The organism is Chloroflexaceae bacterium, assembly GCA_025057155.1.
Taxonomy (GTDB): domain Bacteria; phylum Chloroflexota; class Chloroflexia; order Chloroflexales; family Chloroflexaceae; genus JACAEO01.
In genome coordinates this window covers 57,672-115,342 of sequence record JANWYD010000014.1, presented here as the reverse complement: position 1 = coordinate 115,342, position 57,671 = coordinate 57,672, and the positions used below count along the sequence as shown (strand labels likewise).

The 57,671-nt window shown below is 67.3% G+C and carries 44 protein-coding genes and 1 riboswitch (2 of these 45 cut by a window edge); of the genes, 28 read left to right on the top strand and 16 right to left on the bottom strand.

Features of this window, described 5'->3' with window-relative positions:
* The 22 genes from bchH to NZU74_13935 all read left to right on the top strand — a co-directional run.
* Positions 1-1,661: the 3' portion of a magnesium chelatase subunit H gene (bchH, locus tag NZU74_14040; GenBank protein MCS6882450.1), read on the top strand. Its footprint begins 2,182 nt before the window's first position; 1,661 of the gene's 3,843 nt are visible here — the last part of the coding sequence; its start codon lies off the left edge, out of view; it ends in the stop codon at positions 1,659-1,661.
* A gap of 259 nt (positions 1,662-1,920) precedes the next feature.
* Positions 1,921-3,288 carry an oxygen-independent coproporphyrinogen III oxidase gene (hemN, locus tag NZU74_14035; GenBank protein ID MCS6882449.1) on the top strand — a complete coding sequence of 456 codons (1,368 nt, stop codon included), beginning with the start codon at positions 1,921-1,923 and terminating at the stop codon, positions 3,286-3,288.
* A 51-nt stretch (positions 3,289-3,339) separates the two neighbouring features.
* Complete coding sequence (hemG, locus tag NZU74_14030) at positions 3,340-4,749, top strand: protoporphyrinogen oxidase (protein MCS6882448.1); 1,410 nt, start codon at positions 3,340-3,342, stop codon at positions 4,747-4,749.
* Positions 4,750-4,837: 88 nt separating this feature from the next.
* Complete coding sequence (locus NZU74_14025; protein ID MCS6882447.1) at positions 4,838-6,139, top strand: BCD family MFS transporter; 1,302 nt, start codon at positions 4,838-4,840, stop codon at positions 6,137-6,139.
* A gap of 107 nt (positions 6,140-6,246) precedes the next feature.
* Positions 6,247-7,608, top strand: a complete 1,362-nt coding sequence (locus NZU74_14020) for a BCD family MFS transporter (GenBank protein ID MCS6882446.1) — start codon at positions 6,247-6,249, stop codon at positions 7,606-7,608.
* A 184-nt stretch (positions 7,609-7,792) separates the two neighbouring features.
* On the top strand, positions 7,793-9,121 hold the full coding sequence (gene hemA, locus NZU74_14015) for a glutamyl-tRNA reductase (protein ID MCS6882445.1): 1,329 nt from the start codon (positions 7,793-7,795) through the stop codon (positions 9,119-9,121).
* A 317-nt stretch (positions 9,122-9,438) separates the two neighbouring features.
* Positions 9,439-10,428 (top strand): hydroxymethylbilane synthase, encoded by a 990-nt coding sequence (hemC, locus tag NZU74_14010; protein MCS6882444.1) that lies wholly within the window; start codon positions 9,439-9,441, stop codon positions 10,426-10,428.
* 138 nt (positions 10,429-10,566) lie between these two features.
* Complete coding sequence (locus tag NZU74_14005; protein ID MCS6882443.1) at positions 10,567-11,388, top strand: uroporphyrinogen-III synthase; 822 nt, start codon at positions 10,567-10,569, stop codon at positions 11,386-11,388.
* A gap of 129 nt (positions 11,389-11,517) precedes the next feature.
* On the top strand, positions 11,518-12,531 hold the full coding sequence (gene hemB / locus NZU74_14000) for a porphobilinogen synthase (protein MCS6882442.1): 1,014 nt from the start codon (positions 11,518-11,520) through the stop codon (positions 12,529-12,531).
* A gap of 10 nt (positions 12,532-12,541) precedes the next feature.
* Entirely contained in the window at positions 12,542-13,582 is a 1,041-nt protein-coding gene (gene hemE, locus NZU74_13995) for a uroporphyrinogen decarboxylase (protein ID MCS6882441.1), read from the top strand.
* Between the two features lie 243 nt (positions 13,583-13,825).
* Complete coding sequence (gene hemL / locus NZU74_13990; protein ID MCS6882440.1) at positions 13,826-15,139, top strand: glutamate-1-semialdehyde 2,1-aminomutase; 1,314 nt, start codon at positions 13,826-13,828, stop codon at positions 15,137-15,139.
* A gap of 157 nt (positions 15,140-15,296) precedes the next feature.
* Complete coding sequence (locus tag NZU74_13985) at positions 15,297-17,219, top strand: acyl CoA:acetate/3-ketoacid CoA transferase (protein MCS6882439.1); 1,923 nt, start codon at positions 15,297-15,299, stop codon at positions 17,217-17,219.
* 332 nt (positions 17,220-17,551) lie between these two features.
* Positions 17,552-18,484, top strand: a complete 933-nt coding sequence (hemF, locus tag NZU74_13980; protein MCS6882438.1) for an oxygen-dependent coproporphyrinogen oxidase — start codon at positions 17,552-17,554, stop codon at positions 18,482-18,484.
* A 119-nt stretch (positions 18,485-18,603) separates the two neighbouring features.
* Positions 18,604-19,887: a ferredoxin:protochlorophyllide reductase (ATP-dependent) subunit N gene (gene bchN / locus NZU74_13975; protein MCS6882437.1), complete on the top strand. Its 1,284-nt coding sequence runs from the start codon at positions 18,604-18,606 to the stop codon at positions 19,885-19,887.
* A gap of 20 nt (positions 19,888-19,907) precedes the next feature.
* Positions 19,908-21,548: a ferredoxin:protochlorophyllide reductase (ATP-dependent) subunit B gene (locus tag NZU74_13970; protein MCS6882436.1), complete on the top strand. Its 1,641-nt coding sequence runs from the start codon at positions 19,908-19,910 to the stop codon at positions 21,546-21,548.
* Positions 21,549-21,617: 69 nt separating this feature from the next.
* Positions 21,618-22,871 carry a Coenzyme F420 hydrogenase/dehydrogenase, beta subunit C-terminal domain gene (locus NZU74_13965; protein MCS6882435.1) on the top strand — a complete coding sequence of 418 codons (1,254 nt, stop codon included), beginning with the start codon at positions 21,618-21,620 and terminating at the stop codon, positions 22,869-22,871.
* A gap of 380 nt (positions 22,872-23,251) precedes the next feature.
* On the top strand, positions 23,252-24,070 hold the full coding sequence (bchL, locus tag NZU74_13960) for a ferredoxin:protochlorophyllide reductase (ATP-dependent) iron-sulfur ATP-binding protein (GenBank protein ID MCS6882434.1): 819 nt from the start codon (positions 23,252-23,254) through the stop codon (positions 24,068-24,070).
* A 465-nt stretch (positions 24,071-24,535) separates the two neighbouring features.
* Complete coding sequence (locus NZU74_13955; GenBank protein MCS6882433.1) at positions 24,536-25,240, top strand: DsbA family protein; 705 nt, start codon at positions 24,536-24,538, stop codon at positions 25,238-25,240.
* A 183-nt stretch (positions 25,241-25,423) separates the two neighbouring features.
* Positions 25,424-26,827: a protein translocase subunit SecD gene (gene secD / locus NZU74_13950; GenBank protein ID MCS6882432.1), complete on the top strand. Its 1,404-nt coding sequence runs from the start codon at positions 25,424-25,426 to the stop codon at positions 26,825-26,827.
* Between the two features lie 7 nt (positions 26,828-26,834).
* Positions 26,835-27,851: a protein translocase subunit SecF gene (gene secF / locus NZU74_13945; GenBank protein MCS6882431.1), complete on the top strand. Its 1,017-nt coding sequence runs from the start codon at positions 26,835-26,837 to the stop codon at positions 27,849-27,851.
* A gap of 53 nt (positions 27,852-27,904) precedes the next feature.
* The gene (locus NZU74_13940; protein ID MCS6882430.1) at positions 27,905-28,711 is read left to right on the top strand and encodes an SAM-dependent chlorinase/fluorinase; all 807 of its coding nucleotides are present in this window, start codon (positions 27,905-27,907) and stop codon (positions 28,709-28,711) included.
* 163 nt (positions 28,712-28,874) lie between these two features.
* Positions 28,875-30,113 (top strand): ATP-binding protein, encoded by a 1,239-nt coding sequence (locus tag NZU74_13935; protein ID MCS6882429.1) that lies wholly within the window; start codon positions 28,875-28,877, stop codon positions 30,111-30,113.
* A 370-nt stretch (positions 30,114-30,483) separates the two neighbouring features.
* Here NZU74_13935 and NZU74_13930 read toward each other — a convergent pair whose 3' ends face one another.
* Genes NZU74_13930 through cobI form a run of 3 tightly spaced genes read right to left on the bottom strand, consistent with a single transcriptional unit; the run spans position 30,484 to position 36,796 of the window.
* Positions 30,484-31,917 carry a cobyrinate a,c-diamide synthase gene (locus NZU74_13930; GenBank protein ID MCS6882428.1) on the bottom strand — a complete coding sequence of 478 codons (1,434 nt, stop codon included), beginning with the start codon at positions 31,915-31,917 and terminating at the stop codon, positions 30,484-30,486.
* Complete coding sequence (gene cobM, locus NZU74_13925; GenBank protein ID MCS6882427.1) at positions 31,914-36,053, bottom strand: precorrin-4 C(11)-methyltransferase; 4,140 nt, start codon at positions 36,051-36,053, stop codon at positions 31,914-31,916. Before cobM ends, NZU74_13930 begins: the two co-directional genes overlap by 4 nt.
* Entirely contained in the window at positions 36,050-36,796 is a 747-nt protein-coding gene (gene cobI / locus NZU74_13920) for a precorrin-2 C(20)-methyltransferase (protein ID MCS6882426.1), read from the bottom strand. The genes cobM and cobI overlap by 4 nt, the downstream gene beginning before the upstream one ends.
* A 241-nt stretch (positions 36,797-37,037) precedes the next feature.
* On the opposite strand from cobI, the gene NZU74_13915 reads away from it, so the two are divergent.
* Positions 37,038-37,697, top strand: coding sequence for a hypothetical protein (locus NZU74_13915; protein MCS6882425.1), 660 nt, complete (start codon positions 37,038-37,040; stop codon positions 37,695-37,697).
* 303 nt (positions 37,698-38,000) lie between these two features.
* On the opposite strand, the gene cbiE is transcribed toward NZU74_13915, so the two are convergent.
* The 11 genes from cbiE to NZU74_13860 form a co-directional block, all read right to left on the bottom strand.
* A complete protein-coding gene (gene cbiE / locus NZU74_13910; protein MCS6882424.1) occupies positions 38,001-39,278 on the bottom strand; it encodes a precorrin-6y C5,15-methyltransferase (decarboxylating) subunit CbiE in 1,278 nt (425 codons plus the stop codon).
* A 495-nt stretch (positions 39,279-39,773) separates the two neighbouring features.
* The gene (locus tag NZU74_13905) at positions 39,774-40,922 is read right to left on the bottom strand and encodes a cobalt-precorrin-5B (C(1))-methyltransferase (protein MCS6882423.1); all 1,149 of its coding nucleotides are present in this window, start codon (positions 40,920-40,922) and stop codon (positions 39,774-39,776) included.
* A gap of 11 nt (positions 40,923-40,933) precedes the next feature.
* The gene (locus NZU74_13900; protein ID MCS6882422.1) at positions 40,934-41,581 is read right to left on the bottom strand and encodes a precorrin-8X methylmutase; all 648 of its coding nucleotides are present in this window, start codon (positions 41,579-41,581) and stop codon (positions 40,934-40,936) included.
* The gene (locus NZU74_13895; protein ID MCS6882421.1) at positions 41,578-42,468 is read right to left on the bottom strand and encodes a sirohydrochlorin chelatase; all 891 of its coding nucleotides are present in this window, start codon (positions 42,466-42,468) and stop codon (positions 41,578-41,580) included. Before NZU74_13895 ends, NZU74_13900 begins: the two co-directional genes overlap by 4 nt.
* A gap of 242 nt (positions 42,469-42,710) precedes the next feature.
* Positions 42,711-43,637 carry an adenosylcobinamide-phosphate synthase CbiB gene (cbiB, locus tag NZU74_13890; GenBank protein MCS6882420.1) on the bottom strand — a complete coding sequence of 309 codons (927 nt, stop codon included), beginning with the start codon at positions 43,635-43,637 and terminating at the stop codon, positions 42,711-42,713.
* Between the two features lie 592 nt (positions 43,638-44,229).
* Complete coding sequence (locus tag NZU74_13885; protein ID MCS6882419.1) at positions 44,230-44,970, bottom strand: energy-coupling factor ABC transporter ATP-binding protein; 741 nt, start codon at positions 44,968-44,970, stop codon at positions 44,230-44,232.
* Positions 44,967-45,731, bottom strand: a complete 765-nt coding sequence (cbiQ, locus tag NZU74_13880; GenBank protein MCS6882418.1) for a cobalt ECF transporter T component CbiQ — start codon at positions 45,729-45,731, stop codon at positions 44,967-44,969. The genes NZU74_13885 and cbiQ overlap by 4 nt, the downstream gene beginning before the upstream one ends.
* A 192-nt stretch (positions 45,732-45,923) precedes the next feature.
* Entirely contained in the window at positions 45,924-46,277 is a 354-nt protein-coding gene (locus NZU74_13875; protein ID MCS6882417.1) for an energy-coupling factor ABC transporter substrate-binding protein, read from the bottom strand.
* 2 nt (positions 46,278-46,279) lie between these two features.
* Positions 46,280-47,026 (bottom strand): energy-coupling factor ABC transporter permease, encoded by a 747-nt coding sequence (locus tag NZU74_13870; protein ID MCS6882416.1) that lies wholly within the window; start codon positions 47,024-47,026, stop codon positions 46,280-46,282.
* A gap of 220 nt (positions 47,027-47,246) precedes the next feature.
* Positions 47,247-47,864, bottom strand: coding sequence for a cob(I)yrinic acid a,c-diamide adenosyltransferase (gene cobO / locus NZU74_13865; protein ID MCS6882415.1), 618 nt, complete (start codon positions 47,862-47,864; stop codon positions 47,247-47,249).
* A gap of 334 nt (positions 47,865-48,198) precedes the next feature.
* Positions 48,199-48,350, bottom strand: a riboswitch (cobalamin riboswitch).
* 104 nt (positions 48,351-48,454) lie between these two features.
* Positions 48,455-49,198, bottom strand: a complete 744-nt coding sequence (locus NZU74_13860) for a metal-dependent transcriptional regulator (GenBank protein MCS6882414.1) — start codon at positions 49,196-49,198, stop codon at positions 48,455-48,457.
* A 284-nt stretch (positions 49,199-49,482) separates the two neighbouring features.
* On the opposite strand from NZU74_13860, the gene NZU74_13855 reads away from it, so the two are divergent.
* The 5 genes from NZU74_13855 (at position 49,483) to NZU74_13835 (ending at position 53,265) form a co-directional block, all read left to right on the top strand.
* A complete protein-coding gene (locus tag NZU74_13855; GenBank protein ID MCS6882413.1) occupies positions 49,483-49,887 on the top strand; it encodes a hypothetical protein in 405 nt (134 codons plus the stop codon).
* A complete protein-coding gene (locus tag NZU74_13850) occupies positions 49,884-50,411 on the top strand; it encodes a hypothetical protein (protein MCS6882412.1) in 528 nt (175 codons plus the stop codon). The genes NZU74_13855 and NZU74_13850 overlap by 4 nt, the downstream gene beginning before the upstream one ends.
* Before the next feature lie 188 nt (positions 50,412-50,599).
* Complete coding sequence (locus NZU74_13845; GenBank protein ID MCS6882411.1) at positions 50,600-50,845, top strand: hypothetical protein; 246 nt, start codon at positions 50,600-50,602, stop codon at positions 50,843-50,845.
* 126 nt (positions 50,846-50,971) lie between these two features.
* The gene (locus NZU74_13840) at positions 50,972-51,847 is read left to right on the top strand and encodes an NUDIX domain-containing protein (GenBank protein MCS6882410.1); all 876 of its coding nucleotides are present in this window, start codon (positions 50,972-50,974) and stop codon (positions 51,845-51,847) included.
* Positions 51,848-51,897: 50 nt separating this feature from the next.
* Positions 51,898-53,265 (top strand): winged helix-turn-helix domain-containing protein, encoded by a 1,368-nt coding sequence (locus tag NZU74_13835; protein ID MCS6882409.1) that lies wholly within the window; start codon positions 51,898-51,900, stop codon positions 53,263-53,265.
* Positions 53,266-53,302: 37 nt separating this feature from the next.
* On the opposite strand, the gene NZU74_13830 is transcribed toward NZU74_13835, so the two are convergent.
* Together NZU74_13830 and NZU74_13825 are read right to left on the bottom strand one after the other, a co-directional pair.
* Positions 53,303-54,991 (bottom strand): phosphotransferase, encoded by a 1,689-nt coding sequence (locus NZU74_13830; protein ID MCS6882408.1) that lies wholly within the window; start codon positions 54,989-54,991, stop codon positions 53,303-53,305.
* Between the two features lie 151 nt (positions 54,992-55,142).
* Positions 55,143-57,671: the 3' portion of a GAF domain-containing protein gene (locus NZU74_13825; GenBank protein MCS6882407.1), read on the bottom strand. The gene runs 2,439 nt beyond the window's last position; the window shows 2,529 of its 4,968 coding nt (coding positions 2,440-4,968); the start codon falls outside the window, past its right edge; its stop codon occupies positions 55,143-55,145.

Here is a 57,671-nt window from a genome sequence, read left to right as displayed (position 1 = left end):
TGTTGCAGATCGAGCAGCGCATGATCCCCGCCGGCCTGCACGTCTTCGGCGCACCGCCCTCGACCGAAGAACTGGTGGATCTGCTGGCCCTCACCGCGACCTTCCAGCGCTTCAGGCTGCGCGGTGAGGAGACGACCCTGCCGGCCCTCGTCGCCCGGAGCATGGGGCTGGATTACGCGGCGCTGCGTGAGCGCATGGCCGGCGATTTGCAGGCCCAGGAATCCTGGCGCGCGGTTGAAGCTCGCTGCAAAGAGAGCATCCGGCGCTTTGTGGGCGGAGCGCCGCTGGAGGTCGGCGGGTACGCCCCGGGCGACCTGGCGCCGCTGGCTCATTTCCTTGGCGACCTGCTTGCGCGACTGACGAGCGATCAGGAGATGGCCGGGCTGTTGCACGCCCTCGAGGGCGGATTTGTGCGCCCCTCGCCGAGCAACGACATCGTGCGCGACCCCGACGTCGTGCCTACGGGGCGCAACGTCTACAGCCTTGACCCGGCCCGCGCGCCCTCGGCAGCGGCGGTGGAGCGAGCCATGCGCCTGACCGAGGAACTGCTGGCCCGCGCAGTCGCCGAAGGCGGCGCGCTGCCGGAGAGCGTCGCAGTGGTGCTCTGGGGCAGCGACAACCTCAAGAGCGACTGTGAAGGCGTGGCCCAGGTGCTGGCGCTGATGGGCGTGCGTCCCGTGCCCGACGAGCTGGGCAACGTGACCGACGTGGCCCTGATCCCCCTCGCGGAACTGGGCCGCCCGCGCATTGACGTAGTAGTGACGGTCAGCGGCATCTTCCGCGACCTGCTGGGGGGCCAGATGCGCCTGATTGACCGAGCCGCCCGGCTGGCGGCCATGGCCGATGAGCCGCCCGAGGCCAACTTCGTGCGCCGCAATGCCCTGGCCCAGGCCGCGGCCCTGGGCGTGCCGCTGGAGGAGGCGGCCACCCGCGTCTTCGCCAATGCGCCGGGCAGCTACGGCAGCCACGTCAACCACCTGATTGAAAGCGGTTCGTGGGAGGACGACAGCCAGATCAGCGACGCCTTCCTCAGCCGCAAGAGCTTCACGCTGGGCAAAGGCGGCGAATGGAAGGACTCGCGGCCCCTGCTCGAACGAGCCCTGGCGGGAGTGCAGCTCACCTTCCAGAACATTGACAGCTTCGAGGTGGGCATCTCCGACATTGACACCTACTACGAGAGCCTCGGCGGCGTCACCAAGAGCATCGAGCGTCTGAGCGGCAAGCGCCCCGAGGTGCTGGTGTCGGACGCGGTGACCACCGGCGGCAGCCGCGTGAGCACCTTGAGCCAGATGGTGCGCCTGGAGACGCGGGCCAAGCTGCTCAATCCGAAATGGTATGAAGCCATGCTGGCCCACGGCTACGAGGGCGCCCGCGAGATCGAGACGCGCCTGAACAACACCTATGGCTGGAGCGCCACCACCGGCGCGGTGGAAGGCTGGGTCTACCAGAGCGTCGCTGAAACCTACGCCCTCGACGACGAGATGCGCGAACGGCTCGCACGGCTCAACCCCCACGCTGCAGCGGGGATGGTGCGCCGGCTGCTGGAGGCCAGCGGGCGCGGCTTCTGGGACGCCGACGACGAGACCCTCGACCGCCTGCGCGCGATCTACGAAGATCTAGAGGATCGGCTGGAGGGGATCGTCGCCGGCGGTGCGGCGTAGGGGGAAAACAGCCTCCCTCCCCCGGTGGGGGAGGGTTGGGGAGGGAACGACGCTGCCAGGAAGCGATTTCCTCGCAGCTCATCGAAACTCAATAATTCTTGACAAAGAATTAACAAGAATTGTGATGATTTACGTAGAATTGTGATCGTATCACCACCCGTTGCGGAGGTTTCTTCACCGGGGGTGGCGGATGGCGCAGGTATAGTGCAAAGCAATGGCGAGCCAGCGCGCCCGACGCGCCAGCTCCAGGAGACAGGTCATGGACCCTGTGCACGTGACGCGGGAGCAGATTGACCGCTACAACAAGCCCGGTCCTCGCTACACCAGTTACCCGACCGTGCCGGTGTGGAGCGCGCAGTTCAGCGAGACGGACTATCGCGCGGCCCTGGCGGCTGTCGCCGCCCGGCCCGACGAGACCCTCTCCATCTATGTCCACCTTCCCTTTTGCGCCGAGCGCTGCGCCTACTGTGGCTGCAACGCCACCTCGACGAAGCACGCCCACGTGGTGGACGCCTACCTCGACCGGGTTGAGCGGGAGCTGAGCATGGTGGCTCCGCTGCTGGGCGAGCGGCGCCGGGTGGTGCAACTCCACTGGGGTGGAGGCACGCCGAACTTCCTGACCGAGGCTCAGGCGCGCCGCCTGATGGCCATGCTCGACGCGGCCTTCACCATAGATCGGGACGGCGAGATCGCTCTGGAGATGGACCCGCGCCTCGGCGGCCCCGAGCAGGCGGCCTTCTACCGCGAGCTGGGCTTCAACCGCGTGAGTCTCGGCGTGCAGGACATCAACCCGCAGGTGCAGGCGGCGATTGGTCGCATTCAGCCCTTCGAGAAGACCGCTGCGCTCTTCGGCGCCTGCCGCGCGGCGGGCTACACCAGTGTCAACATTGACCTGGTGTATGGCCTGCCCTACCAGAGCACCGAGAACTTCGCCCGGACCCTCGACGCCATTATTGACCTTGGCCCGGACCGGCTGGCCTGTTTCAGTTACGCCCATCTTCCCCAGGCGCGCCCCAACCAGAAGCGGGTGGACGCCGCCGGGCTGCCCTCGCCCTACGCCAAGTTCGGCCTCTTCCAGCAGGCGGTGCAACGCTTCACCTCGGCGGGCTACGACTGGATCGGGATGGACCACTTCGCGCTGGCCTCCGATGAACTGGCGGTGGCCGCCCGCGAGAAACGGCTGCACCGCAACTTCATGGGTTACACCGTGCGCCCCGCGCCGCACCTGCTAGGGCTGGGAATGAGCGCCATCGGCGATCTGGGCGGCTGCTTCGCCCAGACCGACGCGCACCTGGGGCGCTACCAGAAGGCGATTGACGAGGGCCGCCTGCCGATCGTGCGCGGCCACTGGCTCAGCGATGACGACTGGCGCCGGCGCGCGGCGATCACCCATCTGATGTGCAACCTGGAACTGCCGCTCAGCACCGCCCTCGACGGGGGCGACGAGGCCATGATCGAGGCCATCGAACGCGTCGCCGCCCACGCCGAGGAGGGCCTGGTGCAGGTGGACGGCGAGCGGATCGTGGTCACCGATCTGGGGCGCTTCTTCCTGCGCAACCTGTGTATGGAACTGGACGCCTACCTGGCGCGCACGGCGGAGCGACCGCTCTTCTCACGGACGATCTAGGGCGGCTCGCGCCGCGCGGCGAGCCTGCCTGCGGTGAGGAAAGGCAACGCTATGGAGACCTACGATGCCATCATTGTCGGCGGGGGGATCAGCGGCCTGAGCGCAGCCTATACCCTCTTCAAGCGCGGCCTCGAGGTGCTGGTGATCGAGGCCGCCCCGGAGGTCGGCGGGGTGATGCGCAGCATCGTCACCCCGGAAGGGTATGTGCTGGACTGCGGCCCCAATACCGCTGCCACAAAGGACCCGCGTCTGTGGGCCGAGTTCGCCGACCTGGGGTTGCTAGGGCGGTTGCTCCCCGCCGATCGCCGGGGCAAGCGACGCTATATCTTGCTCAATGGCAAGCCCGAGGAGATCCCTATGTCTCCGGTGGGTCTGGCGCGCACGCCGTTGCTCTCCGGCGCAGCGAAGCTGCGGATCTTCCGCGAGCCGTTCATCCCCCGCGCCACCGGCGGCGACGAGAGCGTGGCGAGCTTCTTCGCCCGGCGGCTCGGACCCGAGCCTGCAGCGCGCCTGGTTGACCCCTTCGTCTCAGGCGTGTACGCCGGCAATCCGGCGCAGATCTCCGTCAAGGCGGCCTTCCCCACCCTCTGGGAAGCCGAGCAGCGCGCCGGCAGCATCATCAAGGGCATGCTCAGCGGGCGAAAGAAGCCCGCGCCCGGCGCGCCCAGAGGTCCAAAGATGCGCAGCCTGACCTTCAGCTTCCCCGGCGGCATCGCCGAGTGGCCGCGGGCCATCGCCGCGGCCCTGGGACCGCGGCGGGTCTGGTGCAACGCCCGGGCCACTGCGGTGCGCCCCGACGGCGCCCTCTGGCAGGTGACCGTTGAGCGCGAGCGGCTGCCTGAGACGCTGGAGGCCCGCGCGGTGATCCTGGCCCTGCCGGCCTACGCCGCCGCCGGGCTGGTGGAGGAACTGGACGCGCGGGCGGCGGCGGCGTTGCGCGGCATTCCATACGCCCCGGTCTCCGTGGTGCAACTGGGCTACCGCCGCGAGCAGGTGCAACATCCCCTGGACGGCTTCGGCGTGCTGGCCCCCTCCTCGGAACGGCGGCGCTTCCTGGGCATCCTCTGGTCCTCGTCGCTGTTCGCCGGGCGCGCCCCGGCGGGACGGGTGCTGACCACGACGCTGATGGGCGGCGCCCTGGCGCCTGAACTGGCCCTGCAGAGCGACGCCGACCTGATCGCCACCGCCGTGGCTGAGAATGCTGCCGTGCTCGGGGCCGCGGGCGACCCGGAACTGACCCACGCCACCCGCTGGGAGCGGGCCATTGCCCAGTACACCTTCGGGCACGACGCGCGCATCGCCGAACTCGAACGCCTGGAGCGCGAGCAGCCGGGCCTGGCCTTCCTGGGCAGCTACCGGGGCGGAGTAGGCGTGCCGAAGTGCTGGCACAACGGCGTGGCCCTGGCCGACCGGATCGGCGAGCTTCTGGCGGGGCGTGCTGAAAGCGTAGCGGCAAATTAAGGATAACGAGAGGCGCAGGGGAACCCGTTTCTCCCTGGCAGTGGGTGGGGAGACCGGTTTCCCCGCAGGTTCACCTGAGGAGCGCGCGATGACCCTGTTCAAGAACTTCCGGCTCGGCCTGATCCACATGGCGGTGGCGATCAGCCTGGTCCCGATCACCAGTGTCCTGAACCGGGTGATGATCCACGAACTCGGCATCCTGGCGACGATCGTGGCGGGGCTGATCATCCTTCCCCACCTGCTGTCGCCGATGCAGATGGTGATCGGGCAGTTCTCTGACACCCATCCCCTGTGGGGCTACCGGCGCACGCCCTACATCGCCGCCGGCCTGCTGCTCTGCGTGGGCGGCTCGGTGCTCACCCCCATCGCCGCGCTGGCGATGGACGCCAACTTCTGGCCTGGGCTGGCCTTCGCCTTCGTCGCCTTCCTGATCTGGGGCATCGGGTACAACCTGGCCGTAGTCTCCTATCTCTCCCTTGCCAGCGATATGTCGAACGAGAGCCAGCGCTCCCGCACCATCGCGGTGATGTGGTTCATGATGATCACCGCGGTGATCGCCACGGCGATCATTGCCGGGCGAGCGATGGAGCACTACGATCCGGGACTGCTGGTGCGCGTCTTCTTCACCGCTGGCGGCATCGCGCTGACGCTGGGCTTCCTGGGGCTGATCGGCCTGGAGCCGCGCGGCCAGACGGCCCGCCCCGGCGAACGCCACAGCCCGCGCGAGGCCATCGGGGCGGTAGTGAGCAATCCCCAGGCGCGACTCTTCTTCGTGTACCTGACACTCCTCCTGGCGGCCATTCTCGGCCAGGATGTGTTGCTGGAGCCGTTTGGCGCCAAAGCCTTCGGCATGAGCGTGCGCCAGACAACCCAGTTGACCGCGGTGTGGGGCGGGGCGACGTTGCTGGCGTTGCTGCTGTATGGTTTTGTGCTTAGCCGCTTCCTCAGCAAGAAAGCCGGGGCCACGCTGGGGTCCTCGCTGGCGGCCCTGGGCTTCTTCACGATCACGCTGAGCGGCCTGCTGCATGTCGAGGCGCTCTTCGTGCCGGGAGTGGCCATCCTGGGCTTCGGCACGGGGATCGCCACCACCACCAACCTGGCGCTCATGCTCGATATGACCACGCCGGCCAACGCCGGACTGTTCATCGGCGCCTGGGGCATCGCCGATGCCGCGGCGCGGGGAACGGGGAACTTCCTGGCCAGCGTGGTGCGCGACATCGCCACCGCCGTCCTCGCCAATCCCGTCGCCGGGTACGGGGTGGTGTTCCTGCTCGAGGGGCTGATACTCTGTGTTACCCTTGTGCTGCTGCGCCAGATTGACCCCGCAACCTTCCGGGGCGAGCAGGAGGTCACGCTGTCCGAACTGATCGCCGTCGCCGGCGACGCCTAGCGAGATTGCTAATAGGGTATGGCGCATCTGGAGCGGTGGGCCGGCTGCCAGGGGTGATCGCCGCGAGAAGCGCCCGAGGACCGAATGTTCTGGCGGGGGTTAACGCGATGCACGACGCAACCGAACGTAACGACCAGGCCGAAAAGCTGAATCTGCCGCGAACCTTTAAGATCGGATCGTTCCATGTCGGTTCGGCTTTTTCTGACATGCTGACCTCGGCGGTGTGGAACCGGGTGCTGATCAGCGATCTGGGGGCGCTCGCCACGCCGGTGGCGCTGCTCTCGGCGTTGCGCTACCTGCTGGCCCCCCTCAGCATCTGGGCCGGTAACCGCTCCGACAGCCATCCCATCTTCGGGCGCCATCGGACGCCGTATATCTGGAGCGGACGGGCCCTCATGGTGGTGGGCCTGCTGCTCACGCCCCTGGCGACGGTGCAGATTGCTGAAGACGGGGCCTCGCGCCCTGGATGGATCCTCGCCACGCTGGCCTTTCTTATCTACGGCATTGGCACGCTGATCTCCGGCAGCCCCTTCATGGCGCTCATCCGTGACCGCACTCCGCCGAGCAAGCGCGGCCAGGCCCTGAGCATCGCCCAGATTATGCTGCTGGTAGCCTCGGTGATCGTGCCGGGGATCTACGCCGCGGTGATGAAGCATTACAGCCCCGAAGCCTTCTTGCGCACCGTCCTGGTCGGGGTCGGGCTGGCCATCCCCTTCTGGCTCTTCTCGGTATTAGGCGAGGATCGGCGTGCACCTGCGACCTCTGGCGGCGCGGAGTCCGGGCCGGCGATCGGTTTCCTGCCGCTGCTGCGCATGATCTGGGCTGATCCGCGGCCTCGCGCCTTCTTCATGCTGCTGGCGCTCGGCTCGATCTGCGCCTTCGCTCAGGACGCCATCCTGGAGCCGTTCGGCGGGGATGTCTTCGGTCTCGATGTGGGCGCGACCACGCGCTTCAACGCCTTCTGGGGGCTGGGGGTGCTGATCAGCATGATCGTCACTACAGTGATCACCCGCCGGCGCGCGCCTCACGAACAAACGCCCACCGCGCGGCTCGGTCTGCTTCTCACCGCACTGCCGCTGGCGCTCATCGGGGTGGCGGGGTTCTTCAAGTTGCAGGTTCTGCTCATCCCGGCCATCTTCCTCTTCGGCGCGGGTTTCGGCGTGTATACTGTCGGGGCAATCGGGTTGCTGATGGCCATGACCACCGATCGCCACGCCGGGGCCTATCTGGGTCTCTGGACAGTGGCGCAACTCGTCTTCCGCGGCGTCGGTATGGCCCTCGGCGGGGGGCTGCGCGACGTCGTGCTCTGGATGACCGGAACGCCCTCCATTGCCTACGGCAGCGTATTCGTGCTGTCGGCTTTCGGTCTGCTCGTCTGTATCGGTATTCTGGCGCGCGTTGACGCGCCCGGCTTCGTGGCGGGGCGAGCGCCCGCGCCCGCCTCGGCGCTGGCGATGGCCGATGTCTAGCGCCGTTGCCTCCGGGGCGCGCCCCGCGTCTGCCAACGGGCGCGCCCGTGGTTGATCGCGGCCCATGTAAGCGTGATTTTCTTCACGAACGTGTTGCGCGACGCAGGACGGGGTCTCGCCCGCGATGGGGAGGGCGGGGTTCCGCGGGTACAGGAACTCTGGTCTCAGCATTTGGGGGTCGAGCATGAAGCTCCTTCTCGCCGGCCTCGATCATACCACCGCGCCGGTGGAGATCCGCGAGCGGCTGGCGTTTTCCACCACTGACATCACCGCCGCGCTGGCGCGGCTCACCGGCAAGAGTGGTGACGCTCCGCCGCTGCTGGCCGAGGCGGCTATCCTCTCAACTTGCAACCGCGTGGAGATCTACGGCGTGAGCCACGCGGGCAGTACGGCACAGAGTCTGGTGAGTTTTCTGGCCGAGTTTCACGGTGTTGAGGAACGCGAATTCGCCCATACGCTGTACTTTTACAATGGTGAGGACGTGGCGCGCCATCTCTGCGCTACCGCGGCCGGATTGCGCTCCCTGGTCCTTGGCGAGGCCCAGATCCAGGGGCAGGTGCGCACCGCGTATGAGCAGGCCCAGGCCGCTGGCACCGCCGGTCCGATGCTGCATCGTCTGTTCCAGCATGCGCTGGTGGCCGGCAAGCGCGCCCGTTCGGAGACAGCCCTGGGGCAGGGCGCGGCGAGCATCTCCCAGGCCGGCGTGGAACTGGCCCGGCAGCGCCTCGGCGAGTTGAAGGGCCGTGTGGTGCTGCTCATCGGCGGCGGCGAGGTGAGCGAACTGGCGGCCCAGAACCTGCTCGCCAACGGCGCCGACCGGCTGATGATCGTCAATCGCACCACCGCGCGCGCCCGGGAACTGGCCGAGCGCTACGGCGCCACCGCCTATGGCCTGGAAGAACTGTCTACGGTGCTGCCTCGCGCCGATATTGTGATCAGTTCCACCTCCGCCCCCGTGCCGATCATCTACCGCGAGCACATCAGCGAAGCCCTGGCGGTCAAGACCCTGGCATGCGCGGTGAACGGCGCAGCGCCCCGCCCTGAGATGCTGCTGATCGATCTGGCGGTGCCTCGCGACATCCATCCTGATGTTGCCAGCGTGCCCGGCGCCTATGTATACACCGTTGACGACCTGCAAGACGTGGTGCAGGCCACCCTGGGCCAGCGCGCCCAGGCCGCCCAGCGGGCCGAGGAGATCATCCTCGAAGAGATGCGTGCCTTCCGGGCCTGGGTGCGCACCCAGGAGGCGGTGCCGGCGCTGACGATGCTCCGCGAGCATGCCGAGGCGCTCCGCAACGCTGAACTGGAACGGGCCTTGCGTCGTCTGGCTGATCTTTCACCCGAACAACGCACGGTGATCGAGGCCCTCACCCGCAGCATCGTCAACAAACTGCTGCATATGCCCACCCGCCGCCTGCGCGACGCCGCCGCCGAAGGCGACGGGATGCGCTACGCGGCCATGGTGCGCGATCTGTTCAATCTGGAGCCTTCGCCTTCAACAGTGGAGCGCTGACGCACGGACGGCGCGCGACGGCCTGATCAAGTTTCTGCACCTCTTTCCGGGTATACCAGCGGCCCGCGCCCCTCGACCGGCTCAGGGCGCGGGCAGGGGGATAGGCCGATCAGTTGCTTACACGCCATCAGTAGTTTGTAAAGCAAGTTTTCTGGCATTTCCGCCTCTCTCCCAGTTTCCTCCCCCGGCGGGGGAAGGAGCCGGGCGCCCTCCCCCGCTGGGGGAGGGCCGGGGCGGGGGTAGAGGTTTAGCGAAAAACTTTGTTGACAGACATATAAGGCCACTCCGGCGGCCTTCCGAACCACGGCGGAGAGTCTATGCCCAAACGCATCCTCGGGACGCGGGGCTCACGTCTGGCCCTGGTCCAGTCAACCATGATCGCCGATGCCCTGCGCGCCGCACATCCCGGCCTGGAGGTGGAGTTGCGCGTCATTACCACCCGCGGCGACCGTATCCTCGATGTCGCCCTCTCCGCCGTTGGTGACAAGGGATTGTTCGTCAAAGAGCTTGAGCAGGCGCTCCTGGATGAAGAAGTGGACTTCTGCGTCCACAGTTGCAAGGATATGCCCTCGGTCATCCCCGATGGCCTGATCCTCGCCGCCTTCCCCGAACGGGTCGATCCGCGCGACATGCTGGTGCTGCGAGAGGGTGCCCTGGCGCCGGATCAGGCCACCCTCGAGGCCCTGCCGCGCGGCGCGGTGGTGGGCACCAGTTCGCTGCGCCGCGCCTGCCAGATCCGCGCCCTGCGGCCCGATCTGGAGCTGCGCGACGTGCGCGGGAATGTGGACACCCGGCTGCGCAAGCTGGCCGAGGGACGGTTCGACGCGCTGGTGCTGGCTACGGCGGGCCTGGAGCGCCTGGGCCTGTTCGACGCCGCCGGGCGCCTGCGCAGCGACGGCGCGACCTTCGTGGCCGCCCCGGTGCCCGCCGAAACTATGCTGCCCGCTGTGGCCCAGGGCATTCTGGTCATTGAGTGCCGCGCCGACGATGCCGACACCCAGGCCCTGCTCGCCCCCCTCGATCACGGGCCGAGCCGCGCCGCCGCGCTGGCCGAGCGGGCCTTCCTGCGCCGCCTCGAAGGCGGCTGTCAGGTGCCCATTGCCGCCTATGCCACCCCCGACGCGCCGGATCGCCTGCGCCTCCGCGGTCTCGTCGGTTCCCTCGACGGATCCACCGTGGTCCGCGGCGAGCAGTCCGGCCCGGTTGAGGCAGCCGAGAGCCTGGGAACGGCCCTGGCCGAAGCCTTGCTGGCGCAGGGCGCCGCCGAGGTGCTGACGGCGTTGACGGGGAGAGGTAGGGACTTGTAGAGGTGTGGAGGTGTGGAGCTGTGGAGCTGGAGAGTCGGAGAGTTGGAGAGGCGGACAGCGGGGGAGAGAAAACCCTGCACCTCCACACCTCCACAGCTCCACACCTCCACATTTCCACGCTCCCCGGCGGAGCCACACATGTCTGACACGCAACGCCCACAATCCGACCGCCTGCCCCTGGCGGGACTGCGAGTGCTGGTACCGCGCGCCGCCGGGCGCGGCGATGAACTGGCAGCGCGCCTGACGGCCCTGGGCGCGACGCCGGTGCTGCGCCCGACCATCGCCTATGCCCCGCCCGAGGACCCGGCGGCTCTGGCCGAAGCCATGAGCCGGCTGGAGGCGGGGATGTACGAATGGCTGCTGCTGACGAGCGTCACCGCGGTCGAGGTGGTGGCTCAGGCCCTGGGCGAACGTGCGCCGCGCCTGGCCCATCGCCTGTCGCTGAAGATCGGTGCGGTCGGCCCCGCCACCGCCGCCGCCTGCCGCGAACTGCTGGGCGCCGAGCCTGCCGCCGTGCCTGAACGCTTCATGGGCGCCGAACTGGTCGCCGCAATGGGCGACCTGGCAGGGCGGCGCGTGCTGCTGCCCAATGCTGACATTGCCCGCCCGGAGCTGGAGGAGCGCCTGCGCGCCGCTGGCGCGCAGGTGGACCGGGTGGTGGCCTACCGCACCGTGCCGGCGCCCGGCGGCGAGGAACTGGCGGCCTGGCTGCGCGAGGGCGCGATTGATGCGCTGCTCTTCACCAGCGGCTCCACCGCGCGCTACTTCGCCCGGCAGGTGGGCGTCGAGGGCCTGGAGGCGGCGAGGCGCTGCCTGGTCGCCTGTATCGGCCCCTCGACGGCCGAAACCTGCCGCGAACTGGGCCTGTCGCCCGCCGTGGTTGCCGCCGTCTCGACCGAAGCGGGTCTGCTGGAGGCCCTGGTGGCCCATTACCGCCAGGAGGGGCGCAGGGAACCATAGACTTCCCGCAACCCCCGACCGGTTGGAGGGGTGCGGGGAGACCGGGTTTCCTCACACCCCCACTGAATGTAGAGGGATGTCGAGAGGCGCCCTGGAGGCGCCTCTCGACGACACAAAGGAGGAACGCGCATGTCCGGGTTTCCTACCATTCGGCCGCGGCGGTTGCGCCGCACAGCCACGTTGCGGCGCATGGTGCGCGAGACGGCGCCGCGGATTGACCAGTTGATCGCGCCACTGTTCATCCGCCATGGCAGCGGGATCGTGCGCCCCATCGCCTCGATGCCCGGCCATGCGCAACTCTCGGTTGATATGGCGGTGCGCGAGGCCGAGGCCCTGGCCGAACTGGGCATCCCCGCCGTGCTGCTCTTCGGCATTCCCGCCCATAAAGACGAACTGGGCAGCGAGAACTTCGACCCCGATGGCATTGTGCCCCGGGCCGCCGCCGCCATCAAACGCGCCGTGCCAGAACTGATTGTCATTTCCGACATGTGCTGCTGCGAATATACGAATCATGGGCACTGCGGAATCATCAACGTTCCTCGGAGCAAGTATTACAACGAACGTCTGGCCGAAGGATACTTGCTCAACGACCCCACCCTGGAGATCCTGGGCAAGGCCGCGGTGGTGCACGCCCAGGCCGGGGCCGACATTATCGCCCCGTCGGGGATGATTGACGGCATGGTGGCCCGCATTCGCACCGCCCTGGACCTGGCCGGCCTGCACGAGACGGCCATCATGAGTTACGCCGCCAAGTTCGCCTCGAGCTTCTACGGCCCCTTCCGCGATGCCGCCGAGAGTCCTCCGAGCTTTGGCGATCGCAGCGAGTACCAGATGGACCCGGCCAACCGCCGCGAGGCCCTGCGCGAAGTGGCTCTCGATGTTGACGAGGGGGCCGATCTGCTGATGGTCAAACCGGCCCTGGCCTACCTCGACATCATCCGCCAGGTGCGCGACCGCTTCGATTTGCCCCTGGCCGCCTACCAGGTGAGCGGCGAGTACAGCATGGTCAGGGCCGCCGCCGAGAAGGGCTGGATTGATGAGCGGCGCGTCGCCATGGAGACGCTGACCGCGATTGCCCGCGCCGGCGCCGACCTGATTATCACCTACTGGGCCAAAGATGCCGCGCGCTGGCTCCGCGGGTAAGGAGACCCCCATGACCAACCGTATTCTGGCCGCCTGCCGGCGCGAACCGACCGACCGCACGCCCATCTGGTTGATGCGCCAGGCGGGTCGCTATATGTCCGTCTACCGGGCCGTGCGCGAGCGCCACGGGTTCCTCGAAATGGTCAAACGGCCCGAGGTGGCCGCCGAGGTGACCCTCCAGCCGATCGAGGCCTTCCACATGGATGCGGCGATTATCTTTGCCGACATTCTGCCGCCGCTGGAGGGCATCGGCATCCAACTTACCTTCGAGAAGGGCGAGGGTCCGGTCATCCACAACCCCATCCGCAGCCGCGCCGACATTGAGGCCCTGCGGCCCTACGTGGCCGAGGAGGCTTCGGGGTACACCCTGGAGGCGCTGCGCCTGGTGAAGCGGGCCCTGCCCCCCGACACGGCCCTCTACGGCTTCAGCGGAGCGCCGTTCACCCTCGCCAGCTACGCCATCGAGGGCGGAGGCAGCCATGAGTACCGCCGCACCAAGGTGCTGATGTACAGCGACCCGGCAAGCTGGAACCTGCTGATGGAGAAACTGGCCGCCCTGGTGGCGGACTACCTCGCGGCCCAGGTGCGCGCTGGCGCCGATGTGGTGCAGATCTTCGACTCCTGGGCCGGCACGCTGGCCCCTGATGATTTCCGCGAGTATGTGCTGCCGCACCTCCAGCGGGCTATCGGCCGGTTCCGCGCCGCTTTTGCTCCTGGCCAGGCGCCTCCGGTGGTCTACTTCGGCACCGATCTGAACGGCATGCTGCCCCTGCTGCGGGAAACCGGGGCCGAGGTCATTGGCCTTGACTGGCGCATCCGCCTCGACGATGGCTGGGCCCGGCTCGGCCCAGACGTGGCCGTGCAGGGGAACCTGGACCCCACGGCGCTCCACGGCCCCTGGCCCGAGATCGAGCGCCGCGCGCGGGCCATCCTCGAGCAGGCCGCCGGGCGCCCCGGCCACATCTTCAACCTCGGCCACGGCATCCTCACCGAAACGCCCGAAGATAACGTGCGCCGTCTGGTGGAGTTCGTTCAGGGGTATCGCGTGTGAACCCTGGACCTCTCCTCAGGCAGGGGCGTGGGGCAACCCGGTTTCCCCACTTACCCCCAGGAGTTTTTAGTCTGTGAACGAAGTTTCCTTGAATTTCCGCCCTCTTCCCAACCTCTCCCCGTTGGGGAGAAGCGCCGGACTCCCTCCCCCAGCGGGGGAGGGTTGGGGAGGAGGCAGGGTTACCGAAAAACTTCGTTCACCGACCAGTTATGCTGACAGGCTCTCAAAGCCACGGAGTGAACCATGAGCGATCGCTACGCCCGCTCGAAAGAACTCTACGCCGAGGCCGTCCGGCTGATCCCCGGCGGAGTCAACTCGCCGGTACGGGCCTTTCGCGGCGTCGGCGGCACGCCGCTGTTTATCGAACGCGGCCAGGGCGCCTATATCTGGGACGCCGACGGCAATAGCTATATTGACTACGTGCTCTCCTGGGGGCCGCTGCTCCTCGGCCACGCCCACCCGGCGGTGGTTGAGGCCGTCCAGGCCCAGGTGGCGCGCGGCTCCAGCTTCGGGGCGCCAACCGAACTGGAGACGGCCCTGGCCCGGCGCGTGCTGGAGCTGATGCCCGGACTCGAGCAGGTGCGCTTCGTCAACTCCGGCACCGAGGCGACCATGAGCGCCCTGCGTCTGGCGCGCGCCTACACCGGCCGCGACAAGATCGTCAAGTTCACCGGCTGCTACCACGGGCACGCCGATATGCTGCTGGTGCAGGCCGGCTCGGGCGTAGCCACTCTGGGCCTGCCCGACAGCCCCGGCGTCACCGCCAGCACCGCCGCCGACACGCTCACCGCCGAATACAACGACCTGGAGGCGGTGCGGCGCCTCTTTGACCACTACGGCGCGCAGATCGCCGCGGTGATCGTCGAGCCGATCGCCGCCAACATGGGCTTTGTGCTCCCCGAACCGGGGTTCCTCGAGGGGCTGCGGACGCTGACCCGCGAGCACGGGGCCTTGCTGATCCTCGACGAGGTGATGACCGGCTTCCGCGTCGCCCCCGGCGGGGCCCAGGGCCTGTGGGGCCTTGATCCGGATCTGACCTGCCTGGGCAAGGTCATCGGCGGCGGCCTGCCCGTGGGCGCCTATGCCGGCAAGGCGCCGATCATGCAGATGGTCGCTCCCGCCGGGCCGATGTACCAGGCCGGCACGCTTTCGGGCAACCCCCTGGCCATGGCCGCCGGACTGGCGACGCTCAACACCGCCTTCACCTCCGAGCAGGGCGTGACGCCCTTTGATCGGGCCGCCGCCTGCGCCGCTGAACTGGCCGCCGGTCTGCGCGCCCTGGCCGAAGAATGTGAGATTCCGCTTCAGGTGGGCCAGGTCGGCACGATGTTCGGGTTCTACTTCTTGAAGGAGAGCGACGCGCGCGTCACCAACTGGGCCGAGGCCAGACGTCTGGTGGACCCGCAGCGCTACGGGCGCTTCTTCTGGGCTATGTGCGAACGGGGGGTCTACCTGGCGCCGTCGCAGTTCGAAGCCGGCTTCCTCAGCGCCGCCCATGGCCCCGATGAGGTGGAACGCACCCTGGCCGCCGCGCGCGAGGCGCTGGCCCTGGCCTAGCGCGTGTTCGTCGTTTTGCGGTATCCTTGCTGCTGTGAAGTGTTGCCGGTTCAACTTCGAGGCAGGAAAACCGGGTTTCCCCGACGTGCTTCAACCCGGAGGAACGTAAGGTTAAAGAAGTTGACCGGACAGGCCACGAGCAGCAGCAAGGACGACGATGAAACGCAACAAAGTAATCAGCGCGGAAGAGGCGGTGCGGGTGATCCTGGACGACGATACTGTGGCAACGGGAGGGTTCGTGGGCATCGGCTTCCCCGAAGCCCTGGCCGTGGCGCTGGAGCGCCGCTTTCTGGAAACCGGCTCGCCCCGCAATCTGGGTCTGGTCTTCGCCGCCGGGCAGGGCGATGGGCGGCAGCGGGGCCTGAACCACCTGGCCCACGAGGGGCTGGTGGCCCGCGCCATCGGCGGGCACTGGGGTCTGGCGCCGGCGCTCGGGCGCATGGCCCTCGAAGGCAAGATCCGCGCCTACTGTCTCCCCCAGGGCGTCATCTCGCACCTGTTTCGGGCCATCGCCGGCCGCAAGCCCGGCGTGATCACCCACGTCGGCCTGCATACCTTCGTTGACCCGCGCCTCGAAGGCGGAAGGCTGAACGCCATCAGCACCGATGAAGTGGTTAAAGTGGTGGAACTGGACGGCAAGGAGTATCTCTTCTATCCCGCCTTTCCCATCTCCATCGGGCTGATCCGCGCCACGACCGCCGATGAAGAGGGCAACCTCACCATGGAGCGCGAGGCGCTGACCCTGGAGAGTCTGGCGATCGCCCAGGCCGTCAAAAACTCCGGCGGCATCGTCATCGCCCAGGTTGAACGGGTGACGACCGAGCACGTGCGCAATCCCAAGGAGGTCAAGGTCCCCGGCATCCTGGTGGACTGCGTGGTAATCGCCCCGCCCGAACTGCATCCGCAGACCTTCGGCGAACCCTACAACCCGGCTTACACCGGCGAGGTGCGCGCCCCCCGCGGGCGCCTTCCGCCCCTGCCGCTCACGCCGCGCAAGGTCATCGCCCGCCGCGCCGCGCAGTTCCTCACCATCAACGCCGTGGTCAACCTCGGCATCGGCATGCCCGAGGGCGTGGCCGCAGTGGCCAACGAGGAAGGCATCCTCGACCTGATCACCCTGACGGTCGAGCCGGGCGGCGTGGGCGGCATTCCCGCCGGCGGGTTGAGCTTCGGCGCCGTCACCAACCCCCAGGCGATCATTGACCAGCCCAACCAGTTCGACTTCTACGACGGCGGCGGGCTGGACCAGGCCTACCTCGGCATGGCTCAGGTAGACGAACGGGGCAACGTCAACGTCAGCCGCTTCGGCGCGCGCCTCGCCGGGGCAGGGGGGTTCATCAACATCAGCCAGAACGCCCGCAACCTGTTCTTCCTCGGCACACTGACCAGCGACGCCATCGTGACGATCGAGGAAGGGCAGGTGCGCATCCAGCAGGAAGGCGGGCAGCGCAAGTTCGTGCGCCGTGTGGAACAGGTGACCTTCAGCGGCCCCTTCGCCGCCCGGCGCGGCCAGCAGGTGCGCTACATCACCGAACGGGCCCTCTTCCGCCTGACCGCCGAAGGGCTGGAGTTGCTCGAAATCGCTCCGGGACTCGACCTCGAACGCGATGTGCTCGCGCGGATGGAGTTTCGCCCGCTCATCAGCCCCAACCTGCGCCTGATGGACCCGCGCATCTTCGCCGAGCGCGCGATGGGGCTGTCGCAGCAGGCGGTGCTGCGGCTCGAAGAGCGGGTTCACTACGATCCCGAGGCCAACATCTGCTACGCCAATTTCGAGGGCCTGAACCTGGTCACCGAAGATGACGTGGCGAAGCTCTCGGCGTTCCTGGACGGCTACTTCCAGAGCCTGGGCCGGCGCGTCAACGTGATCGTCAACTACGACAACTTCAACCTCAACCCCGCCGCCGCCGACGCCTTCTACGCCATGGTCCGGCGCAATACGGAGCGGTACTTTCTCTCTTCGACCCGCTACTCCACCAACGCCTTCTTCCGGCGTCTGCTCGGCGCGCGCCTGGAAGGGATCAATATGCCGCAGGCGGTCTATCGCAACTATGCCGAGGCGCGCGAGGCGCTGGGGTGAATGGCGGGAAACCCGGTTGCTCCAACCTCACGAGGCAGAGGATTTCCCCGGTCTTTCGCAGGAGCGTTGGAAAACCGGCTTCTACAAATGATTAGTCCGTAAGCGAAGTTTCTGGCATTTCCGCCCCCCTCCCAACCTCCCCCTGTTGGGGGGAGGCGCCGGACCACCTCCCCCGGCGGGGAAGGGTTGGAGAGGGGGCGGAGGCTTCGAAAAACTTCGTTCACAGAAAATGATGATCGAGGGAGAGGCTTTCCCCACTTTTTCGGCAGGGGCGTGGGGAAACCAGGTATCCCCGCCCTTTCAGCATAACAGAGCAACGGAGAGAAAACCTGATGACCCTGACCGACACCCGTGAACAGGTCCATGGGATCATGCGCGAGGCGCAAGCAGCCCTCATCGCGGGCTTCGAGGAAGTGGAGCGGGAGGGCGCAACCTGTACCGGCCTGCCTCCCGGCCGATTCGATGGAGTGACCTGGGAGCGCCCCGGTGGAGGCGGCGGCACGGCTCGCGTGCTCACCGAGGGCGCGGTTTTCGAGCGCGCCGGGGTAAATGTCTCCGCCGTCTACGGAGACGAGGCGCCGCCGAGCATCTACCAGGAGAAGCCAGGCACGCGCGGGCTTCCCTTCTTCGCCACCGGCGTCTCGATGGTGCTGCACCCGCGCAACCCCTATGCGCCCGCCTTCCACGCCAACTTTCGCTACTTCGAGGCCGGCATGGAGCGCTGGTTCGGCGGCGGCATGGACCTGACGCCTTCCTACGGCTTCGAGGAGGACGCGCGCCACTTCCACGTCACCCTCAAGGCCTACGTCGAGCGGCACGGGGTGGTGGATTATCCGACGGTGAAGGACTGGTGCGACCGCTACTTCTACCTGCCTCATCGCCACGAGATGCGCGGCATCGGGGGGATCTTCTTCGACGATCTGAGTCTCCCCGATGAAGAGAGCTTCGAGCGGACGCTGGCCTTCGTTCGCGATGGCGCCGCCACCATCCTGGCCGCCTACCTGCCGCTGGTGCGTCGTCGCCTGGCAACACCCTACGGCGAGCGTGAACGCCGCTGGCAACTCTACCGGCGCGGCCGCTACGTCGAGTTCAACCTGGCGCTCGACCGCGGCACCCGCTTCGGGCTGCAAACCGAGGGCGATATCGAGGCCATTCTGATGTCGCTGCCGCCGCTGGCCCGCTGGGAGTTCCGGTACATGCCCCCACCCGGCTCGCCCGAGGCCGAGATGGCGCGCTTCCTGGTTCCGCGCGACTGGGCCGGTTGAGCTTGCACACCTTATGCACGAAAAATGTTTATATAACACATCCTTTCATAAAGTGTTATAATGCGGGAAACGCCGTGGCCCAATCTGCGACGAACCGGGCTTTCCCAAGGGAGAGAGCTATGCCCCCGAAGGCAACCTTTACGCGCGAAGACGGTCTCTACCATTCGTTCTGCGGTCTGGTGAGCGTCGGCTGGCTCTACCAGAAGATCAAGGACAGCTTCTTCCTGATCCTGGGCACCCACACCTGCGCTCATCTGCTCCAGAACACCCTCGGCGTGATGATCTTCGCCCGGCCCCGTTTCGCCGTCTCGCTACTTGAGGAGGGCGATCTGAGTTCGGCGCAGCCGCACATTGCCGACCAGATCGAGGAGATCAAACGCGAACACCGGCCCTCGGTGATCTTTTTGCTCTCATCATGCACGCCCGAGGTAATGAAGGTGGAGTTCGAGGGTCTGGCCCACTCGGTGAGCACGCCGGAGGTGCCGGTGCTGTTCGTGCCGGCTTCGGGGCTGGATTACACCTTCGCCCAGAGCGAGGATTCGGTGCTGCAGGCGCTGCTGCCCTTCTGCCCGATGGCCCCGCCCGATGACCGGCGCGTGGTCTTCCTCGGCTCGGTCAACGACGCGACCGCCGACGATTTCGCCCTCGAGGCCGCCCGTCTCGGCATTCCCGTGGCCGGGTTCCTGCCCGCCAACCATTTCCACGAACTGCCGCCGATCGGCCCCGGCACGGTGGTCGCCCCGCTGCAGCCGTTTCTGCCGAAGGTTGCCAACCAGCTCGCAAACGAGCGCGGCTGCACCGTGCTCACGTCGCTCTTCCCCTTCGGCCCCGACGGCTGCCGCGCCTTCTGGGAGGATCTGGCCGCCGAGTTCGGCCTGAAGGCGGATCTCGCAGAACGGGAGGCTCAGGCCTGGGAACGCATCAAGCACCATACCGACCTGCTGCGCGGCAAGAAGGTCTTCTTCGCCGCCGATACGCTTCTCGAGCTGCCCCTGGCGCGCTTTCTGCGCGCCGCGGGGGCCGAGGTGCTGGAGTGCTCCACTCCCTATATTAACCGGCGTTTCCACAGCCGCGAGTTGCAGGCCCTGGAGGGGGTGCGCCTGGTTGAACAGGCCAATTTCGAACGCCAGCTCCGCTCCATCGCCGAGGAACAGCCCGATCTGGTCATCTCCAATATCATTACCGCCAACCCCCTGATCGGGCACGGCGTGGTGGCCAAGTGGGGCACCGAGTTCATCTTCTCGCCCATCCACGGGTGGGCCGGCGTGAATATGCTCGCCAACCTGTTCACTCGCGCCCTGCGCCGCCACGCCCAGCTCGACCCGCTGGGCCTCGATCCGGTCTGGACCGCCGGGGTAATGCCCAGCATGGCGGGCGAGGTGATCCCGCTGATGCGGAGTTGAGTGCGCTGAAAGGACGAGCGATGCGACTAGCCTACTGGATGTACGAGGGCACCGCCCACCACGGCGTTGGCCGGATCGCCAACTCGATGCGCGGCGTCCACGCCGTCTTCCACGCGCCCCAGGGCGATGACTATGTGACGACGATTTTCACCATGCTGGAGCGCACCCCTGGCTTCCCCGCCATGACCACCAGCGTGGTGAGCGGCACCGACCTGGCCCGGGGCACCATCCGCCTGCCCGAAACCCTGCGACAGGTCGAGGCCAGCAAGAAGCCCGATCTCATCGTGGTTGTGGCGTCGTGCTCCACCATTCTGCTTCAGGAGAACCTGGAGATCGCCGCGCGCTCTGCGGGCGTCGGCTGCGAGGTGCTGGTCTTCGACGCCAATCCCTACCGCATGGCCGAGACCCGCGCCGCCGATGCGCTGTTCACCGAACTGGTGCGGCGCTACGCCGCGCCCCAGGCCCTGACGCCCCGCCCCAGCGTCAACATCCTCGGCCCCTCCTCGCTCGGCTTCCACGCCCGGCACGACCTGATCGCCCTGCGGCGCATGCTGCGGGCGCTCGGCGTGGAGGTCAATGTTGTCGCTCCCTGGGGCGCTTCGCTCGACGACCTGCGACGCCTCCCCGCCGCCTGGGCAACTATCGCGCCCTACCGCGAACTGGGACGCCTGGCCGCCGAACATCTGCAAGCGCAGTTCGGCGTGCCTGCCCTGTGCGAGGCCCCCATCGGCGTGCAGCCCACCCTGCGCTGGCTCAACGCGCTGGTTGAGCTTCTCAATCAGGTCGGCGCCCGCGCCGCCGGGCCCGCCTTTGCGCCGGTCGCCCTGCCGCCTCTCACCGCCTTCTCCCTCGATGGCATGTCAGCCCCCTCCAACGTGCCATGGTTCGCCCGCACCGCCGATATGGAAAGCTTCTCCGGCAAGACCGCCTTTGTCTTCGGCGACGCGACCCACACCGTCGGGGTGGTGAAGTTCCTGGCCGATGAACTGGGGATGCCCATCGTGGGCGCGGGCACCTATCTGCTTAAGGAGGCCGACTGGGTGCGCGAACAGCTCCGAGGCTACGTCAGCGATGATCAGTTCCTGGCCACCGACGAGTTCCAGCAGGTAGCCGCCCGCCTGGCCGACCTGCGCCCGGAGCTGGTCTGCGGCACGCAGATGGAGCGCCATACCGCCCGTCGCTATGACCTGAACTGTATGGTCATCGCGCCGCCGACCCATATCGAGAACCACCTGCTGGCCTACCGCCCCTTCCTCGGCTTCGACGGCGCCGATGTGATCGCCGATGAGGTGTACACCACCTGCACCCTGGGCATGGAGAAGCACCTGATTGACCTCTTTGGCGACGCGGGCCTTGATGACGACAGGGCCCCCGCCGCCAACGGCGCGCCGGCGCCCGCCGTCGAGCTTGCCGAACCTGTGACCCAGGCCGCGTCGGCCCTCGCCTCCGCCAACGGCGGCGCGGCGGCCATCGCGCCCCCGCCTGTTCAGACCGTCGTGAATCCGGTCTGGACCTCCGAGGCTGAGGCTATGCTGAAGAAGGTGCCTTTCTTCGTGCGGGGCCGGGTGCGCGCCAATGTCGAGAAGTACGCCCGCGAGCGCGGTCACGCCGAGATCACCGCCGAGGTGCTGCTCGCCGCCAAGGAGGCCCTGGGGGCGTAAGGAGGCTGGCTGCGCTGTAAGGCCGAAGTATTGGCTACGCCAATGCTTCGGCCCAACAGAGAGAGACCTATGGCAACCACACCCGCCCGACCGCTGCACGAGATCACCCTGCTGAGCCAGGCCGAACGCTTCAAAGGTCGCCCGAAGCTCTGCTCCGATTGTGGCGTGTGCGGCGGCGAGTTGCGCCCGGCGATGGCGCGGGCGTGCGTCTTCGTCCACAATCAGCACGAGGACCTCGAAATGCGCCTCCACGGTCGGAACCGGCGTGATGGCGACGAGTTGCTGTTCGGCATCTACCGGGCCATCCATGTCATCCGTCTGCGCCCGGTCAACCCCGCGGCCCAGTGGAGCGGCGTGGTGACCGCTCTGGGCGCGCTGCTGCTCGAACAGGGCCTGGTGGAGGGAGTGATCACCACGCGGGCTGTGCCGGGCACGCGCTGGGCGCCGCTGCCCTTCCTGGCCCGCGCCCCCGCCGAGGTAATCGCCTCCGCCGGCAACAAGCCCTGCCTCTCGCCCAACCTGGAGGTGCTCGACGAGGTGCGGGCGTGCGGTCTCAAACGCCTGGCCTTTATCGGCACCGGTTGCCAGGTGCACGCCCTGCGGGCGCTCGAAGCGGAACTGGGCCTGGAACGGCTCTATGTGATCGGCATCCCCTGCACCGACAACACCGCCTACCCCGACCTCATGCGCTTCCTCAAGGTGGTCTCCAGGTCGCCCGAAACGGTCGTGCATCACGAGTTTATGCAGGATTTCCGCGTCCACCTGCGCCACGAGGACGGGCGCATCGAGAAGGTCAACTTCGTTGACCTGGACGTTGGAAAACTCGGCGGCGAGCGGGGCATCTTTCCCCCCGCCTGCCTGAGTTGTTTCGATTACCAGAACGGCCTGTCGGACCTGACCATCGGCTACATGGGCGCGCCGCTGCCGCCGGAGGAACGCTGGCAGTGGACCCTGGTGCGCACCGAGCGGGGCGAGGAACTCTTCAACCTGATCCGCCCTCGTCTGGAGCTGGGCCAGCTCACCCAGGGCGGCGACCGCCGGGCCGGGATGCGCGCCTACGTGCGCATGCTGCGCCAGCCCCCCCGGCGCCCACCCGCGCCGGTGCGCAAGTTCGTCGCCTGGATGCAGCGCACCAGAGGCACTAAAGGTCTCGAATTCGCCCGCGGGGTGATCGAGATGAAACTGATCCGCAACCTGGTTTACGTGCGCGACCAGCACGCCCGCCTGGAGCGCCGCATCGTTCCGGGCTATGTCTATCGCGCCCTGGCCGGCGTCGCCGACGTGTATGAGCAGGAGTTCGGTCGCCCCCTGACTCCTCCATAGTCGTCTGTGAACGAAGTTTTTCGGTAACCCCGCCCCCTCACCCACCCTCCCCCGCTGGGGGACGGAGACCGGCTCCTCCCCCCGAGGGGGGAGGTTGGGAGGAGGGCGGAAAGGCAAGGAAACTTCATTCACAGATAGAGCCACAGGGTGGGGAAACCTGGTTTCCCCACCCCTCCGCCCCTCCCGCTCGCGGGAGGGCCGGGCGAGACGCAGCTCCGGGGGAGGCCTGGGGGATCCTCCTCACTCCAACAGCACCGTTCGAGCGCGGCGCGGCTTCGCCGGGTCGCGGAAATCCTGCGGGGGCCGCAGGACATCGCAATCCCCGCCGAGACGAAGCGTCGTCGGCAATGAGAGCAGCCAGGGAGAAAAGGAGAGCACGAATGAGTCTGATCCTCGCGGTCTACGGCAAAGGCGGCATTGGCAAATCAACCACCAGCGCCAACCTTTCCGCAGCCATGGCCCTCAAGGGCGCCAAAGTGTTGCAGATCGGCTGCGATCCAAAGCACGACAGCACCTTCCCACTTACCGGCTTGCTCCAGCCCACGGTGATTGATGTGCTGGAGGAGGTGGACTTCCATGTGGAGGATGTGGTCCGCGAGGACGTGATCCGCACCGGATTCGCCGGCGTGGATACGCTGGAGTCCGGCGGTCCGCCCGCCGGCTCCGGCTGCGGCGGCTACGTCGTTGGCGAGACGGTGAAGCTGCTGAAGGAGTTTGGTCTGTACCACAAGTATGACGTGATCGTCTTCGATGTGCTGGGCGACGTGGTGTGCGGCGGCTTCTCCGCCCCGCTCAACTATGCCGACTACGGGCTGATCGTCGCCTGCAACGACTTCGACAGCATCTTCGCCGCCAATCGCCTCTGTCTGGCGATCGCCCAGAAGAGCCAGCGCCACAAGGTGAGGATGGCCGGCGTGATCGCCAACCGGGTTGACCCGGAGTTCGGCGGCACCGAATTGCTCGAGCAGTTTGTCGAAACCGTCGGCACCAGGATCATCGGCCGCGTGCCCTACCACGATCTGATTCGCCGTTCGCGCCTGGCCGGCAAGACCCTGTTCGAGATGGAGGGCGAGGGCAAAGAAGAGTGCGTCAGGCCCTTCTACGACATGGCCGAGTACTTGCTGGGCCAACCCGAGGCCACCGTGCCCAATCCGCTGCACGATCGGGCGATCTTCGACGCTGTGGGCGGCTGGAAGTAGCCGGGATTGCTCTAACTTATTCAGGTATACCGGCGGAACGCACCCTGCGACAGGCTGAGGGTGCGTTTCGCTCTAATAATGGTGAAACCACTAAAGTCGTAATTACTGGTTTTTCTTCCGTAAAATTAATTTCCACCTGGGTTCTCTCGTTGTAACGACTTATGGAGATTAAGAATTAAATCCGGCATAGCCCGCACAGGCGGGCTTCGCATCCGTAGCCCGCGGCTTCAGCCGCCGGGCTACAGAGCGAATACCGGTTTATGTTCTTAATCTTCATTAGTCGTTCCCCTCACATAAGATCTGAACACATACCGCTTAAACTCGAGTTGACGCCCGACTCGCGGCTGGACTATAATGCCCCTGTTATGCCGGCGGCAGTCCCGCCAGAGATAGGGCAGGCGCGAACCGTCAACCTGCCATGACCAGATTGTAAAGCCAGGAAGCACCTCACGCGGAGAAACCACCATGAGCAGCGTCTCCGGGCAGCGCGGGCGCAAAGTGACTGAGCGCAAACAGAATCCTCTGACCATCTTTTATCTTATTGTCGGCGGCATCGTGGTGATCGGAATTGCCGCGCTTGCCACCTATACTCTGTGGAACCGCGCCAATCCGCCGGTTGCCGCGCCAACTGTCCCGGTAGGCCAGACGGAAGAGGGCTTCTGGTACAAGGGCAACCCTGACGCCCCGGTGACCGTAACCGAGTACGCCGATTACCAGTGCCCTTCCTGCGCCTACTACGAACGCAACCTGGCCCCGATCATCTCCCGCGACTACATCGAGACCGGCAAGGTCAAGTTCGTCTACCATGAGGTGCCGCTCGACAGCCACCGCCACGCCGTGGCCGCCGCCGCCGCCGCCCGCTGTGCCGGCGAGCAGAACAAGTTCTGGCAGATGCACGCTATGCTCTACCTCAACCAGCAGCAGTGGTCGCCCCTGAACAATGTGCAGAATGTCTTCAGCGGCTATGCCGGGCAGCTGGGCCTCGACCGCACCGCCTTCGACGCCTGCATGAGCAGCGGCGCTCAGGCCCGGGCCGTCACCGCGGCAGCCGAGGCGGCCTTCGCCGCCGGGGTGAACGCGACGCCGACCTTCAACGTGAACGGTCAGATCGTTGATATGCGCGGCCTTCCCGGCGCCATCGAGGCGGCCCTGCGGGCGGCTGGCAAGTAGCGATAGCACCGGCATCAACTGAACACGTTGGCGCCGCAGAGGGGCGCAAAAGGCTTCAGAAAGCACATCCTCTGCGCGCTCTGCGTGAATCCGAACACGTCCCGGCAAGCTCATTGACAGCCCGTATCCGCGCGGTTATAATGCCGCGGTTCTTGCCTCTACATCGCAGAAGTCAGGTGCCTCGTGCGTAACCGGGAACTTCTTTCGCTCATCCTCATCGCGGTCGTGACAGCCCTGGCCCTCTGGATCAATCTGGCCCCCGGCCAGACGTTCCTGGGCCGCGATGTCAGCTTCCGTCTCGGTCTCGATCTGCAGGGCGGCATCCAGGTGCTGCTCCGCTCGACCGACCCCGAAACCACCCCTGAGGAGATGGAAACCGCCCGCCGGGTGATCGAACGGCGCGTTAACGCCCTTGGCGTCGGTGAAACGGTGGTGCAGCTCGCCGGGAACGACCGGGTGATTGTCGAACTGCCCGGCGTAGAGAACCCCGAGCAGGCTATTGACACCCTGCGCGGCACCGGGCGGCTGGAGTTCATTGACCCGCAGGGACAGTTCCTGGCCCCTGGCACGGTTGTGCGCACCAGTAACAGCCCCAATCCGCCCCAGTTGAGCGCCGCCGAGGGGGTGACCGAGACCGTTGATCCCGCCACCCTCGGCCCGATCTACCAGAGCATCACCGATGGGGCCGACCTTGATACCGGTTCGGTCCAGCCAACTATTTCTCAAACCGGCGTTACCAGCCGCCCCGCCGTGTCCTTCACCTTCCGCGGCGAATCGGCCACGCGCCTGGCCCAGTTCACCGCCAGCAACGTCGGCCAGCCGATGTGCATCGTCCTGGATAATCGCGTCGTCAGTTGCCCCGTGATTGACGCCGCGCTGACCGATGGCTCCGGGGTGATTACGACCAACAGCGTTGAGGATCGCGATGCCATCCTCAATCAGTTGAAATACGGCGCCCTCCCGGTTCCCCTGGTCGTAGAAACTACCCGCTCGATCACCGCCACCCTGGGGCAGGAGTCGGTCCAGGCCAGTATTATCGCGGGCACGGTGGGCCTGGTGGTGGTGGCCCTGTTCATGATCCTCTTCTACCGCTTCCCCGGCATTCTGGCGACCCTGGCGCTGATCATTTACACGCTGATCAGCTTCGCGATCTACCGCTTCGTGCCTATCACGCTGACCCTGCCCGGCATTGCCGGCTTTGTGCTCTCGATCGGCCTGGCGGTGGACGCGAATGTGTTGATCTTCGCCCGGCTCCGCGAGGAGTACCGGCGGGGCCGCGACATTCGCAGCGCCCTGGAACTGGGCTTCGAGGAGTCCTGGCCGGCCATTCGCGATTCGAGCGTTTCGACCCTGATCACCTGCGCGGTGCTCTTTGTCTTCGGCAGCAATTTCGGGGTGAGCATCATTCAGGGCTTCGCGCTGACCCTGGGCCTCGGCATCCTGATCAGTCTCTTCACGGCGGTGGTGGTGACGCGCACCTTCCTGCGCCTGGCCACGCCGCTGTTCCGCGAAGAGCGAGCCTGGCTCTTCGGCATTGATCGCCGCGAGTCCCTGGCGGCGCCGCCCGCCGGACCCAAGGTGGTGTAGAACAGTTATGGAAAAACTTGTCGCCCGGCGCTACTGGTGGTTTCTTCTCTCCCTGCTGATGATCCTGCCGGGCATGTACTTCATGCTCCTGCATCCGCTGGTCACCACGGGGAAGTTCGCCCTTGGTCTGCGTCCCAGCATTGATTTTAGCGGCGGCGCTCTGTGGGAGTTGCGCTTCGCCGACAAGGCCCCTGGCGAAATCAGCGACGAGGCCGTGGCGGCGGTGTTCGCCGCTCAGGGCTTCGACAACGCCCAGGTGCGCATGAGCCAGGTTGAACTCGAAGGCCGCCAGGTGGCCGACGCGATTGTGCGTACCCGCCCCCTCAGCGAAACCAACCCCCGCGAAGAGACCGCCGCGGTCGAGGCCGCTCTACAGGCCGAGTTCGGGACGGTGACCCGCGAACGACTGGAAAGCGTCGGCCCCACCGTCAGCCAGGAGAGCACCCGCAGCGCGATCATCGCCGTGGTCGTCGCCACGCTGATCATTCTGCTCTACCTGACGTGGGCCTTCCGCAAGGCGCCCCATCCGGTGCGCTACGGGATCTGCGCTATCCTGGCGATGATCCACGATGTGCTCGTCGTCCTGGGGATCGCGGCGATCTTCAGCACCTTCAACCCGCGCTTCGAGGTGGATGCGCTGTTCCTCACCGCTCTGCTCACCATTTTGAGCTTTTCGGTGCACGATACTATCGTCGTCTTCGATCGCATCCGCGAGAACCTGATCAATCGCCATCCCGCCGAAACCTTCGATGATATCGTCAACCACAGCATCGTGCAGACCCTGCCGCGCTCGATCAACACGCAGTTGACCACGTTCTTCACCCTCACCGCCCTGCTGCTCTTCGGCGGGGAGACGATCCAGAACTTCGTGCTGATCATGCTGATCGGCCTGATCAGCGGCACCTACTCATCAATCTTCAACGCCGCGCAGTTGCTCGTCGTCTGGGAGCACCGCGAGTGGCGCCGCTGGTTTGGCCGGGGCGGCTCCAGCGCCGACGAGCGCAGCGCCGCCCCCGCCAATTAGCGCCGTTCTCAGACCGGTTGCAATCCAAAATCCAAAATCCAAAATCCAACAATATGGTTATCACCTTCCTCACCGATTTCGGCTACGCAGACGCCTATGTCGGGGCGATGAAGGGCGTGGCCCTGGGGATCTGCCCCGGGGCCACACTCATTGACATTACCCACGCCGTGCCGCCCCAGGACGTGCTGGCGGGCGCGTTGCTCCTGCCGGCCTATGTGCCTTTCTACCCGCCTGATAGCGTGCACGTGGCCGTGGTGGACCCCGGGGTGGGCAGCGAGCGCCGGGGACTGGCGCTGGAAGCGTGGCTGAATGGAGCGCGGCAGGTGCTGGTCGGCCCCGACAACGGGCTATTCTGGCCGTTGCTGGCCGGCGCCGAGCGCTTTCGCGCCGTCAGCCTGACCGAGGCGCGCTACTGGCGCCCCCGGGTCGCGCCTACCTTCCACGGGCGCGACGTGTTTACGCCCGTGGCCGCGCATCTCGCCGCCGGTCTGCCGCTTGAGGCCCTGGGATCGCCGGTGAACGACCTGGCGCGCCTGGACCTGCCGCCGGTGCGCCGGGAGGCAGGCGCGCTTCAGGGCGAGATTCTGGCCATCGATCACTTCGGGAACTGCGCGAGCAATATCCGCGACGCGGATCTCGCCAGCCTCGGGGAACCGTCAACGCTCCGGGTCCTTGTAGCCGGGCGCGATCTGGGGCCGCTGCGGCGCACCTTCGCCGACGTCGCAGTGGGCGCGGCCCTGGCGCTGATCAACAGCGCTGGTTACCTGGAAGTGGCCGTGCGCGACGGCAGAGCCGACACGGCGCTCGGTCTGCGGCGCGGCGCGCCCGTTCAGGTGGAAGTCCGCTCCCCTGACGCCTGACGGCCCGCGGAGGGGCGATCTCCCCATCTCTCAGATGAGCGTTATCCGCAGGAAGGCGTTCGCGCCCAATAATTTCATTAAAAGTGAAAACTTTTAGTCGTATGATTACAGCATGAATGAAAACTCCTGGGCAACCCGCTGGTCGAAAGACTAGATCCGGGCCATGCTGCTGGAACAGTTCCAGGCTTTCTGGCGTCGCGACACCGGCATCGAGCGCGCCCAACTGGCGCAACTCGAGCGCGCGGCCCCGTTGCCCCACGCGGTGATCATCTCCGGCCTGCGGCGCGTCGGCAAGTCCACCCTGCTGGCGCAACTGGCCTACCGGCTCGGCGAAGACGCTTTCTATTATGTCAACTTTGAAGACGAGCGCTTTCTCGGCTTCCAGGCCGACGACGCGAATGACCTCTACGCGCACCTGGTCGAATTGTTTGGCGAGCGCGGAGTTTTCCTGGTTGACGAGATCCAGAATGTGCCCGGCTGGGAGCGCTTTGCGCGCCGCTTTATGGACCTGGGGCTGAAGTTCTACATTACTGGCTCGAACGCCGCGCTGCTCAGCCGCGAGTTGGGCTCGCGCCTGACGGGACGCTATGTGCCGGTGGAACTGTTTCCCTTCTCCTTCGCCGAATTCCTGCGCTTTCGCGGCTACCCGCCGCCCGACCTGACCCGGCTGACCACGGTTGAGGCCGCCCGTCTACAAGGCCATCTTGCTGACTATCTGCGCCTGGGCGGCATCCCGGAACCGTTGAAGTATCCCGACTTGCCGCTGGCGCGCACCCTCTACGACGATGTGCTATACCGCGATATCGCCACACGCTACCGGATCGAGGAGGTGCGTGCGCTTAAGGCGCTGGCTTTCTACCTTATGAGCAACCCGGCCGGGCGAGTATCGTTTAACAAGCTCAAGGAGCAACTCCGGCTGGGCAGCGTCAACACGGTCAAGAACTACGTCGAGTACCTGGAGAATAGCTGGCTCATCTTTACCGTCAACGTCTACGATTTTTCGGTCAAGCGCCAGCAGATCGCGCCGAAAAAGGTCTACGCCATCGACACCGGCCTGGCGAACGCGGTCGGCTTCTTCTTCTCTCCGAATACGGGAAAGCTGTTGAAGAACCTGGTGTTCCTGGCGCTGCGGCGGCAGACGCCCGAGGTGTACTACTACACCTCGCCAGGCGGCTACGAGATAGATTTCTACCTGCCGCGGACGGGCGAGTTGATCCAGGTCAGCCAGAATTTGGCGCAGCCGGCCACGCGCGAGCGTGAGATACGCGCCTTGAGTGACGCGCTGCACGGCCTGGGCCTGACCCACGGTTTGATCCTGACCGACGCCAGCGCCGCGCCAACCGAAACGGACGGCCTCACTATCGAGGTGCGCTCCGTGGTCGAGTGGCTGCTGGCACAATGAACGTGGGTTGTGGGGAGGCGAGAGCACTGACCGGAAGGTTTAATAGTCTGTGAACGAAGTTTTTCGCTAAACCTCCGCCCCCTCCCCAACCCTCCCCCGCTGGGGGAGGGAGTCCGGCGCCTCCCCCCGTTGGGGGGAGGTTGGGAGGGGGGTAGAAATGCGCGGAAACTTCGTTCACAGACTATTTAATCCACTAAGGACCCTGAGCCGTGTGGCTCGCTACGCTCGTGCCGCGATCGTTGCGGATTAACCTTTTCGAGAAACGCTATAGCGCGCCTCCCCGCGACCTGCCAGAACATCAGCGTGACGCCTGCACCTCCAGATGCGCCGCGCCCGACCCGCAATCCACAATCGGCAATCTACCATCGCGCTACGCCTCTGCGCCGTCACGCAGCCGCCGGGCCGCGGCGACGAAGCGCGCGGCGAGATGGGGGGCGGCCAGCCAGTGGATGTGGACGTAGGAGGCCAGGACGTTGCCCGCGCAGGCCCCTTCGGGGCGCGCGTCGGGGCGCAGGGCGTCGGGCAGGCAGGTGTAGAGCCAGGGGAGATCGGCGGGCCGGTCCTCCCAGACCGAGTAGTGAAACTCGTGGCCGCGGACGGTTTCGCCGCTCTCCCACAACCAGCTCGCGCCGCTGGCCCGCACAGTGCGGTAGCCCAGGGTCAGGCGCGGGGTCATAACCGAGCGCCCGGGCAGCAGGCCCACCATCGGATGGGCCTGGCCAGCGGCGTCAATCAGGGTCTCGGTGAGGTACATCAAACCACCGCATTCAGCGTAGATCGGCAGGCCGCGGGCGGCGGCGGCGCGAATGGCCGCGCGCATGGACTCGTTGGCGCTCAACTGCGCGGCGTAGAGTTCGGGAAAGCCGCCGCAGAGGTAGAGCGCCCCTGCGCCGGGCGGCAGGCCCGCGTCGCGCAGGGGGCTGAAGAAGACAATGGTGGCCCCGGCGTCGCGTAGGAGGTCGAGGTTGTCGTCGTAGAGAAAGCTGAAGGCTTCGTCGCGGCTCACGGCAATGATCGGCGCTTCGTCGCCGGAGGGAGCGTTGTTGAGCGCGAAGGGTGGTTCTGGCGCTGCTGCGGGTAACGCGGACGCGGGCAGGTCGAGGGGGGGCGCGGCGCGGGCCAGGGTCAGGAGGGCCTCGAGGTCCACGCCGGCTTCGATGCGCGCGCGCACCTCATCGAGCCAGGACTGCCAGCGGCCCGCTTCGGCGGTGGGTACCAGGCCCAGGTGGCGCTCGGGCAGGGTAATGGCTTCGTCGCGCAGCAGCGCGCCGAGGACGGGCAGGCCCGCGTCGCCTTCGATGGCCGCGCGCACCATGGCGGTGTGGCGAGGGCTGCCAGCGCGGTTGAGGATGACGCCCACGACGCGCACCCGGGGGTCGAAGTCGCGCAGGCCGGCGACGAGGGCCGCGGCGGTACGGGCCATGGCCCGCACGTCGAGCACGATCACGACCGGGGCGCCGGTCAGCCGGGCGATGTGGGCGCTGCTGCCGGTGTCGTCGTCGCCGGCGTAGCCGTCGAAGAGGCCCATCACGCCCTCGATCAGCGCCAGGTCGGCGCCCGCGCTGCGCCGCGCCAGCACCTCGGGGATGCGTTCCGGGGGCACGAGCCAGGCATCGAGATTGGCGCAGGGGCGCCCGGCGGCCAGGGCATGGTAGCTGGGGTCAATATAGTCCGGCCCGCACTTGAAGGGCGCCACCGCCAGACCCCGCGCGCTCAGGGCGGCGATCAGGCCGGCGGTGATGGTAGTTTTGCCGCTGCCGCTCATCGGCGCGGCCAGCAGCAGCCGTGGCAGCGCAATGCTCATGGGTTGCTCCGCTCCGAAAGATGGGCGTGCCGGGCCGCTTCATCGAACGGCACAAAGTGCTCCGCGGCCAGCTCCGGGTCGAACCAGGCCATATCGTCGGCCAGGGCGACGACATCGCCGATCACCAGCACGGCGGGCGTCGGCAGAGGTTGGGCCTGCAGGGCCGCGGGCAGGCTGTCCAGGGTGGCCCGCAGAACCCGCTGCTCATGGGTGGTGGCGCGGCTGATGACCGCCACGGGGGTGTCGGGGGCGCGCCCGGCCTCCCGCAGGGCGGCGCAGATGGCCTCGGTACGGTGCAGGCCCATCAGCACCACCAGGGTGGGCACGCGGGCCAGGGCGGCCCAGTCCAGGTGATGGGGGGTGCTGGGCGCTTCGTGCCCGGTGACCACGGCGAAGCCGCTGGCCAGGCCGCGGAAGGTGAGCGGGATGCCGGCGTAGGCCGGGGCGGCCAGGGCCGAGGAGACGCCGGGCACGATCTCAAAGGGCAGCTCGGCCCGCGCCAGGGCCAGGGCCTCCTCGCCGGCATGGCCGAAGACGCCGGGGTCGCCGCCTTTGAGCCGCACCACCCGCCGCCCGGCCCGCGCGTGGGCCACAAGCAGGTCGGTGATGGCGTCTTGCTCCAGGGTATGGCGGTCGTGAGTCTTGCCGACGAAGATCAACTCGGCGCCCGCGGGCGTCTGCTCCAGCAGTTCGGGGGCCACCAGCCAGTCGTAGAGCACCACGTCGGCCTGGCGCAGCAGGGTCAGCCCGCGGAGGGTGATCAGGTCGGCCCGGCCCGGCCCGGCGCCGACCAGGTAGGCTTTGCCGCCGGGCGCCGCTCTCGCAGGGCGTCGGTCGGGCGCGGGCGCTCCCTCGGCGGACGGCGGCGCGCTGCCGGGCTGCCCGTTGGGGGAGCGGCCTTCGAGCCAGGCGGCGATGGCGTCGCGCAGGGCCGCGGAGCGCCCCGGCGCCGCGCCGCCGCTGCTGACGGCGATGGTCATCTCGCCAGAGCGGTGGAGCGCCGGCAGGTGGAAATCGCCCTCCTCCGGGGCGTCGGCGACGTTGCACAGCGCGCCGTGGAGGGCGGCGTCGCGAGCGACACGGGCATTCACCTCGCGCTCGTTCGTCGCGGCGAAGACCAGGCGCGCCCCGGCCAGGTCGCCGGGGGCGTAGGCGCGCGGCGTCCAGACGATGCGCCCGGCGGCGGCCCAGGCCCGGAGTTGCGGACTGGCCTCCGGGCTGATCAGCCGCACCCGCGCCCCCGCCTCCAGCAACCCCCGCACCTTGCGCTCACCCACTGGCCCTCCGCCGACGACCACCACCGGCGCGTCCCTCAGGTTGGTGAGCACGATGGGGTAGGGAGAGGGAGGTGTGGAGGTGTGGAGGTGTGGAGGTGTGGAGGTGTGGAGGTGTGGAGGCGGGGATACGGGGCGAGTTCTGGCTTCGTAGCCGCGGGGGGTGACGAGGCGCCCGGCGAGGGGGTAGCTCTGGCTGTTGCCCACCAGCACCACGGTGAACATATCGGCCTGGGAGGGGTCAACCTCGGCCAGGGTGGTGAGGGTAACATGCTCATCGGCGCGCATTACGTTGCGCCCCAGGGCCACGGGGGTTTCCGGCGGGCGATGGGCGCGCAGGATGGCCAGGGCCGCGCCGAGGTGCCAGTGGCGCTCGCGGGAGCGCGGGTTGTAGAAGGCCACCACATAGTCGGCGGCGGCGGCGGCGGCGATGCGGCGCTCGATCACCTCCCAGGGCGTGAGCAGGTCGCTCAGACTGATCACGCTGAAGTCGTGGCTGATCGGCGCGCCCAGGCGAGCCGCCAGGGCCTGAAAGGCGCTGATACCGGGCAGCACCTCCACCGAGGGCCGCGTACCGTCCCACCCCTCGTTGCGGAGGTGCTCGAAGACCGGGGCGGCCATGGCGTAGATGCCAATGTCGCCGCTGCTGATCAGCGCCACCCGGCGCCCGGCCCGCGCCAGGTCGAGGGCCTGCCGCGCCCGGCCCAGCTCGTCGCCCATTGCCGGAGTGATCAGCACCTCCTGGTGGGGCGCCAGCAGCGGGCGCACCAGTTCGACGTAAACGCCGTAACCCACCACCACCTCGGCCTCCTGGAGCGCCTGCCGGGCCGCCAGGGTCAACTGCCTCAGGTCGCCAGGGCCGATGCTGACCAGGGTGAGGTGGCCGGGGGAGGAGGTGTGGAGGTGTGGAGGTGTGGAGGTGTGGAGGTGTGGAGGTGTGGAGGTGACGAACTCGGGCCACGCGGCCGTATCGGGGCGCAGGGCCACGGCGACCGTGCAGCGGGCGAAGGCGCGCTTGGGGAGCAGGAGCGGCCCGCCTGCCACCACGACGGCGCAGGGTTCGGCCACGCCGGGCAGGTCGGTGTGGGCGCTGGCGGCGCTGGGGTTGAAGTCGGCGGGATCGAGGGCCCGGAGGCGCGCGTCGGGTACGATGACCAGCGGCAGGCCCCGTTCCTCGGCCAGGGCCTTCAGCCCTGGCTCATCGGCTTTGAGCGCGGCGGTTGCCAGGGCGGCCAGGCAGCGTGGGTCAAGACCGGCATCGGCCAGCGCGGCATCCAGGGCGGCGCGCACCTCCTCGACGGGCACGCCGCGGCGGCAGCCGATGCCGGCCACCAGGACGGGCGGCGCGTAGCGCACGGTTCTGTCGCGCAGGGCCGGCCAGTGCTCCGCCAGGGCGCGCTGGCTGACCAGCAGCGCGGCGGCGAAGCGCGGGTCGGTGAGGTCCGCCGGGTCATCAACGAAGGTAAGATCGGGGCATGCAGCGAGCCAGGTCTCGAGCTGGCGGCGCTGGTGGGGAAGCGCCGGGTCCACGTAGCAGCCCAGCGGTTCGCCGTTGACCAGACAGGCCATAGCGTGGGTCAGGGCTGCGTCTTCGACGATGCGCCAGCCGGCCTCCTGGCCAAGACGGTCGAGGGCGGGCAGGCCCTGGGTGTCGCTGGCGGTGGTGATCGCGGGCTGGCCCCCGGTGAACGCGGCGATGCGCCGGGCCAGGTCGTTGGCCCCGGCGCGGTGGCCGCCGAGCAGCGGCACCACGGCGCGACCGGCTTCGTCCAGGCAGATCACGGCGGGATCTACGCCTTTGTGGGTGAGCAGAGGGGCAACGGCGCGCACGGCGATGCCCGTGGCCATCACCAGCACCAGGGCGCGGGCGCGGCCCCAGAGGGTCCGCACCAAATCGCGCGCCGGGCCGGTGTAGGTCGTGGCACCCGGGGCCTCGGCGGCGAGCTTCGCCGGCGCATAGGCCGTGGCCCCCAGTTCCGGGGCCAGCCGGGCGGCCAGGCGCGCTCCCGCGCGGGTGACGGCGATCACTGCGGTGTGGGGCGCTTCGGCCGGCTCCGCCGGCGCGTCGGTGGTCGCCTGCCGCCGCCGGTAGCCGTGGGCGAACTCCGGATCGTACAGCCGGCTGCGCGTGGCGGGCCGCGCAGCGCCCAGGGCTGGGCCGACCAGGATCAGGGCGTGGCGGGTGAGGCCGGCTTCGCGCACCTGAGGGGCGATGTCGGCCAGCGTGCCGGTGATGACCCGCTCGTCGGGCCAGGTGGCCCGGTAGACCACCGCGACCGGCGTATCAGGGGCATAGGCGCCGCCGGCCAGCAACTCGGCTACCACCTGCTCAATCTGGCCCACGCTGAGGTAGAGCGCCAGCGAGGCGCCGTGGGCGGCCAGCCCGCGCATGGCCTCGCCGGGAGGCACGGGGGTGCGCCCGGCCACCCGCGTGACGATGAGCGTCTGGGTCACCTCGGGCACGGTCAACTCGACGCCGAGGCGAGCCGCGGCGGCAAAGGCCGCTGTAACCCCCGGCACAATCTCGTAGGGGACGCCCTGCTCATCGAGGGCGGCCATCTGCTCGTGGATCGCGCCGTAGAGGGAGGGATCGCCGGTGTGGACCCGGGCCACCACCCCGCCCGCCCGCGCCGTTTCGACCATCAGGGCGACGATCTGCTCCAGATCCAGACCGGCGCTGCCGACCACGCGGGCGGTGGGTCGGGCATAAGCAGCCGGCACCGCCTCGTCCACCAGGCTGTCGGCGTAGAGGATCAGGTCAGCCCGGGCGATGATATCGCGCCCGCGGACGGTGATCAGATCGGGGGCGCCCGGTCCCGCGCCGATGAAGTAGACGGTACCGGGGGTGACGGGGTAACTCATAAACGGTCTCCTCGGCGAACAATCACGAGCGACAGATAGGGGCGATTGTGGAGGTCGAGGCTGCGCAGGTCGCGGGCGATCAACTCTTCGGGCATGCCGACGTATTCGGCGTAGAGGGCCTGGTCGAGCAGGCCGGTCTCCTCCAGGGCGGCAACGATGCGGGGAAGAGCCGGGCCGGCCTTGAGCAGCACGACGGTCTCGAAATCGGTGAGCAGGCGCCGCAGGCGCTCCGGGTCGTCCTCGTGGCTGGCGGGCAGCACGACCAGGCGCTCATCGGCCAGGGCCAGGGGCAGGGCGCCGGCCGCTGCCGCCGCGGCGAAGGAGGTCACCCCGGGGATGATCCGCAGTTGCAGTCGGGGAGCCAGGAGAGTCAGTTCGCGCCACAGGTAGGTGACCGTGCCATAGAGCAGCGGATCGCCAAGCAGCAGATAGGCTCCGCGTTGCCCGGCGCCCAGGGCCGTGGCGATGGTCGCCGCGGCCTCGCGCCAGGCCGGGCGCAGTTGGGCCGCGTCGCGGACCATGGGCAGCGCCAGCTCGACGACCCGCTGCCGGGCGGGGTCGAGCCAGGGGCCAGCAATGCGCAGGGCGATGCTCTGCGCGCCGTCGCGGCTGCGGGGCGCGAAGACCACCTCAGCGGCCTGGATGGCCCGCAACCCCTTGAGGGTGATCAACTCGGGGTCCCCCGGCCCCAGACCGACTACGGTAAGCTCTGGTTCAAACGCGCCTGAAAATGTAGTTTCCATCTTTGTGCCTTTTTCGGGAGGTGCGGAGGGCAGCGCCCCTCGGAGCAAAAAGGGTTTCTTTCCGGGGGCCTGCGCTCCCCAGGCCCCCGCCCGACAAGGTCGTTGTTCGTTGGTCTTGGCGGCTAAGCCGCCAAGACCAACGAATAACCCGGGGTTCGGGGCAAGCCCCGTAGGTATTTGCAACAGCCCTGTCCAGAATCCGCGCCCGAGCGCGGCGGAACATCGTAATATGCTTTCCAGTATGCGCGAGGCAGACGATCCTGAAGTAACACCACGCCTGGCGACCCGCTTTCTGCGCCTGGCGCTCTGCCGGGCGGCGCGGGGCACGGGCTCACAAGTTGCGTTTTACACCCGGCGCACGGCTATGCAACCGGTTCCTGACCTCGATGCCATCCTCGGACCGCTACCCTGGGCGCTAGTTGGGGGCCTGGCGCTACGGGCCTATCTGCCCGAGCGCCCGACGCTGGATGTAGCCATTCTCATCCACGAACGCGACGCGCCGGCAGCGCAAAAGGACCTGCTTGACGCCGGGTACCGCTTCGTGGGCGCGTTGAGCATCGGTGGCTTTACGGTGCAACGGAACGATGCAGCGTTGCTCGACGTATTGACCCGTTCCGATCCCTGGCTCGACGAGGCGCTGCACAATCCGTCCCGCGATCCGGCCGGCTTCCCCGTCCTGGGACGGCCGTTCTTGATCCTGATCAAGCTCCAGGCCGGTCGCACCCAGGATCTGGCCGACATCCAGCGTCTGCTCGCCTTTACCCCGCCCGCCGAACGCCAGATGGTACGCGAGGTAGTTGAGCGATACAATCCCGGGTTGCTGGAAGACCTCGATGCGCTTATCACCCTGGCCGATCTCGAGTTCGGATCATCGCATTATGACGACTTCCACCCCAGATGAGACGCATTTCACCGAAGAAACACGCCACTTAGAGCCTATCCGAATAACTCCTGCAGGAGGGTGGGGAAACCGGGTTTCCCCACGTCCCTCCCTGAGGGGAGGGGCTGGGAGGGCTACGCCCTCCTAGAAAAGGGATCGGATAACCAGGTTATCCGGATACGCTCTTAATTATGAAGATTAAGAACATACAATCGCCCTGTAGCCCGGCGGCTGAAGCCGCGGGCTACCCATGCGAAGCCCGCCAGCGCGGGCTATGCAGGATTTAATCGTAAGTCGTTACAACGCAGCAATGCGGCTTTATCCTCACGAAGCATCAGCCCCCTCTTTCACCCACGTCACCACAAACACCGGATTCAGCGCCTCCAGGCGCAGGTCGTCCTGGATCGGCGCGCCGCGGCTTATCTGGACCTGGTAGAGGCGCGCGTCGGGCAGGCGCTGGCGCGCCTCGTGCAACCGATCCAGGGTCACCAGGTTGAGCGCCAGGCGCCCGCCGGGGCGCAGGCACCGGCGGGCCAGGTCAAGCAGCGCGCCCAGGCGCCCGCCGCTGCCGCCGATGAAGATCGCGTCGGGAGAGGGCAGATTGGCGCAAGCATCGGGGGCCTCGCCGTGAACCAGGTGGAAGTTCGGGGCAGGGAAGCGACGCAGGTTCTCGCGGATGCGCTCGCACAGCGACTCCCGCCGCTCCACGGCGTAGACCGTGGCCGCCGGTTGCGCGCGGGCGGCCTCGATGCCCACCGACCCGCTGCCCGCCCCGATGTCCCACAGCACCTCGCCTGGCCCCAGGGCCAGCTCGGCCAGGCTCAGCAGGCGCACCTCGCGCTTGGTGATCAGCCCGGCATCGGCGCTGAAGGCCGCGTCGGGCAGGCCGGGGGCGCGGGCCGCCGGCAAAGCGGTTCGCGCCGCCTCCTCATCGGGCGGCTGGCCGCTCGCATCGCGCCAGACCACCAGCACATTCAGCGGCGCAAAGGTCTGAGCAGCCGCGTCTTCCAGCGTCGTGCGCACGATGCGCTGCCCGGTTTCACCCAGGTTCTCGCAGACGGCGCATGCCGCGGTGGGCGCCAGGCCGGCCTCGATCAGCGCCCGGGCGATCACCGCGGGACTGTGGCGGTCGTCGGTGAGGATGGCCGCCTTAGGCGCCTGCCGTACGCCGCGGACAACCTCGTCAAGGGGACGGGCATGGGCGCTGAGCAGCGCAGCGTCGTGCCAGGGTTCGCCCAGGGCGGCAAAGGCCAGTTGGTACGAAGTGGGTGCGGGGATGATCTCCAGCTCCTCGGCAGCAAACCAGCGCCGCAGACTGGCGCCGATGCCATACCATAGCGGATCACCTGAAGCCAGCACGACCGCCCGTTCCCCCCGCTCCAGGGCCGCGCGCAGGCGCCGGGCCACGAGCGGCAATCCCTGGCGCACGCTCAGCCGCTCGCCGCCAAAGGCAGGGAAGGCATCGAGATGACGCTCGCCACCGACCAGTAGATCGGCGCCCAGCACGCGAGCGATCAACGCCTCGGGAAGACCGGCGCAACCGGCGCCGGTCATGCCCACCACCAGGATGCGCCGGGAAGGTTCGGGGGCGGTTTGATTCATTGGAGCCTCTTAGTGGTCTGTGAACGAAGTTTCCTAGCATTTCTGCCCCCCTCCTAGCCTCCCCCCGTTGGGGGGAGGCGCCGGACTCCCTCCCCCAGCGGGGGAGGGTTGGGAAGGGGGCGGAGTTACCGAAAAACCTGGTTCACAGAGGACTAATCCATGTTGGATTCGTGCGGCCGATCTGCAAAGGTAAGGATAGAGGGGAACCCGAGACCCCCCGTTCTCAGGTGTAGGGTTTTCCGGTACATCCTCGCGTCACATGCCCCATCTGGAGCATTGGGACGCCCAACTTCCCCCTCTCCACCTACGGTGGAGAGGGAGGGTGAGGACCGAAAGCGCATTGGAATGCCGAAAACCTCTTCTCGCTCGAAAAACCCTACACCTGAGAGAGGCCCCCCCGCGCCCCGGCCCGCCGGGCGTCCCGGCGGGCCGGCACCGGCTGACGGAGAGCGGGGAAACCAGATTCCCCCACGCCCCTTCTTGCAAAGGAACGTTTCAGCGCCCATCGCTATCCTCGGATCGTTTTCGGGCCAGGACCGCGCCGTCGAAGTCCACCAGGACGGCCTCCAGGCGCATGCTGGCGTGAAACTGCTGCACGAAGCGTCTCATCTGCTCCAGGGCCATGGCGGTGAGATGTTCGAGAGGGGCCATTTCACCCCGGGCCTGGCAGATTTCCAGAAAATGGCGTCCGGTGTTGGCGCTCTCGGTTGCGGCAATCAGCTCGGGCGAAGCGCCGATCTCGCGGCACACCTGGGCGAGAAAGGCAAAGTCCACCGGATTGCCCGCAACGTGGGTAACCATACGGCCCTGGGCGGTCTTGATGATCCGGCTGATCATAGCGACCAGGGTGGCCTCACGCACGCCGTGGTTGACGCAGGCCCGCAGCGCCGCCCCGGTGAACACGCTGATCTCGACGAAAGCAACTTCGGGCAGATCGGGGAAGAGGCGCATCGCGTACTGCTCGGAGCGCGCCCCGGTAGCGAGCACGACCCGCTCGGGACTGTGGTAAGCGGCCATTTGCACCGCCTGCAACACGCTATGGCGCCAGGCGGCCGTGCTGTACGGGTACACCTTTCCGCTCGTGCCGAGAATGCTGATGCCCCCGATGATCCCCAGACGCGGGTTGAGGGTCTTGCGAGCCAGACGTTCGCCCTCGGGCACGCTGATGATCACCTCAAGCCCAATGCGCTCCAGGATTGCCGGCCCTTCGGGGGTGACCTCGCCCAGGGCCGCGAGCACGTTCTCGGTGATCTGCCGGCGCGGCACGGGGTTGATCGCCGCCTCGCCTACGGGCAGTCCCAGACCGGGCAGGGTCACCCGGCCTACGCCCGGGCCGCCGTCGAGACGCAGGCCCGGCTCGGGCGTCCGGCGCACTGTGGCGCAGATCAGCGCGCCGTGGGTCACGTCCGGGTCATCGCCCGCGTCCTTGCGCATGCAGCACGAGGCGGCATCAGCGTCGAGACGGCGCTCCAGCGGGGTCATCGCGGTCGTCTCGCCCGTGGGCAGGCTGACTGTCACCGTCTCGGGCCAGGCCCCCGTGAACAGGGCCATGGTAGCGGCGCGCGCCGCCGCAGCCGCGTTGGTGCCGGTAGTAAAGCCGGTGCGCATGCCGCGCCGGTTGCGCGGCGGTACGGGCGCATCCATACAGGTCACCATCACAATGCATCGTTCCCCGCGCCTGCCGCCAGACGCAGCAGGGCGTTGATCACCGCGACCGCCACAGTCGAGCCGCCCTTGCGACCGCTGGTGATTAGCCAGGGCACGGCGGTCACCTCGGCGAGGGCAGCCTTGCTCTCGGCAGCGCCAACAAAGCCCACCGGCACGCCGACGATGAGCGCCGGGCGCGCCCCCATCGCTACCAGGCGGATCACCTCTTCGAGAGCGGTGGGAGCGTTCCCGATGGCAACGATGGCGCCCTCCAGCAAGCCCCGTTCCGCGGCCAGGCGCATACTCTGCGCACCGCGGGTGACGCCGCTGGCGGCGGCGAAGGCTTGCACTTCGGGGTCATCAATCAGGCAGTGGAGCGATCCGCCCAGCGCTGCCAGGCGCCCGGCGTTGACGCCCACGCGCACCATATGCACATCGGTAAGCACCGCGCAGCCCGCCCGCAGCGCGTCCACTCCGGCCTCGACCGCGCCGGGGCTGGTCCGGACCAGGTCGGCAAACTCGAAATCGGCGGTTGAGTGAACAATGCGCTCGATCACTGCCGCCAGCGGCGGGTCGAAGGCGTGGCCACGCTCCGCCAGGCCCCGGCGGATAATGGCGAAAGACTCAGCCGCGATGGCGTGGGGATGGGTCGTCACGGGTGGACCTCCTCGTCGCTATGGTGGGCATGCCGGTGGTGATGACCGTCATGATGGTAACCATGGGCCTCGGCGTCAACGGCCCTCCGGCGGTAGATGCAGAGATCGCAGGTCATGGCCGCCGTACCAACCACGATCTCGCGGTAACGGGCTGCAGCGGCGATAAGCAGGCCCGGATGGGGAAAAAGGTGGTCGCCGACCAGGATCTCCAGCTCGGGGTGCTGCTCCTGGGCTACACGGGCCTGCCGCGCAATGTCGTCGCGCACGAAGCCGGTGAACAGCAGATACGGCAGCACCACCACCCGTTGCGCGCCCAGCCGCGCGCAGCGGGTCACCGCCTGCCCCACGTCCGGCCCGACGACGGCCTGGTAAGCGTATTCGACCAGCGGATGCCCGTACATCTCGGCGAGCAGGCGCGCCAGGCGGGGCAGTTCGGCGTTGCTCTGGGGATCCTTGCTGCCGCGCCCGACCACCAGGAGCGCCGTCGCATCGGGAGGCGCGGAGCGGGTGCTGTGGGCGAGGGCGGCGGCGGCGCGAGCGGCGAGGGTGTCGATGAGATGCAACTGCGAGCCGAGCGGCGCGCCGTAGCGCAGCCTCACGCCGGGGTGGGCGGCCTGCGCCTCGGCCAGCAGGTCGGGCACGTCGCGCTTCTGGTGGCGTCCCGCGCCCAGAAAGAGCGGCAGGGCGGCGATCTGGCGCGCGCCCGCCGCGACGCACCGGGCGAAGCCTTCGCCAATGGACGGTTCGGCAAGTTCGAGAAAGCAGGGCTGGATCGCCACACCCAGGTGCTGTCCCAGGTCCTCGGCGAAGCGGTAAAACTCGGCATTGCCCGCCGCGTCGGGGCTGCCGTGACCGATGAGCAGGAGCGCGTCCGGTTGGAAGTGCATAGCGGCCTCTACTTTATGATGAGCAAGACAATGGTTGCTGAAGGGCGATGCCCGGGTTACCTTCTCCTGCGGTCCTGCCCCCTTCCCTGACCCTCCCCTGCCAGAGGAGAGGATCAGGCTCCTCCCCCCAACGGGGGGAGGCCGGGAGGGGGGCAGAACCCCATAAATGGTAATGCGCCTATGACGCGTAACACGTTGAGGAGAGCGGGGAAACCGGGTTTCCCCACGCCCCTGCCTCCCGTTCAAGAACGTGACGCATTTCCCCACGCTCGCGCGCCGGGCAGCAAGGCGAGCGCTAAGAGGACCACCAGCGCCCGGCCGATCCGGCGGGCCTCGGCAATCAGCGCAGCGTCCGGGAGGCGCGGGCCATCACCCAGACGGTAGTGATCGCGTTTGGTCAGCGTCGTATCCAGCGCGCCGGCCATCGCCGCCATGGGCCAGCCAGCGTTGGGCGAGGCCGTCCGGCCCGCGTCACGCCGGGCAACGCGCCAGGCAGCAGCGCCGCGCCCGATGGTCATCTGCGCGGCCAGAGCGATCAGCGCGGCTGTCAGGCGGGCTGGCCCCAGGTTCAGCGCGTCGTCAAGGCGCGCCGCCGCCTTGCCCAGATACTCGTAGCGTTCGTTCCGGTAGCCCCACATGGCATCGGCGGTATTGACCAGGCGATACATCGCCAGCGCCGGCAGACCGCCGCTCAGATAAGCCAGGGCCGGGGCCACCAGGCTGTCGGAGAGATTCTCGGCCAACGACTCGATGGCCGCCGCGGCCACCTCGTCGGCACGGAGCTCGGCAGTGGGACGGCTGACCAGGTGCCAGCTCGCCAGGCGCCGCGCCTCCTCCAGGTCGCCAGTCTCCAGCGCAGCCTGTACCGCGCCCACGGCCCGGTCGAGGCTCCGGTAGGCCAGCAGGGTTGAGGCCAGCAAGCCCTGGATCAGAACCTGACGCGGCAGCAGCCAGGCGGTTCCACCGGCAAGCAGCGCACCGCCCGTCACCCAGAGGGCGCCCCATCCCAGGCGCGCCCGCGCGCTCCGGGGCGCAAGCCGCTCACCCAGGCGCATCCAGCTTCCGAGCAGCACCACCGGGTGCCAGGCATTCGGCGGATCGCCCAGCAGCGCGTCAGCGGCCAGGGCGACCAGCAGCGCCCGGCAGCGCGCCGCGAGGATCTCGGCCATGTTCGGGGGAGTGTTCACAACGCAGTCCGCTCCGCGTGTTCCGGTGAAGAAGGGTTCTCCTCAATCCTTCTGAGTAGTCTGTAAACGAAGTTTTTCGGTAACCCCCCCTCCCCAACCCTCTCCCGCCGGGGAAGGGAGTCCGGCGCCTCCCCGCTACGGGGTTTAGGCGGACAGAACGCATGAGCGCAGATGTGATTCATGGCGTTGGGATGCGCCGTTTCACCCTCACTCTCTGCCCCTCTCTTCCTGAGCGGGAGAAGGGGGAGTTGGGCCTCTCAGGTGTAGGGGTTTTCGAGCGCGAAAGGGTTTTCGGCATTCCGATGCGCTTACGATCCTCACCCCCCTTCCCCCCTCTCCCGCTCGCGGGAGAGGGGGGATTCGGGCGTCTCAATGCTTCAGATGGCGCATGCGACGCGAGGATGCGCCGGAAAACCCTACACCTGAGAACCCGGCCTCCCCCCCGTTGGGCAGGAGGCCGAGAGGAGGACGCCCCTTGAACGTCAACGCGCCTGTGAAGCCGTGCCAGGTCCAATCGAGATACCATCAACAACTATCCAGATCCAAAATCCAAAATCCAAAATCCAAAATAGCATCAGACTCCTATACACGCATCCGCGCCGATGAGGCGGCGCAACTCCGCGTCGCGGAAGACCTCGGCGGACGGCGCGACGGCGATCACCCGCCCCGCCTCCATCACCGCTACCAGATCGGCCCACTGACGCGCGGCGCTCAGATCGTGGGTCGCCAGCAACACCGCCACCCCCTGGGCGACCAGACGGTTGAAGATGGCCAAGACCTGCCGGCGCATCCAGGGGTCTAGACCAGACGTCACCTCGTCGGCCAGGATAACCCGTGGCGCCATGGCCAGCACCCCTGCCAGGGCCACCCGGAGCTTCTGCCCGCCGCTGAGAGCGTGGGTGGGCCGGTCAAGCAGATCGTCCACCTCGCACAGCGCGGCGGCATCGGCAACGCGCCGGCGCGCTTCGGCCAGATCCAGGCCCAGATTGAGCGGCCCGAAGCTAATGTCCTGAGCGACACTCGCACTGAACAACTGGTCGTCGGGATTCTGGAACACCAACCCCACCTGGCGGCGAGCGACGAGCAGGCCGCGACGGGTGTAGACCAGCGGCTCGCCGGCCACGCGCACCTGGCCGGATGAGGGGCGCAACAGGCCGTTGGCATGGAGCATCAATGTGCTTTTGCCCGCGCCATTGCGCCCCAGGAGGGCAACCCGCTGGCCCGCCTCCAGGCGCAGGCTGGCCCCGCGTAGAGCAGGTTCGGCGCTGCCAGGAAAGCGGTAGTGCAATTGTTCAAGTTCAAGCAGCGCGGTCATCGCCACGCTCCCGCCAGCAGCAGGCTGGCGGCAAGGGCCGCGCCGAACCACCGCGCGCGCCGGTCGCGCCGGTAGTCGAGGGGCAGCACACGGAGCGGCCCGGCCAGGCCCCGGCTCTCCAGCGCCATCTGCAGGCGCTGGCTGCGCCGGTAGGCATCGAGGAAGAGCTGGCTCCCCAGCAGACCGGCGCTGCGCAGCGCGCGCCAGGGACCGGCGTAGCCCAGACGGGCGTCCTGCGCGGTGGCCATGCGCTGGAGGCTCTCAAGCAACACAAAGATCGCCCGGTAGGTCAGGCTGATCAGATCGATCAGCGTCTCAGGCGCGCGCAGACGGCGCAGCAGTTCGATCAGATCGAGCAACGGCGTGGTGAGAATGAGAAAGTTCAGCGCCGCCGCGCAGCCCAGGGCGCGGGTGAAGAGGCGCATTGCCAGGGCCAGGGACTCGGCGCTGCTGCCGAGCCAGAGCGGGCCAAGGCGCACCGCCGGCATTGGCAGAGGGGCCGGACTGACATTGACGGCTACACCGACCAGCGAGAGGAGCAAGAACGGCGCCTCGGCAAGCAACGCGCGCCCGAAGACCGGCGCGGGCACCCGCGCCCACAGGGTCGCCAGCGCGAACATCCACCCCAGCGTGAGCAACCCGACCGCCGGCTGGTCCAGCGCCAGACAGAGCAGCATGGCCAGTAGCGCCAGGCCACCCTTCTGAGCCGGGTCCAGCTCGCGGATGGCGTTGGTGTAGGCGTAGCGGTCAATGATGTGCATCGTTTTTGTTCAAGCTGTAGAGCCGTGGAGCTGTGGAGCTGTAGAGCTGTGGAGCTGTAGATTTGCAGGTATTCTTTCACACCTCCACACCTCCACACTGGATCGCCACGACCAGATCGCTATCCTGCTCGAATTTGCAGGTATTCTTTCACACCTCCACACCTCCACACCTCCACACCTCCACACCCTCACTCACCGGGTCACCCGCTCACCGGCGGCCTGCCCGGTCGGGGCGCTCTCCGCCAAGGTCGAGGCGCGGGCCTGGCGCTGGCCGTGCTTCAACCCGAAGAAGTAGCCGATCAGCCCGGCGCCGATGGCTGCCTGCACGGCGAAGAGCAGGCTTTCGGTCTCGCCGCCGGGCGGCTCGAACAGCGGTTTGAACCACGGCTCATAGTCGGGGGCCACTTCACCAATGGCCTCTTCAGCCGCTGCATCGGCCCCGCCGAACTCCGAGTCGCGGATGAACAGCAGGGGAAGAATCGCCAGGACCACCACAACGCCCAGCAGCAGTAGCGTAACGCCCCACCCGAAGGGTTTCGCCTGCATGGCTATGCTCCTTTCAGCACGCCAAGGGTCTGGAGTTCAGTCTCGGCATTCCTCTGCAACGCATTGAAGATCACCACAGTCAGAATGCCCTCGCTGATCGCCAGGGGGATCTGGGTCACGGCGAAGATCGTCCCGAACTTGGCGAACGAGGCTACGAACCCGCCGGTCGCATCGGGATAGGCCAGAGCCAGTTGCACCGATGTAACGACATAGGTGGCAAGATCGGCCAGGGCCGCGGCGAGAAACACCGCCAGCCAGATTGGCGCGCGACCCTTCAGCCCTTTCCAGACGCCCCAGGCCACCAGCGGCCCGACCACGGCCATGCTGAAGGCATTGGCCCCCAGGGTAGTCAGGCCGCCGTGGGCCAGCAGCAGGGCCTGGAAGAGGAGGACAATCGTGCCGAGCACGCTCATCACCATTGGCCCGAAGAGGATCGTTCCCAGGCCCGTGCCCGTGGGATGGCTGCTTGAACCGGTGACGCTGGGGAGCTTCAGAGCGCTGAGCACGAAGGTGAAAGCTCCGGCCAGCCCCAGCAGCAGCCGGGTTTCAGGCTTCTCGACGATCAGGCGATTGATCTGGCGCAGCCCGATCACCCAGAACGGAATCGTGACGACGAACCAGAACGCGGCCCAGAGCGGGGGCAGAAAGCCCTCCATAATGTGCATCGCATAAGCCGGGCGCGCCTCGAAGACAAGCAACACCGCTGCTCCGGCGGCGACCGGCAACCAGCGTTTCAAGTGGTCGTTCATAGCATTTGTCCTCACCTGAAAAGACGGGGCCTGCGGCCTCGCAACATTGCGCGTCCCAGCGCGGCGCCAGCGCACCGTCCCGGAACGCAGTTTTCGGAGGGGCTATGCCCATCCGTGATTTCCCCGTAGCATTTCTCGAAACGACGGATCCACAACTGGCGGCGCGAGCGCGGCGAGCCATACGGCTCAGGATCCTCTGCGGATCAATCATTTCGGCGCTCTAAAACTCAATCCCCGGCTGGGCCCTGAGCCCCTGATCGCGGAAGGGGTGCTTGACCTCACGCATCTCGGTCACCAGATCGGCGGCATCAATCAGGGCCTGTGGAGCGTCGCGCCCGGTGATGATCAGGTGCAGCATCGGGGGCTTGTGCTCGCGAATCCAGGCGACCACCTCGTGGGTATCGAGCCAGCCGAAATGCAGCACGTAGGTGAACTCATCGAGCAAAAAGACGTCGTAGTCGCCGGAGACGATCTTCGCTTTGGCCGTTTCCCAGCCGTGCAGCGCCCTGGCCTGGGTCTCATCGAGATCGCGGCTGGTCCAGGTGAAGCCATCGCCCATGGGCGTGAGGGTGATGCCCATGCGCTCAAGGGCGCGCAGTTCGCCGTAGTTGGCATTCTCGTGCTTGATGAACTGGATGCCGCCGACCCGCAGATCGCGGCCCCAGGCGCGCAACAGGATGCCAAGGGCGGCGGTGGTTTTGCCCTTGCCATTGCCGGTGTTGACGATGAGCAGACCCTTGCGGGCGCGGTTGGCGCGCGCGGCCTTCCGGCGCTCTTCAGCTTCAGGGGTGGAGTCGATCCGGGTTCCGCCCGGCTCTGCGGGTGTTTCGGCAGTCATAGCTATTTCCGTGCTTCTGGATAACCGGCTCTCAGGGTGGCCTCAACCTTCCAGCCTGGGACTCTGGGGAAAGCGATGTGTGAACGACGTTTTTCGGTAACCCCGCCCTCTCCCCCACCCTCCTTCGCTGAGGAAGGGACTCCGGCTCCTTCCCCGACGGGGGGAAGTTGGGAGGGGGCGGAAATGAAAGGAAACCTCATTCACAGACTCCTCATCCGCCAGACTGAAACGCCCCGGCCTCTTTCGAGTGCCGGGGCGACAATGGTCCGAGCCGGCCTTAACGCGGAAGCGTTCAGGGGCGCGGGGCTTGTTCGTCCTCCTTGGCTCGAGAAGGGTTGAACGGCAACGTCGCGGCAGGCATCCTGGCTTCCGGCTATTGTGAGGAACAGCCGGTTACAGTTGCGGCACAGCGCTGGACTTGCACCAGCTTCCACCTTTACGCCCTGGCATCCGGGCTATCGGGTCGCCGCGACGGTATGGACATTATACGGGTGCATTTATGATACCGGATTATAGCACAAGGGGCCGCAGATGCAATGGCCCCGCCAGTTTGGGACTCGACGGCGGCGCAAGCCTCCGGGTCGCGCCGTCTACGACCCGCCAGTCCTGGGGTCAATTGTTGCCGTTTCACCCCAGATCACCGCGGCGATTTCCGGCGAGACGGTGGTATCGCGGTTGCAGCTCCGCAGGGTGACGCCATAGGTTGGCGAGGTATCGGGGATAAAGAACTGATTTCCGGGCAGCAGGCGGTTCGCCTCCAGGTAGCGCAGCAGATCAGTGCGTTCCTCGGCCTCCTCTTCGATCCGCCGGACGGTGAAGAGCGCGCCCGGCGGCGCCATATCGAGGCGGACGAGCTTGCGATAGCTCTCGCCGCTGCCGGGGATGGGATTGCCGTGCGGGCAGGTGGTAGCATGGCCGACCAGGGCAGTAATCCGGTCCTCGAGGGCAGGCGACAGCGCGTGCTCCAGGTGCACCGCCTCTTCGTGCACCATATGCCAGGGCACACCCAGAACATCTGCCAGGAAACGTTCGAGAATGCGATGGCGACGCACAATCCCCTCGGCAAGCCCCGCGCCAAGGGGGGTGAGCGCGATTTCGCCGCGCTCATCGCGCCGAATATAGCCCTTCTTTTCCATCTCCTGGAGGGCGTGGCTGACCGTGGGCGGCTGGAGGGCAAGCCAGCGCGCCACCTGAGCCGCGATCACCGGTTCGCTCCGCTGCGACAGGTAGTAGAGCACCTCCAGGTAGTCGCGCTCCTTGGTGGTCGGGCCGTCAGTTCCAACCCGTCGGCGCTGACGCGGGTTGGTACGCTTCGTTGAGGGGGTCTCCGTCATACTCGTCGCCTTCTGAGCGTTCCCGCAAGAAACGGAAGCGCTTCCGGCCACCCGTGACAGGCGGCGTCGCCGCCCAACATCAGTATGAGACAAGCGGTTCAAAGTGTCACGATCATAGTGTTTCGATTACTAACTACCAGAAGTATAGCACGCACTGGAAGCAAATACAACCCCCTTACCTTATCATCAGGGCCGGCCACCCTCCTTGCCCAATCAGGTATAATGTGTACCATACCGGTAGAAAGGCCCATATTGCACCCCGCAGGTCTGGAAATGGAACGCGTATGGCAATGATCGACACCGTAGATCGGTTCTTCGCGCGTTTGCTCCGGGTTCCTCCGCCGCCGCAACCGGTCGCCGAAACGTGCGACGCAGGCATTGAGAGCGAGGCAGACAGCGCCCCGGCCACTCGCGCCTTCGGGCTGTCGCTGCTGATTTCGGGGCTGCGTTGCACGCTGCAGTACATCATCCTGCCGGTGGTGCTGCCGCTGATCGGCTTCGCCACCGACCTGGCCCTGCCGCTGGTCATCCTGCTCGATCTCGTCGCCCTGACGCTGCTGGTGCGAAGCCTGCGCTACTTCTGGGCCGTCCGCCATCCCCGGCGTTTCGATATGCTGCCCCTCTCGGCGGTGATTCTGCTGATCATCCTGCTGTCGCTGGGCTTCGATCTGTGGAGGCTCATCGCGTGAGCGCCCTGCTTGCCATGGGAGTGGCGCTGCTCGCCGGGTGGCTCGCGCTGGCGCGCCTGCACCTGGGCATCGCTAACGACGCCGGCTCACCCGATCCCGCCGCGCCCTTCTTCGTCAGCGACCCTGCGCTGGCCCAGGCGATCTACGGCCGGCTTCACGAGGCTCGCTCTGCCGACCACTACGCTTTCAACGGTCGCGCTGGCGAAGGCGTGCGACTCTTGCTGCTCGTTCCCGCCCGTGATTACGAAGCGGGTTTTCAGGCGCACTTCACCCTGACCGGCCCCGGCCTGCCCCCGGAGGGTCTGACGCCACCTCTCATCGCGACGCCTCTGACCATCGCGGGCCGCGACTACCGCCTGGTGCAGAGCCATGTCCCGCCCCTGCCCGCCAATGGCCCCTATCGCGTTGCGGTGCGCCGCGACGCGGGCGCGGGGGCTTATTGTCTCTGCATGGGCACGCGCGAAGGCGCCTATGCCGATGCCGCCATGCGTGAGCGCATCAATCGTCTGCTCGACGGCGCATAAGGCGCGGCCTGGAAAGCATCCTCTATGCCAGGCATGCCACCCCTTCGCCAGGCGTCCGTGGCCGTGCTGTCCATTTGCTGGCAGGCAACTTCAGGTACGCAGACGTATGCTGATGATACACCACTGCGCGCATCGCAACCCTGGCTCCACTGTGGCAGGCCAACTGCGTACCGGGAAGGAGACTGCCAGTGTACACCGCCTATTTCTCCCTCACCGATCTGCTCCTCGCCGCGCTGAACGCGCTTGTGACGCCTCTCGGTCTGCTGTTGCTCGGCGTGATGTTGTTCGTCCTGCTCCAGCCCGCTCGCCGCCCCACGCCGACGGTTGTGTACGTGCCGATGGAGACCGAACGCGAGGAGAGCCGCGGCAGCGGTTGTCTGGCGCTGCTGGCGCTCGCGCTGCTGCTGATGCTGGCCCTGGCGCTGTTTGGCTAGCGCGGCGTCTCCCTGAATAATTTCCACGCGAGCGTGGGGAAACAGGGTTTCCCCACGCCCCTGCCTGAGGGGCGGGTCTGGGAGGGTTACACTCTCCTGGAAAGAGAGTCAGAAGGAGAACATGCGATGTCACAGGTTTGCGCTGCCGCCACGAAGCGCCGGGCGCTCGCGTGCACCCTCCTCGACCGGCTCGCGGCCGCCGCACCCTCCGAAAGCGGCGCTCCTGGCCAGCTCGTCTACCTCGAAGAGAGCGCCGAGCGCGACTACTTGCTCGGCATTCTTGACGCACTCACCTTTCTCGGCGCCCTGCGCCAGACCGCCGATGGCCTCGGCGCCTCAGCGGTCTCGCCCCAGGCGGGCTGGACGCTGCGGCTCCTGAGCGATCTGCTCGACACTGGCGCGCCCCTCATTGCCGACTGGCACAGCCCTGGCGTTACCGCCTGCCATTCCTTCCAGCGCCCCGGCGACCTGCTGGCGGCTCTGGAGGCGCGAAGGCGCGAGGTGCTGCCGCACGCCGCGCCCGTGCGCGAGGTTGAGGCAGCCGTGGGGGTGATTTCCCGCGCGGAGGGCTATGACGAGCGGCGCTTCTTGCTGGCCTTCGACGCCGACGCGGGGGCCTGGCAACTGCCCGGCGGACGGCGCGCCCTCAATGACCACAGCCTTGAGGCCACGCTGCTGCGCGAGTTGCACGAAGAACTGGGCCTGCCGCGAACCCGCGTTCCCGATGATCTCTCCCTGCATCCCCTGCCACCGCTGATCGCCGTGCGCGACTCGCCGACCTACGGCGTGCGTACCCGCACCCGCTTCTATCCCTTCATCGTAACGCTCCATCGCGACGCGCCCGCGGGTGAAGGCGTGCGCTGGTTCGGCGAACCGGAACTGCGCGCCGGGCGCAGTTCGGATGGCCAGCGGATTGATGCCGGCCTGCTGCTCTACCTGTTGGATCGCACCGATCTTGAACCGGCCTTACGGGGCTATGATCGCTCCGCCCCCGCCCCGTAAGGCCAAAGCATTGGCGCAGCCAATGCTTCGGCCCTCCTTGAGGTGAAATAATGCTCCCCGACCATGCTACATCCCCGCAGCCGCTCACCTTCCGCGCCGGGTTGCTTCAGCGGGTAGCCGCGCGCCTGCGCGCGGGAGAATGCTGTTCAATCATCGGCCCCAGTGGCGTCGGCAAGACCAATCTTGGCCGTTTTCTGCAACGCCAGGATGTGCAGGCGCTGTACTTCCCTGACGCGCCGACGTGGATCGTGCTGATTGATTGCAACGCTCTGGCAGCCGCAGACGCCTCGCGCGAGTTCGCCGTCTTCGAACTGATCGCTCACCGGCTGATCCGCGAGGCCGAGCGCCGCAACCTCCCCGAAAGCGTGATCGCGCCCCTCGACCGGCTTCACATCACCCTGCTCAACGAGGGCAACCTCCTGCTGGCCCTGCGCTACCTCGAGCGCATCTGCGGGCGCCTGATTGAGGACCAGGGGCTGCGGCTCATTCTCCTCTTCGATCAGTTCGAGGACATCTGGCGCGCGCTCGACGCCGGTCTCTTTCGCAACCTGCGCTACCTGCGCGATGAGTTCAAGTACCGCCTGATCTACCTGACCATCACTCGCGAGCGCCTGTCTCGCGCGCGCCAGCGGGCCAGAGGCGACGCCGACGACGTCGAGGCGTTCTGGGAGCTCTTCGAGCCGCACACCTTCGGCCTGGGCATGCATACTGAGAGCGAGGCCCGTGAGATCCTCGAACGCATCGCCCGGCGCCGCGGGGTCGCGCCTACGGCGGAGATGGCGCGGGCGGTGCTTGATGCCAGTGGCGGCTACCCGGCCCTCATTCGGGCGCTCGCGTGGACCCTGGACGAACAGTGGCCCGGCGAAGCGCCCGAGCGCATTGCCGCTCTACCCGAAGTGGCCCAGGAATGCGCCAAACTCTGGAACGACCTGCTGCCCGATGAGCAGCGCGTCGTCAGGCATCTGGCCGCCGGGCTGGATATGAGCGACGCCGATCAAGAGGTCCTGGCGGATCTGCGTCTGATCGAACTGGTGCGCAGCGAGCCGCCGCAGCTCTTCGCGCCGGTGTTTGCCGCCTATGTGCGCAACCAGGGCGGCGCGAGCAGCGAGGGGATCGTCGTTGACCGACGCCAGCGGCGGGTCTGGGTTGACGGGCGCCTGTTGCCTGGCCCGTTGCCGCCGCTGGAGTTCAGCCTGCTTACCTACCTGGCGGAGCGGGCAGGAACCGTGTGCCCGCGGGAGGAGATCCTGAGCGCGCTCTATCCAGAGGAACGGCTGGAAGCGAACGACGAACGGATTGACACCCTGCTCAAGCGCCTGCGCGACTCGATTGGCGATGACGGGCGCAACCCGCGCCACCTGATCACGCACCGGGGCGTGGGGGTGCGTCTGGCCCGCGGCCGGTTGGAGGAAGGGTAGCAACCTGAAGGGTTACGCTACTCCCGCGGGCAGAGAATCACCCGCCCACACGCTGCGGCGCGGCCCACTCTACCTGCGGCCAGGCGGCAGGCGGCCAGGCAACGGCGTCCCACTGTTCGAGACGCCGACAGATGACCGCGGCGAAGAGCATGGTACGCTGCCAGCGGGCGCTTTCCGGCGCCAGCTTGCCGGAGACAAACAGGTGGTTGCAGAGCAGCCCCCACAGATACTCGCGCCGGTCGTCATAAGCCGCGCGCGCTGCGGCAAGCTCCTGAAGCGCCTGCACCACCAGGAAGCATTTGCGGGCTTCGCCGTGAGCCAGAAGCGCGCGGGTCGCGCGCATTGGCTCGTGCGGGGCCTGCGGCCCGCACAGCGCCACCGCCAGTTCGTAGACCAGCGGCAGATCATCGGCGTGCAGCACGGCGATGCGGGTGGTCACATCCTGCACCAGCTCGACGAAATCGCGCAACAGCGGGCCATAGCCGGTGCGCTCAAAGTCAATTGGCCAGGCAGTGTGACGATCAACGAAGAGATTATCGCCGTGCAGATCGCCATGGGTGATCACCTGGCGCAGCCAGCGCAGTTCCTCGCAGCGACGCCGGTGCTCGACAAACCAGCGTTGGGGATGCGGCAGCGTGACTGGAAATGCATCCAGGCTCCACTCTGGCGGTTCGGCGCACCAGAGCGGTTCGAGCCGCGAGAGCGCATCATCCCAGCTCCGGTCGTAGGCCTCCACCAGCGTTCCCTGCAGCGCCTGTACGTGCGGCCCCCGGTACCAATCGCCCCAGGCGGCGTAGGAGAAGAAATCGCGCAGCGGAACGACAATTGCCCCTGGATCGGCGGTACGCCGGTAGAAACGGGTGAAGATCTGCCCTTTCCCCTCGGCCAGATGCTCGAACCCGACCAGGCGGTAAGCGATCGCACCCATATCCCACAGCAGCGCGTCGCCGGTCAACTCGGGGCGGCGGAGGGCATCGCTGCCGGCCTCTACATAGCGCCGGTAGTTTTCGCGTTCGCGTTCAATCTTCTCGGTGCGCGCGAGTTTGACTACCTGCAAAGCCCGTTCACCGGCGATTTCGGCGATAAACACGCGCGACTTGCGTCGCAGCGAGGCGTTTACCGACGGGCTGACCCGTTCCGCGCCGGCGCCGCCGTTGCCCTCGGTGATCATCGTCAGCCGCACCCAGGGCTTATCCTTGAAGAGCAGGCGAATAAGCGCCTCAGGTTCATCGGCGGGAATGGCCGGTTGATCGGGAAACATCTCATTGCGTACTGCCGCCGAAGAAAGCCCTCCCTGCCACTGCACCTCCGGGCCGTTCCCGCGCAGGCACAGGCTATCGGCGACACGGTTGAGCTCGGCGCGCAGGACCTCCGGGGCCTCGCCCTTGCCCACGAACGAGGCCGCGCCGTACTGCTGGATCGCCAGGCGCACCATCGGGGTACTGTCATAGCCGGTTATCACGATCGCTTTCGTATATGGCAAACGGCGCACCAGCTCCAATCCGCTGATGTCGCCCTGGTCCTGGTCTTCGACCAGACGCAGATCAACCAGGGCGATCGGGCAACGCCGCTCGGCGGCCAGGCGCAGCGCGTGGTCGGGCAATTCGGGACCATCGGCCTCCACCACCACTGGCTCATAGCCCCAGTCGCGCACCAGCGCGGCGTACTGCTCGCGAAACTCGGCAAGGTTATCAACGATCAGCACCCGGATCGGCGCCCCGGTCATACATTTCTACTCCTGCGTTTGTGACGTAAGTTTCCTTGCCTCTCCGCTCCCCTCCCAGCCTCCCCCGTTGGAGGAGGCGTCGGACGCTCTCCTCCAGCGGGGGAGGGTTGAGGAGGGGGCGGGTTGAGCAAACAACGTAGTTTACAGCCTACTAATGAACGTGCAGATCGTCAGGCTTAGCCAGAGGCAGCAAGAGAGCGAACGTCACCGGCGAGATCGGACTGACCAGCGCCATCTCGCCGCCCAGGGTCTTCATCATCGAACGGGCCAGGAGCAGGCCGCGCCCGCCCCCGGTGACACGCCGCTCGTGGCGGATCGGCTCCACAAAGAGGCGCTGTTGCACATCGGGAGGGATCGAGGGGCCATCGTTGGCCACGGTGATGCGAGCAAAGGCTCCTTCACGCTCGGTGGTCACGGTGATGCTGCAATCGCGCGGCTGGGCCTGCCGCGCATTGCGAATGAGATGTTCAAGCACCCGTTCCAGCAGGATTTCATTGGCCTGCACCGGCAGCGCTTCGGCTGACAGGAAGTACGTTACCATCACCGGCGCGCCGGCGCGCCGCTTGATGATCTGCGGCACCCGCTCCCGCAGCCAGGCGCTGAGATCGTAGGGCGGCTCGCAGGAGGGCTGATCGGCGGCCCGGGCCAGGCGCCGGATCTCGCCGAGGCTCTGGCTGATGCGGGTGATGTGCAGCATCTGCTCGGGTTCGGCCGTCTTGGTCAGCCAGTAGATCGCGTTGTTGGCCCCACTGATGGCATGATCAATGTCATGGGCGATCTGGCTGGCCCAGGCGGTCATTGCGGCCACCGACTCGCTGAAGCGCCGCTCACGATTCTCGCGCGCCCGGGCAATCGCCAGACTGATCGTCGGCGCCAGCCGCTCGATCAATTGCTCATCGGCTTGCGAGAAGGCATTCACGCGGTTGGCTTCAATCACCAGCACGCCCAGCAACCTGGGGTGAGGCGTATCGCGTTCGGGGTGAAGCAATGCCAGGGTCAACTGAGCCAGGGTGTGCGGGTTGGCCTGCACGTAGTCCGGGTCGGCTCGCACATCATTGATGGTCTCCAGGACGGCCCGGCGCTGCTCCCTGGCCTTGCGGGCCACCCGCGCGGCGATCGTGCCCGGATGCCGATCAGGACCATTGCGCAGCGGGACGATGGGAAAGATCTGCCGTTCGACAACAAACTCCCAGTGGTAAAACTCGCGCGAGGCGGGGGTGAAGCTGAGGTGCTGCTCGGTTTCATCGGCCAGCAGCACGCTCAGGCCCAGCCGGCGATGCTCATTTTGAAGCAGATCGCGCACAATGGCAAGCATGCGCCGCAGCGTTTCATCGAGGTCGAGCGTGGCTTCGAGCACGGCCCTGGCCAGATTGGTGGCGGCCTGCAACTGGCTCTGGCGCGCGGCGAGCCGCTCGACGTTGAAGGCATCGCGAATGCACGCGGCGACGACGCTGGCCACAATCGGTAAAATGACCCGCTCGCGACGGGTGAAGCGATGGGGTTGCCGGTAGACCAGAAAGAGCACGCCGATCACCCGGCGTTGCCGCCCATCGGGAAAGGGCGGCAGCCAGATCGGCACTCCCACCGGCTCGTTATCGCTGGGGGTTTCGCCAATCTGGAGGGGAAAGGCGACACAGGAAGCCACCTCCTCTTCGCGCACGAAGCGGCCATCGAGCACCGGCTCGGCGCGCGCGTCCTCGGCCCACACCGGGTCGAGCCGGCGCACGACCCGGCCCAGCACCGTCTCCTCGGAGTAGCGCGTGTCCTCCACTAGGCGGTGCTCATAGCGCACGCCATGGGTCACGCCAGGAACCAGCGCCCGCCGCTGCTCGTCCCAGTACCAGATGGTCACCGCCGACAGATTGGGCGCCAGGATCAGCATCTGCTCGAGCACCGCCTGGAGCGTGGTGCGCAGCGTGCCGGCGACGATCATCGGCTCGACGGCCTTGTACAGCTCGCGCAATTGCCGCTGCGTCTGGCTGACGTCAATCGCCAGGGCCACCACGTTGGCCAGCCGCTTGAGGGCCTCGCAGTGGGCCAGGGTGAAGGCGCCAACCCGGGGCGCCTCCACGTTGATCAGCCCGAGCACCTGATCTTCCAGCCGAATGAGCACATCAAGCTCAGCCCGTGTCCCACGCGAGAAGCGATCAAAAAAGATCTCGTTCCACGGCGGTTCATTCACATCCTGAACCAGTTGCGATTCACCCGTCTCGAAGGCCCGCCCGGTGATGCCCCGATAGAGATCGAAATCCTCAACATACTTCAATTCATCATCAAGCAGAAAGTACTCCTGGCGCATGACGCGGGCCGGACCGAGTCGGTCAGGGCGCTGCCAGCCGCGCAGGATCAGGCCGAGCCGCGCGTCGGGCCGGTTGAGCAGCCTGGTGGCCGCCTGGAGAATGCGGGTGAAGATGACGCGCTCGGCGTCGGGCGCGTCCAGCTTGAGGCGCAGCGTATCCTGGAGGAGGGTGGCGAAGACCTCCTGCTCGCGTTCCAGCGAGGCGCGCTCGTCGTAGTTCCGCATGGCCTGGCCGGCCAGTTCGGCAAATGAGGCAGACAGCGCCCGGTCGCGTTCGTCAAAGCTCCGCGGGCTGCGATAGCCGATCACCAGCACACCCCGCGGCTCGTCGTTGACATGATCGACGATCGGCGCGGCGATGAACGAACGCAGGCGTTCGCG

Coding starts and splice junctions, on each gene's coding strand:
- secF (MCS6882431.1), top strand. CDS start 26,835: ATGGAAAAACTTGTCGCCCGGCGCTACTGGTGGTTTCTTCTCTCCCTG.
- hemB (MCS6882442.1), top strand. CDS start 11,518: ATGTCCGGGTTTCCTACCATTCGGCCGCGGCGGTTGCGCCGCACAGCC.
- cobO (MCS6882415.1), bottom strand. CDS start 47,864: ATGACTGCCGAAACACCCGCAGAGCCGGGCGGAACCCGGATCGACTCC.
- NZU74_13935 (MCS6882429.1), top strand. CDS start 28,875: ATGCTGCTGGAACAGTTCCAGGCTTTCTGGCGTCGCGACACCGGCATC.
- NZU74_13830 (MCS6882408.1), bottom strand. CDS start 54,991: ATGACCGGGGCGCCGATCCGGGTGCTGATCGTTGATAACCTTGCCGAG.
- NZU74_13885 (MCS6882419.1), bottom strand. CDS start 44,970: ATGACCGCGCTGCTTGAACTTGAACAATTGCACTACCGCTTTCCTGGC.
- hemL (MCS6882440.1), top strand. CDS start 13,826: ATGAGCGATCGCTACGCCCGCTCGAAAGAACTCTACGCCGAGGCCGTC.
- NZU74_13965 (MCS6882435.1), top strand. CDS start 21,618: ATGGCAACCACACCCGCCCGACCGCTGCACGAGATCACCCTGCTGAGC.
- bchN (MCS6882437.1), top strand. CDS start 18,604: ATGCCCCCGAAGGCAACCTTTACGCGCGAAGACGGTCTCTACCATTCG.
- NZU74_14025 (MCS6882447.1), top strand. CDS start 4,838: ATGACCCTGTTCAAGAACTTCCGGCTCGGCCTGATCCACATGGCGGTG.
- NZU74_13985 (MCS6882439.1), top strand. CDS start 15,297: ATGAAACGCAACAAAGTAATCAGCGCGGAAGAGGCGGTGCGGGTGATC.
- NZU74_13955 (MCS6882433.1), top strand. CDS start 24,536: ATGAGCAGCGTCTCCGGGCAGCGCGGGCGCAAAGTGACTGAGCGCAAA.
- NZU74_14005 (MCS6882443.1), top strand. CDS start 10,567: ATGTCTGACACGCAACGCCCACAATCCGACCGCCTGCCCCTGGCGGGA.
- NZU74_13940 (MCS6882430.1), top strand. CDS start 27,905: ATGGTTATCACCTTCCTCACCGATTTCGGCTACGCAGACGCCTATGTC.
- hemC (MCS6882444.1), top strand. CDS start 9,439: ATGCCCAAACGCATCCTCGGGACGCGGGGCTCACGTCTGGCCCTGGTC.
- NZU74_13840 (MCS6882410.1), top strand. CDS start 50,972: ATGTCACAGGTTTGCGCTGCCGCCACGAAGCGCCGGGCGCTCGCGTGC.
- NZU74_13835 (MCS6882409.1), top strand. CDS start 51,898: ATGCTCCCCGACCATGCTACATCCCCGCAGCCGCTCACCTTCCGCGCC.
- NZU74_13860 (MCS6882414.1), bottom strand. CDS start 49,198: ATGACGGAGACCCCCTCAACGAAGCGTACCAACCCGCGTCAGCGCCGA.
- cbiE (MCS6882424.1), bottom strand. CDS start 39,278: ATGAATCAAACCGCCCCCGAACCTTCCCGGCGCATCCTGGTGGTGGGC.
- bchL (MCS6882434.1), top strand. CDS start 23,252: ATGAGTCTGATCCTCGCGGTCTACGGCAAAGGCGGCATTGGCAAATCA.
- NZU74_13875 (MCS6882417.1), bottom strand. CDS start 46,277: ATGCAGGCGAAACCCTTCGGGTGGGGCGTTACGCTACTGCTGCTGGGC.
- cbiB (MCS6882420.1), bottom strand. CDS start 43,637: ATGGCCGAGATCCTCGCGGCGCGCTGCCGGGCGCTGCTGGTCGCCCTG.
- hemN (MCS6882449.1), top strand. CDS start 1,921: ATGGACCCTGTGCACGTGACGCGGGAGCAGATTGACCGCTACAACAAG.
- hemF (MCS6882438.1), top strand. CDS start 17,552: ATGACCCTGACCGACACCCGTGAACAGGTCCATGGGATCATGCGCGAG.
- NZU74_13970 (MCS6882436.1), top strand. CDS start 19,908: ATGCGACTAGCCTACTGGATGTACGAGGGCACCGCCCACCACGGCGTT.
- hemE (MCS6882441.1), top strand. CDS start 12,542: ATGACCAACCGTATTCTGGCCGCCTGCCGGCGCGAACCGACCGACCGC.
- cbiQ (MCS6882418.1), bottom strand. CDS start 45,731: ATGCACATCATTGACCGCTACGCCTACACCAACGCCATCCGCGAGCTG.
- NZU74_13870 (MCS6882416.1), bottom strand. CDS start 47,026: ATGAACGACCACTTGAAACGCTGGTTGCCGGTCGCCGCCGGAGCAGCG.
- hemG (MCS6882448.1), top strand. CDS start 3,340: ATGGAGACCTACGATGCCATCATTGTCGGCGGGGGGATCAGCGGCCTG.
- NZU74_14020 (MCS6882446.1), top strand. CDS start 6,247: ATGCACGACGCAACCGAACGTAACGACCAGGCCGAAAAGCTGAATCTG.
- cobI (MCS6882426.1), bottom strand. CDS start 36,796: ATGGAAACTACATTTTCAGGCGCGTTTGAACCAGAGCTTACCGTAGTC.
- NZU74_13855 (MCS6882413.1), top strand. CDS start 49,483: ATGGCAATGATCGACACCGTAGATCGGTTCTTCGCGCGTTTGCTCCGG.
- cobM (MCS6882427.1), bottom strand. CDS start 36,053: ATGAGTTACCCCGTCACCCCCGGTACCGTCTACTTCATCGGCGCGGGA.
- NZU74_13895 (MCS6882421.1), bottom strand. CDS start 42,468: ATGCACTTCCAACCGGACGCGCTCCTGCTCATCGGTCACGGCAGCCCC.
- NZU74_13930 (MCS6882428.1), bottom strand. CDS start 31,917: ATGAGCATTGCGCTGCCACGGCTGCTGCTGGCCGCGCCGATGAGCGGC.
- hemA (MCS6882445.1), top strand. CDS start 7,793: ATGAAGCTCCTTCTCGCCGGCCTCGATCATACCACCGCGCCGGTGGAG.
- NZU74_13905 (MCS6882423.1), bottom strand. CDS start 40,922: ATGGATGCGCCCGTACCGCCGCGCAACCGGCGCGGCATGCGCACCGGC.
- NZU74_13915 (MCS6882425.1), top strand. CDS start 37,038: ATGCGCGAGGCAGACGATCCTGAAGTAACACCACGCCTGGCGACCCGC.